Source organism: Mangrovimonas sp. CR14 (assembly GCF_011764015.1).
GTDB lineage: Bacteria > Bacteroidota > Bacteroidia > Flavobacteriales > Flavobacteriaceae > Mangrovimonas > Mangrovimonas futianensis.
Window position 1 is genome coordinate 1 of sequence record NZ_JAAFZY010000007.1, and the last position, 57,671, is coordinate 57,671.

A 57,671-nucleotide genomic window follows, 5' to 3' on the forward strand; every position below is an offset into this window, starting at 1 on the left:
CAAGCGTTAATAAAGGAAACTCTTAAACTAACTTCATTATAAACCTAAAAAGCCCCTGAGAAATCAGAGGCTTTTTTTTAAGTGTTACAAATATTTAAAAAATGGTATATCCTAAAATGATGGAATAACCTTGGTAATCTGCCCCCCAATTAGAATAATCAGAGGCCACTTGTCCTTTGAAAGCATATTGAATCTCGCCCGAAAATTTATTTAAAAATTTACATCCCAAACCAAATTTAAAGTTCCCCAACTGACTTAATTCAATGTCCGTTCTTTTATCAAAATCTATTTTCGCATCACCTAACTCTTTTACATATCCATAGGTAAAGTTGGCAAAAATGAGGGCATCATTAGCCAAATAGAATTTATGTCTAACACCAAAATTAATATCCAAATATTGATAATTTACGCTAGCATAATAACCATATAAACCTAAAGGCCCTACTGCATCTGATTTGAAGGAAGCATAAACAGGCTCTAATATAACGGCCCATTTATTTTTATTAAAAGGAAGAACCAATTCTAGTTCAGCCCCTACCCTGAGAGCTGTTTGCATTCCAAAATCTATATATCCAAAGACAACTTCATTCGGAGTCGTTACCTCCATGGAATAGAAATTCAGACCAGGTCTTAATGAAAGGTGAAATTGAGCCTTATTATTATTCTTATAAACATTATAATCCACATTTTCGCAAGTATTATAGCCCATAAACACCTTAGTTAAGTCTTTTGAATTATATTCTACACTTCTTACCATTTCCAACATCTTGGAACCACATGTTAATTGGGAATAGATTTGTTCTCTAAAATCTTTATTGTAGAAAATTTCTCGTTTGTCGTTTACATATCGTTTGTAAATCAATTGCGTAGTTTCACCTCCATCGAGACTAAAAAAATATTTTGAAAGCCCATCCTTTTCAGTGAATTGAAACAAATGTGCCTTACCACTAACTAAGGTTTTAAGAAAAAGATTCTTTGTTTCAAATTTAGGTTCCCTTTGTAAACTTAAATTGTCCAAATGATCACTTGAAATATCTATTTGCACTTGTCTTCTTACATATTGAGATTTTCCATTAACTCCAAATTCCTTTATATCAGAAATGGTCAACGATTCTACTTGGGATGACAGATCCTTTTTAATCATAATAGTATTGGGATTCCCTTTCCAGTCTTTATTTTTTATGAGACAATCAACTCTGCTTCCTGAATTGGTAATATAGTAGCCATTTTCAAATTTTATTTGAGAAAACAGGCTGATTTGGAAAAATAAAAAAGTAATGAACAGTAGGTTTTTCATGGTTAGTTTTTAAAAATTAGTCGCAAACATACGATAATTTCATATGATGAAATGCCCTTCTATTTTCAACGCAAATTAAGTACCTTTGTGTCTTTGCATTTTTATGAGCCAATTTGAAGAACACATAGAAGTTAAGGGCGCCAGAGTCCATAATCTTAAGAATATTGATGTCACCATTCCAAGGGATAAATTGGTTGTTATCACTGGCCTTTCAGGCAGTGGTAAATCTTCATTGGCTTTTGACACCATTTATGCTGAAGGGCAGCGTCGTTACATTGAGACATTTTCAGCCTATGCGCGCCAATTTTTAGGTGGGTTGGAACGACCAGATGTTGATAAAATTGATGGGCTTTCTCCAGTTATTGCTATTGAACAAAAAACTACTAGCAGATCGCCACGTTCTACGGTAGGCACCATCACTGAAATTTATGACTTTCTCAGGTTACTTTACGCACGTGCCAGTGACGCTTACAGTTATAATACTGGTGAAAAAATGGTTAGCTATAACGATGACCAGATTAAGGAACTGATTATTGAAAATTTCAAGGGTAAGCGCATCAACATTTTGGCCCCTGTTATTCGTTCTCGAAAAGGGCATTATCGGGAACTTTTTGAACAAATTGCCAAACAAGGATTTGTAAAAGTGAGAACCGATGGTGAGATACGCGATTTAATTAAAGGAATGAAATTAGATCGTTATAAAACTCACGATATTGAAATTGTAATTGATCGTCTTAAAATTGACGACTCCATTGACAATGATAAACGCCTTTCTGAAACCATCAATACAGCCATGTATCATGGTGAGGACGTGCTTATAGTAATAGACCAAGACACAGATGAAGTTAGGTATTTCAGTCGGAATTTAATGTGTCCATCTACGGGTATCTCATACCCAAATCCAGAGCCCAATAATTTCTCGTTCAATTCACCCAAAGGTGCTTGTCCAAAATGCCATGGATTGGGAAAACTGTATCAAATTAATGAGCAAAAAATCATTCCTGATACATCACAATCCATAAAGCAAGGTGCATTAGCACCACACGGACCTCAAAAAAATAGCTGGATATTTAAACAATTGGAAACCATTGCCCAAAGATTTCAATTTTCATTAAATGACCCTTACCAAAGCATTCCTAAAGAAGCTAAGGAAATGATACTTTATGGAGGGAATGAAAAATTTTCAGTTGAGAGCAAAACCCTAGGAGTTACCAGAAATTACAATATTGATTTTGAAGGAGTAGCGAATTTTATTGAAAACCAATACCACAATTCTGATTCCACTTCCTTAAAACGTTGGGCCAAAGAATTTATGGACAAGGTACCTTGTCAGGAATGTGGTGGCAGCAGATTAAGAAAAGAATCACTTTATTTCAAAGTCAATGAGTTAAATATTGCCGAATTAGCTCATAAAGATATCATTGATTTGTCGGACTGGTTTGAAGACCTACCAAAACATCTAAGTGGCAAACAATGGAAAATTTCCGAAGAAATCATCAAAGAAATAAAAACGAGGTTACGATTTTTAGTGGACGTAGGATTAGAATATCTATCACTTGACAGAAGCTCTAAGTCCCTTTCAGGAGGGGAAGCTCAAAGAATCAGGCTCGCCACACAAATTGGTTCCCAATTAGTTGGTGTACTTTATATTCTTGATGAACCAAGTATTGGTTTGCACCAAAGAGACAATGAAAAACTTATCAATTCCTTGGTATCTTTAAGAGATGTTGGGAATTCGGTAATCGTGGTTGAGCATGATAAAGACATGATAGAACGCGCTGATTATGTTATAGATATTGGACCAAAAGCTGGAAAACATGGTGGAGAAATTATCAGCGAAGGTAACCCCGAGGAACTCAAAACACACCACACATTAACAGCCGACTACTTAAACGGCACCAAACAGATTGAAGTACCCAAAGAACGTCGAGCAGGAAATGGTAAAACAATCCTTTTAGAGGGATGCACCGGTAACAATCTTAAAGATATTACCGTAGAATTTCCATTGGGTAAAATGATAGGAATAACCGGGGTATCCGGTAGCGGGAAATCTACTTTAATAAATGAAACCCTCTACCCTATAATGAATGCCCATTATTTTAATGGTGTTAAAAAACCTATGCCTTATAAAAACATTAAGGGATTAGAAAACATAGATAAAGTAATCGACATCAATCAATCACCTATAGGAAGGACTCCTAGAAGCAATCCAGCCACTTACACGGGCGTATTTAGTGAAATAAGAAGTTTATTCGCTAAAATTCCAGAAGCCATGATACGTGGATATAAACCTGGAAGATTTAGCTTTAATGTCAAAGGAGGCCGATGTGAAACTTGCCAAGGAGGTGGATTGAGAGTCATTGAAATGAATTTCCTCCCAGATGTTTACGTGGAATGCGAAACGTGCCAAGGAAAACGATTCAATAGGGAAACCCTAGAAATAAGATATAAAGGAAAATCCATTAGTGATGTGTTGGAAATGACCATCAATGAAGGGGTAGAATTCTTTGAACACATTCCGAAAATCTATAAAAAATTAAAAACCATTCAAGATGTAGGTTTGGGCTATATCACTCTAGGTCAGCAAAGCACTACTTTGTCTGGCGGTGAAGCACAGCGAATCAAACTTGCCACTGAATTGAGTAAAAGAGATACTGGTAATACGTTTTATATTTTAGATGAACCCACAACAGGATTGCATTTTGAGGATATTCGTGTGCTCATGTTGGTCCTTAATAAATTAGTTAATAAGGGCAATACTGTTCTGATCATAGAGCACAATATGGATGTTATCAAAATGTGTGACCACCTTATCGATATTGGCTATGAAGGAGGAAAAAAAGGTGGAAAGGTTGTTGGAATAGGAACCCCTGAAGCTTTGACAAAGAACACAAAAAGCTACACAGCTAAATTTCTAAAAAAGGAACTAAACTCTTAATTTTTTATTAATTCATTATAACTTTAAGTTAATAACTAGCGATAATTAACAATACTACTTAATTATTTACTACATTAGATTCATAACACTAAAAATCAATAATTATGAAAAGTTTACTATGGTTAGTTGCCGTAATCTGTATTATCGCCTGGTTACTTGGTATGCTAGGTATTATTCCTGGATTGGGAACAAGCAGTTTAATTCACGTTTTAATTGTGATTGCCGTTATTGTTATTTTGTATAATATCATTTCAGGACGCAAACCTCTGTAACAAATTAAGAATTCAAAATAATAAAAAGTCTGGCATTTTTGTCAGGCTTTTTTTATGATTCCAAACAAGAAGCAAATAGTTGATTTAATTGTATGAAATCATTTAATTCCTTTAAATTTGTTGGTTTTAGACAAGCTTATTAATCACAAATATGAGAAAAGAACGACACCATAAAAGCTGGAATGAAATAAAAACCAATGATTCTTGGGCCATTTTTAAAATTATGGGAGAATTTGTAAATGGTTATGAAAAACTAAGCAGAATAGGACCATGTGTTTCTATTTTTGGATCAGCTAGAACCAAGCCCAACCATAAATACTATAAACTAGCCGAAGAAGTTGCTAAAAAAATCGTTCATAAAGGTTACGGTGTAATTACAGGTGGCGGCCCTGGTATTATGGAAGCAGGAAACAAGGGTGCTCATATTGCTGGTGGAACTTCTGTTGGACTGAATATTGAACTTCCGTTTGAACAACACGATAATCCTTACATCGACTCTGATAAAAGTTTGGACTTTGATTATTTCTTTGTGAGAAAAGTTATGTTCGTCAAGTACTCTCAAGGTTTTGTTGTAATGCCAGGTGGTTTTGGAACATTAGACGAACTATTTGAGGCTATAACACTCATTCAAACCAATAAAATTGAGCGTTTCCCAATTATATTAGTTGGAACAGATTTTTGGGAAGGCCTTATGGATTGGATTAAAAATACTTTGATAAATGAAAAAAATATCAGTCCCAAAGACCTTGATCTTATACACCTAGTTGACACGGCAGATGAAGTTGTAAATATTCTAGACGAATTCTATAACCAATTTGGATTAAGTCCAAACTTCTAGTCTTTTACTTTAACAGAAACTTGTAAATTTTTAATACAAAATAGACTATATTTCCTTAAAATAATTGCTATTAACATTCCATTGCCAAAGTTGAATTTATTTAGATTCTCCTTAAGACTTCGGTTAGTTGTTGTCTTTTGCCTTTTTAACACCATCATTTGGGGTCAAAACCGTATGGATATAAAAGCCGATTTTGATACAGAAAACAAACAAATCAAAATTGAGCAAACCATTACGTATATAAACACATCGAATGATGTTTTGACAGAAATTTATCTTAATGACTGGATTCAAAGTTTTAGCAGCAAGACCACACCTTTAGCTAAAAGGTTTGCTGAGGAATATAAAACGGTTTTCCATTTTGCTAAAAGTGAGGATCGTGGTTATACAGCCATCACAGCAATGACGCAAAATGGTCAAGAATTAAGCTTCAACAGACTTAAAGACCAACCAGATGTTATCAAAGTAATCCCTATAACGCCAATAAAACCAAATGAATCTTATACCATAGAGTTAAAATATGTAGTTCAAGTTCCCAATGATAAATTTACTAGGTATGGGGTCTCTGATCTGGGAGAATACCACCTAAGATACTGGTATATTACACCTGCCATATATAATGGTAAATGGCAATATTATAGCAATAAGGATTTAGATGATATGTTTATTCCAAAATCGGATATATCCATGGAAGTACGTTTTCCCAAAGACTTATATCTTGCATCCGAATTAAACGTGCTATCTACCAAAAATGATGGCAATAAACAAATAATCACTTTAGAGGGAAAGGACCGAATCAACACCAAACTTTTTTTAGATCGCCTTAAACGATTCAGTCAAGTAGAAACTGAATATTTCACCCTTATCTACAACATTGATAATGAAAATTTAAATTTAGTTGATCAGCTAATAAATATTGACAAAATTGCGGGATTCTTAGATCAAAATTTGGGTAGTTATCCTCATGAAAACTTGCTATTAACACATATCGATTACAAAAAGAATCCCATTTACGGATTGAACCTCCTACCCGATTTTATTAGACCATTTCCTGATCAATTTCAATATGAACTCAAGATTCTAAAAACGGCACTAAACAACTATTTAGAAAATATTTTATTGATCAACCCAAGAGAAGACCAGTGGTTGATTGATGGTCTTCAAACATACTTTTTGATAAAATATGTAGATGAAAATTACCCTGAAATGAAAATTTTTGGAACCCTTTCAAATGTCTGGGGAATCAGAACTTTTCATGCCGCCGAATTGGATTTTAATGACCAATACAATTTTCTTTATATGCACATGGCAAGAACCAATTTGGATCAACCTTTATTGATGCAAAAAGACAGCTTGTTAAAATTCAATATGAATATCGCCAACAAATATAAAGCAGGCGTAGGACTGAGGTATCTAGACGATTATGTGAATGCCAATATTCTTGAAAACACCATCAAAGAGTTCATCGCCAACCAAAGTCTAAAAGAAACCAATACCGGTGATTTTGAACAATTGATAAAATCAAAGACATCAAAAAACATCCATTGGTTCTTTGACGAATATCTCAAAACATCCAAGAAAATTGACTTTAAAATTAAAGAGGTTCAAGAATTCCCAGATTCCATTCAAGTAACCATTAAGAACAAAAGAGATAATCATATGCCGGTCTCTCTTTTTGGCCTAAGAAATGATTCTGTAGTTTACAAAACTTGGGTAGATGATATCAATAAATCTAAAACGGTCACAGTTCCTAAGGATCATATCGATAAATTAGTCCTTAATTATGATAAGTCCATTCCCGAATTTAATTTGAGAGATAATTGGAAATCCATGAAAGGTTTTTTGTTCAACAACAAACCTATTCAGTTTAGATTGTTTAAAGACATTGAAGACCCCTACTACAATCAAATATTCTTCATGCCTCAAATTAAATACAACTATTATGATGGTTTTGCACCAGGACTTAAGCTTTATAATAAAACAGTACTCACCAAAGCATTTAACTACAACCTTAGGCCTAGTTATGCTTTAAAAAGCCAACAGTTGGTTGGAAGCGGAAATGTAAGCTATATTCAAAGACCAGAAAATAGAGATCTTTATTACATTAGATATGGGTTTTCAGGAGCGTACTCCAACTATGCTCCAAACTTGAGCTATACTTCGCTGCAACCCTATGTTCAGTTTCGATTTAGAGACCATAAAGACTTAAGAAACAATAGAAAAAACTATCTTACTTTTCGATATGTTTCCATCAATCGTGAAGAAGATCCACTAGGCATTTACAACGTAGAAGAAGAACCCAGTTACGGGGTATTCAATGCCCAATTTGGGCATTCCAATCCCAATTTAAAAAATTATAAATTTTGGAATACCGATTTACAGTTGGCCAAAAACTTTGGGAAAGCTTCCTTCAACTATGAGTTTAGGACCCTTACCGAAGGTAACCGACAATATAACCTAAGGTTCTTTGGAGGTGTTTTCTTGTATAATAAAACCTATGAAAATTCGAATTTCTTTAGCTTTGCTTTAGACCGACCAACAGACTACTTATTTGATTACAATTACTACGGAAGATCAGAAAATACAGGGATATTTAGTCAGCAATTAATTATAGCCGAAGGTGGATTTAAGTCCAAATTAAATCCCGCATATGCCAACCAATGGATAACTACATTGAACGGTAGCGCCACCATCTGGAAATACATTCATGCCTATGGTGATATTGGATTGGTAAAAAACCATAATTTCAATCCCGAGTTTGTTTATGATTCAGGAATCCGATTTAGTCTGGTTGAAGATTACTTCGAACTATACTTTCCAGTTTATTCCAATTTAGGCTGGGAAGTTGCCCAACCCAACTACGAAGAAAAAATCAGGTTCATAGTTACCTTAGACATCAAGACTCTATTTGGTTTATTTACAAGGCGCTGGTATTAAAAACAGCCCCTATTTTTATCAAAAAACCCTATTAACATATTGAGGTTTTTTTAATGAAAATGTAATTTTTAGAGATTTTTTTAAAAATTGCATAATTTTAACCTCCTATTTTGAATAATACTCAAAATATTAACTGTTTTTCGCGTTGCAAAAGTTATCAAAATTTCTTACTTTTGCAGTAATTCTCAAAAACACTATGCAAACAAATCCTGATATTAAAACTAAACTTTCTTTTGACGATTTTAAACAAGAGGTACTTAACGATTACAAAGTAGCCGTTACCTCAAGAGAATGTAGCCTTCTTGGACGTAGAGAAGTGCTTACAGGAAAAGCTAAGTTTGGAATCTTTGGAGGTGGTAAGGAAGTACCACAATTAGCAATGGCCAAGGCCTTTAAAAATGGTGATTTTAGATCTGGTTACTACAGAGATCAAACCTTTATGATGGCTATTGGAAAATTATCCATTGAAAACTTTTTCTCTGGTCTTTATGCCAATATTGACTTCAATCAGGAACCCATGTCTGGAGGACGACAAATGGGAGGCCACTTTATGACTCCAACCATAGATGAGAATGGTGATTGGCTGGATTTAACAAAAACAAAAAATACAAGCTCAGACATCTCTCCTACCGCGGGTCAGATGCCACGATTGCTTGGTTTAGCGCAAGCTTCAAAAATTTACAGACACGTAGAAGGCATAGACAGTTCCAAATTTTCGAATAATGGAAATGAGGTTGCGTGGGGAACCATAGGTAATGCAAGTACTAGTGAGGGATTGTTTTTTGAAACGATTAATGCAGCTGGCGTCCTTCAAGTTCCTATGATTATAAGTGTTTGGGATGACGAATATGGTATTTCTGTGCATGCAAAACACCAGACAACCAAAGAAAATATTTCCGAAATCCTTAAAGGATTCCAAAAGGATGAAAATAGCAATGGTTACGAAATCTTAAAAGTTAAAGGTTGGGATTACGTTTCATTGATCGAAGTTTATGAAGAAGCTTCGCAAATTGCTCGTGAAAAGCACGTACCTGTCTTGATCCATGTGCAGGAGTTGACACAACCCCAAGGTCATTCTACCTCAGGATCTCATGAAAGATACAAAAGTAAGGAGCGATTGGAATGGGAGGTTCAATATGACTGTAATGCCCAAATGAGGGAGTGGATGATTGCTACTGGCATTGCTACCGAGGAAGAGCTTTCTGAGTTGGAGAAATCTATCAAAAAGGCAGTTCGTGATGGTAAAAAAGCAGCTTGGACTTCGTTCGTTCACCCTATTAAAGAAGAAAAGTCACAAATTATAGACATATTAGATAAGCTCGCATCAAGAAGTCCCAATAAGGTATTCATTACCAAACTTAAAAATGAGTTGGATGCTATTTCAGAGCCTATCAGAAAAGATGTTATTTCTACAGCAAGAAAAGCTCTTAAATATGTGATTTCAGAAAACACCCCTGAAAAACAGAATCTGATTAACTGGATAGAAACTTATTTTGATAATATCCAGCCTAAATATAGTTCACATCTTTATAGTGAATCACAAAAGGCGACACGCCTAGTTGAAGAGGTAAAACCTCAATATAAAGAAACTTCAGAAGAAGTAGACGCTAGAATTATCATTAGAGACAATTTTAATGCGCTTTTTAGCAAACACCCTGAAGTTTTGATTTTTGGTGAGGACTCTGGAAATATTGGAGATGTAAACCAAGGTTTGGAAGGGATGCAGGAGAAATATGGAGAACTAAGAGTGGCTGATGCTGGTATTAGAGAAGCTACCATACTTGGACAAGGAATCGGGATGGCCATGAGAGGATTAAGGCCTATTGCTGAAATTCAGTATTTAGACTACCTAATGTACGCACTCCAAACGATGAGTGATGATTTATCCACTGTACAATACAGAACCAAAGGGCATCAAAAAGCTCCGGTTATTGTTAGAACTAGAGGACATAGACTAGAGGGGATTTGGCATTCAGGTTCTCAACTAGGAGGCATTTTAAATTTGGTTAGAGGTATACTTATTCTGGTTCCTAGAAACATGACCAAAGCAGCTGGCTTCTATAACACCCTTTTAGAAAGTGACGATCCCGCCTTGGTGATAGAATGTTTAAATGGTTACCGCCTCAAAGAAAAGCTACCTACAAATATGGGTGACTTTAAAACCCCAGTTGGTGTTGTTGAGACATTAAAGGAAGGAAAAGATATCACTTTAGTCTCTTATGGCTCTACTTTACGTATTGTCGAGGACGTTGCTAAAGAATTAATGGAAGTTGGTATTGATGCTGAAGTGATAGATGTGCAATCATTGATTCCATTTGATCTGAATCACGATATCGTAAAAAGTGTAGCCAAAACCAATCGTTTGATGGTTATTGATGAGGATGTTCCTGGAGGTGCTTCAGCTTACATTTTAAATGAAATTTTAAATACACAAAATGCGTATAAGCATTTAGATAGCAAACCAAGTACTTTAACTGCTAAAGAGCATAGACCTGCTTATGGTAGTGATGGAGATTATTTCTCAAAACCATCGCATGAAGACATTTTTGAGGCCATTTATGCCGTAATGCATGAATCTGATCCAAATACATATCCTAAATTAAGGTAGAAATTTTAGGTTCTAAATTAAAAGCCCTCACATCTAAAAGAGGGCTTTTTTATTCTTAAAACCCACACAAACTTTATTTTTATAGCTAATCACCTCAAGTTGTTGGTTTTATAATTATTTTAAATTACATTTAATAACCTAATCCTCATCCACATGAAAATAAATGGTCTCCTCCTGCTTTTCCTTATCGTTTTTTCCTCTTGTAGAAATAGTAACCATGCCACAATCCAGATAGAGGACGAAGTCGACACACCTGATTCAGCCATTAGAACTGTAGAGTTGGATACAACTCCAGATTATGATTCATTGCCGCGGGAAGATCAAATAAAGGCCTTTTTGGAAGATGATTTAAAAGATGACATTCCCATTATGAGCCCTACAGACCGCAAATACCAATTTGAGGAAGTTGATTTAAATGGGGATAGCAAAAATGAAATCTTTATACAACTTACCTCTCCCTATTTTTGTGGTACGGGGGGATGCACTTATGTCCTATTAAGCTCAGATTATCAGTTGATAACTAAATTTTCGGTTACTAGCCCCCCCATTTTTGTAGAAAAGAAAATGGTAAACGGCTGGAAAACGCTATTGGTAAAAAGTGAAGGGCAATTCAAGGAATTGATTTATAACCCAGACACCAATTCTTATCCAGATAATCCTTCAGTTGTTGAAGATGCGCCTTTTGAAGCTCCTAGCGCTAGTGCGATCGTCCTTTTTGAAATTAATGTAGATTTGAACACTTTTGAATTCTAAATAAGAAAAAAGCCACTAAACAGTGGCTTTTTTAATACATCATGTTCTAAAATCTAAGCAACTTGCTCTTCATGTTTTCCTTCATACACCTCCTCAACTAATTTAGAACAAAACGCATTTAAATCATTTGGTGTACGGCTAGTAACCAAGCCTTCATCTACAACTACTTCTTCATCTACCCAATTTGCACCAGCATTTACAAGGTCAGTTTTAATAGACCCATATGATGTTACTTTTCTATTATTAAGCACATCGGCCTCTGCCAACATCCAAGGAGCATGACAAATAGCTCCTACTGGTTTATGATTTTCAAAGAAGGACTTTACAAAACTTACTGCATTTCTATTTTTTCTTAATGTATCTGGATTCATAACTCCTCCAGGCAGCATCAATGCATTATACTCTGATTGGGAAACTTGATCAATTGTTTTATCCACCGAAACTTCGGTACCCCATTGACCATCTTTCCAAGATTTAATATTTCCTGTTCTGTCTGATACAATTTCAACTTGAGCACCTGCTTTTTCTAAAGCTGCTTTTGGTTTTAACAATTCACTTTCTTCAAATCCATTGGTTGCCAAAATAGCAACTCTCTTTCTTTCTAAATTTTCCATCTTCGTTTGATTTTTAAGGTTAATAATACTTAAAGTTACAAGTTTAGAAGGCGGTTCAAGAAAAATTATAGCCCTTTAACCCTAATTTAATATGGGTTGTTAAAGTCTACAAGATTAACGTTAAATCAAGATTGAAAATGCTAAAAAAATTAACGGTTACATGAAAATTTTGACCAATAGTTCATTCAAAATGTCTTTTTGGGAAAGTGAATTGGCCCCCACTCCTTTTGACTTGACATCAAATTCCCTTAGCGTCGCTACTATAGTACTCACCTTTCTCATTGGGTAATTTTTGGAAGCAGTGATATACTCTCCAGCAAAATATGGGTTGATTTTCAAGGCGGCGGCAACACTTCGGGATGATTTATCATTCAATCCATGCAAATGAAGTAATTTAGAAAAATAAGTATAGAGAAAACCAATGGTCAGCACTAAAGGATTATCCTTGGGGTTGTCTCCAAAGTATTTAACGATGCGATACGCCTTATTTTCATCTCTTTCCCCAATAGCCTTATGCAATTCAAAATTATTATAATCCTTACTAATACCTATGTTTTCCTCAATATGTTCAGGAGTAATTTGTGTGCCTTTAGGAAGGATAACCTGGAGTTTATTTAATTCATTACTAATCTTACTTAAATCCGTTCCTAAGAACTCTGAAAGCATCATAGCCGCCTTTGGAGTAATAGTGTACCCTTGCCCCGATAGAACTCTTTTTATCCAATCAGGAATTTGGTTATCGTATAATTTCTTACTGTCAAAAACCAATCCCACTTTCTTAATTTCCTTATAGAGCGACTTTCGTTTATCAAGTGTTTTATACTTGTAATTGAGCACCAAAATTGTTGATGGCTGTGGCTGCTTCACATAAGATACTAGGTTTTCAATAGTTCTGGACAAATCTTGAGCTTCTTTTATGACCACCACTTGATATTCTGCCATCATTGGAAACCGTTTGGCGTGACCCACAATCTCATCTATGGATACATCACGGCCATAAAGCGTCATCTGGTTAAATCCCTTCTCGTCTTCATTAAGGACCTCTTTCTCGAGCAATTCTGAAATACGGTCAATATAATAGGGTTCCTCTCCCATTAAAAGATAAATGGGTTTAAATTTTCTGGCCTTAATATCGGCTACTATTTGTTTGACCTCGTCCATGTAAGTGTATTATTGGAAACGAATTTATCAGGAATTTAGGATTCAAAAATAGGGAAATTACATTCCAACTTGGCTAACAAAACACATAATATTCTTATCAAAATGTCATAAAAAAACCGCGACAGAAATAAATCCACCGCGGTCCCACATAGTTAGCTTAGTCAAAAATTAAATTCTTACGACTTTTATAGTCTTTGTTTGAATTCCATCTACTTCAATATTTAAAAAGTAGATTCCTGATTTATTATCCTGTAAATCAATAGATAACTCTCTAGATTGATTATCACTGTAAGTTCCAATAATTTGTCCAGTGATGGTAACCAATGTTACCTTATAATTATTTATCTCATTTAAAGAAATGGTCACGAAATCTGAAGTTGGATTAGGATATACCTTGATTCCATCAATAACAGAAGTTTCAATGCCAAGAGAAGCCACTTCCATACATTCAGAAGTAGTCATACATCCATCCAATGTAATTTCTACCGCATAAGTACCAGACACTTCAGGCGTAAAGGACTGTTCGGTAGCGCCATCAATGTATGCTCCACCATTATCACAATCTATCCATTGATAAGTCGCTCCAGATTGTAGTGCAGTCAAAGTATTTTCATCCAAAGATAAAAACCCATGACTCTCTACCCAATTTGAGGTTGCACCCGCAAGACTAAAGTTTTCTAAGGTACCATCGTTAACTCCTGCAGTATCTTCTGCTGATGTAATGCCAGAGTTATCTTCTGCTGCAGTTCCTTCATTAAATTTGTAATAAGCTACCAAATTGGATGTATCTGAACATAGTTCTACATCCATGGTAGATTGAATTTCTTCTAATGTTCTTGCAATATTCCAAACTCGTACCTCATCGATACCTCCTTGCCAATAATGCACATCATCAATTCTAGCTCCAATTCTCAAGTTAGTTGAAGATCCTGTATAAACAGATACTGTTAAATCATTTTCCACATCTAAAACTCCATCCACATACAATCTTACTTCATATGCAGCAGAAGGATCATAAACGGCAGCTACATGATGCCATTCTCCATCATTTACTGCTATGTTTCCAGAAACACCATTCCCTTGCACTTCTAACCGAATCGCATTATTAAAAAGAGCGTTAAACGTAAAACGGCCTCCGGTACCTAAAGAACCCCAATCTAAAATGACACTTTGGCCATCTCCTCCTTGCCCCGATGGCAAACTATTTTTTGTGGTTTTAATCCAGGCCTCCACTGTTCGGGCACTGTTCCCAGTTATTGGCACAGCATTGGTGTCCACATAATCATTAACCCCATCAAAATTTAATCCCGTTTGGGCATTAGAAGTTAACATGGTTCCTGCAAAGCAGGCAGCTAAAAGCATTTTTTTGTGTAATTTTTTTATCATAGTTGGTTCATTTGAATTCCCTCTAAAAGTATTTATGACCTTTAGTAAGTTCCCAAAATTAATTTCCGTTTAACCTTAATTTAACCTAAGGATTTTTCTCAACCATATAACCTACTTCCCATTAGAGTTTGATACATTTGTGTCGTGGTTGCATTAAATTTTCCTACATATTCGTTCAGGTTCAAACAGATAGATGGCAAAGCCTATATCTTTGACTGTATCAGAAAAAAATTTATTCAACTACAGCCCGAAGAGTGGGTTAGACAAAACTGTATTCAGTATTTGATGCAAGAAAAAGGCTATCCCAGTTCTTTAATTAATGTAGAAAAGGAGATTCATTTAAATGGTCTCAAAAAACGCTACGATATTGTGGTGTTTCATCCAGATGGTTCTATTCATCTGATTGTAGAATGCAAAGCACCAAATATTGCTATTTCGCAAGCTACTTTTGATCAAATTGCTCGCTACAACTTAACGCTTAAGTCTGATCTATTAATGGTCACCAATGGAATTAATCACTATTATTGTCACATGGATTGGCAAAACGAATGCTATAATTTTTTAAAAACCCTACCTAAGTATACTATATGACTCTTGCAGTAGCCATTTTAAATTGGAACGGAAAAGACTTATTGCAGCAATTTCTTCCATCTGTGGTAGCCCATTCCCGAAATGCAGATATTTATGTTGTTGATAATGCCTCATCAGATGATTCGGTGGCATGGGTTGAAAACAACTTCCCTACAGTAAAGGTTATAGTTAATAAGGAAAATGGTGGATATGCTAAAGGGTATAACGACGGTCTTTCACAAATAAATGCTGACGTTTTTTGCTTATTGAATAGTGATGTGGAAGTAACTCCTAATTGGTTAGATCCCATTGTCGAAGAGTTAAACACCTATCCAAAGACTGCTCTAATCCAACCCAAAATTTTAAGCTACCACAATAAAGATCATTTTGAATATGCTGGAGCAGCTGGTGGATTCATTGATAAATTGGGTTATCCTTTTTGCCGCGGACGTATCTTTGATACCGTTGAAAAAGACGTAGATCAATACAACGAACGCACTCCTATTTTTTGGGCCTCTGGAGCTTGTTTGTTTATAAAAAGTGACACTTTTCATCAATTGGGCGGTTTCGATGAGTCCTTTTTTGCTCATATGGAAGAAATAGATTTATGCTGGCGCGCCTTTAATCAAAACCTAGAAACCATCTATCTTCCTAGCAGCATTATATATCATGTAGGAGGTGCTACCTTAAAAAATACGAATCCGAGAAAAACCTATCTCAACTTTAGAAACAGTCTGTTCGCATTGACTAAAAATGCCTACGGCCCTATTTGGGCACTTATCTTCATGCGACTGGTTTTAGATGGAGTTGCTAGCATCAAATTTCTTTTGGAATTAAAACCGCAGCATACCATTTCAATTCTGAAAGCACATCTTTCATTTTATTCAAAACTACCCTACTTAATTTCGAAAAGAAAACAACAAAATTTGTCCAAAGACTACTTTTACACCAATTCCATCGTTTGGACATACTACGTGCAAAAAACCAAAACGTTTGACCGCTTACATAAATGTTAAATTTTATGTTAATCCCCATTCAAACAAGGCTTGTTTTGCATAATTTTGAAATGTTAAATTTTTAATTATTTAATCATAAACTATCATGAAAAAATTAATGTTATTGAGTGTTTTATCCTTAGTTCTTCTGGGATCCTGTGTTTCTAAAAAGGAATATGCTGCACTTGAGGCAAAACAAAAAGAAACGCAAGATTTGCTAAACTCTGCAACAGTAAAATTAAATAGCTGTTTAGCTGAACAAGCAGCAGCAGCAGCGCGTGTTGAGCAAATGAGAGACCAACTTGAAGACTTAAGAAAAGCTAATCAAGATTTAATTGATACCAAAGGAAACTTAACAACCTTAACTCAAAAAGGTGCTGAAAACCTTGAGAAATCTTTGGAAAGCTTAAAGGAAAAAGATCTTAAAATCACCCGTTTACAAGACGCTTTAAACAAAAAAGATAGTGTGACCCTAGCAGTTGTTACCAGCTTGAAAAAAGCGGTTGGAATCAACGACCCAGATATCGAAATCAATGTTGAAAAAGGAGTTGTATTCATCTCTATTGCCGATAAATTATTATTCCAAAGCGGAAGTTACACAGTAACTTCTAGAGCTCAAGAAGTATTAGGAAAAGTAGCTAAGGTTGTTAACAGCAAACCAGACTTTGAATGTATGGTTGAAGCTCATACAGACAACGTACCTTACAACAAAGGAGGCGTGTTAAAAGACAACTGGGATTTAAGTGTAAAAAGAGCAACTTCTGTGGTAAGAGTGCTTCAAGATTTAGGTGTACAACCTAAACAATTGATTGCTGCCGGTAGAAGTTTCTACGCACCTGTTGCTTCTAATGATACTGCTGATGGTAGAGCTCAAAACAGAAGAACCAGAATCGTAGTTATGCCTAAAATTGACCAATTCTATGAAATGGTTGAAAAAGAAATGAAAAATCTTGCTGAAGGAAACGGTGCTGCTGAACAAACGGCTCCTGCTACCGAAGCAACTGAGGAAGGAGAAGGAGAAGATTAATCTTTCTCAATATAGAGCATAAAAAAGTCCGACACATGTCGGACTTTTTATTTTTATAAGTTTTTCTTAAAAGATTTCCAGACTTCCTTTCCCCTCCCTTAATACGACAGGAGTGTCTTCAGACAAGTCAATAATGGTAGACGGTTCATTATCTCCATAACCACCATCAATAACCAAGTCTACTAACCTATCCCATTTTTCATAGATCAATTCAGGGTCGGTTGTATATTCCAAAATTTCATCCTCATCATAAATGGAAGTTGAAATAATAGGATTACCAAGTTGCTTTACAATTTCAATGGCAATTTTATTATCAGGAACACGAATCCCTACTGTTCGTTTCTTTTTAAAAGCCGTTGGCAATGTTTTTGCTCCAGGCAGGACAAATGTATAGGGACCTGGTAAGGCTCGTTTTAGAATTTTAAAAGTGGCGGTATCTATTTGTTTGACATAGTCACTTAAATTACTCAAATCTTCACATACAAATGAAAAATTGGCTTTTTCCAACTTCACCCCTTTAATACGGGCCACTTTTTCCAAAGCCTCCTTATTGGTGATATCACATCCCAAACCATAAACCGTATCTGTAGGGTAAATAATCAATCCACCTGCACGTAAAATTTTTACCACTTTTTGAATTTCCCTCGGATTGGGATTTTCTTCATAAATCCTTATGAATTCAGCCATATATAATCGTATTTAACACAAATTTACGCCATTAATTCCATTTAATTTTGATTATCTTGTAACATAAAATGGTTCCTGCAGTCTATTAAGTATGCCACCCAAAAGATTATATATCTTACTGTTGTTTGTGCTTTGTTACATCAACTCTTTTTCCTTTACAAAAAAGATAGGAGGCATTACCTTTCCCAAAGCTGAAATTCTCAATGAATATACTGCCAGGATTCCATTTAAAATGGTGGACCACCTTTTAGTGATTGAAGCAGAAATTTTTGATCAAAAGGGTAATTTTATTATCGACACGGGTTCGGAGACCTTGATTTTGAACAAGGTCCACTTCCCCATCCAATATGAATTTAACAGACGAAAAAAAGCCACATCGGGTGTCGTAAACCTTATGGATGATGCCATAGAGAAAAAGATTAAGGAATTTGTCATCCAAAATCTAAGCCTTAGTGACAAAGTATCAGATGTTATAGATCTATCGCATATTGAGAAAAACAAAAAAATGCACCTTCTGGGTATCATCGGTTTCCAAATACTTCAGGACTACGAAGTGTTTATTGACCTTTACTTAAATCAAATCACTCTGACCAAAGTAGACCGATTTGGAACCAAATTTGACAAAAAAGTGTATTTGGAAAAAATTACCGATAGCATTCCATTTACCCTTGTAAATCATACCATCGTTTTAAAAGCAACTGTTAACGACCAAACTTTAAAATTTGGATTGGATACCGCTGCAGAAGTGAACCAACTCAACAAACGGGTTTCTAGAAAAGCCCTAAAATACTTTAAACCCAACGGCCGCTTAAAACTTACCGGCGCCTCTGGCAAACAAATTGAAGTTTTGGCAGGGAAATTGCATTTGGTAAAATTGACAGACCAAATTTACTTTGGTCCTATGGACACCATTTTAACCAATCTAAGTCAAATGAACGAAGCTTTTGGGGTTGATCTAGACGGTATTTTAGGCTATGAATTTTTCAGGCAAAAACGAACCATTATCAATTATCAAAAAGAAAAGCTTTACTTTGTATTAGATCCAATTACCAAACGTTGAGACAAAGTATCATTTATATTGTTCTTTTTTTATTTTCCCTTAATCATCTGTCGGCACAAAAGCATGCCTCAGGCTATCAGATAGAGGGCGATACGGTTGTGTTTACTTTTGACATCAGAGATTACAAACTGTTTACAAACGAGCAAACAAACGTTAGAAGGAATTTCAAAAACATGAATGTGGAGGATGTTATTGTATCTGGTAACTTCAACATGTGGTCTCGCGATGGATGGCAAATGCGTCAAATTGATAAAAACATCTACCAACTCAAAAAAAGTCTGGACGACTTTACCGATGATTACACTTGGGAATTCAAGTTTTTAATCAACAGAAAATATTGGGCCGAACCCGATAATAGCATGTCCAACATCACACCGGCAACCGATGAAGATGGAGACAAACTCTATGTCTACAATTTAAAATTCTATTCTGCCAAAATAGATCCCGATGGGAATGCCTGTTTCAAACTGCATGGGTTTGACAAAGCCAAAAAGGTGGTTTTGAGCGGTTCGTTCAACAAGTGGGATGAGCACCTATTTCGAATGAAAAAAACCGAAAATGGCTGGGAACTCACACTACAATTGAGACCAGGTGTTTATGAGTATAAATTTATTGTGGATGGCAATTGGATGGAAGACCCAGACAATCCCTACAAGCGCACCAATGAATACAGCGGTCATAATTCCGTTCTCAACATAAAAGCTCCTGTTACCTTTCATTTAAATGGCTATCAAGATGCCCAAACGGTTATCCTTACCGGTTCTTTTGTAGATTGGGACGAACATAAAATACAAATGAAAAAAAACAAGGATGGTATCTGGGAAAAAACCCTCATGTTATCTGGTGGCAAACACCATTATAAGTTCATTGTAGATGGTAACTGGATGGAAGACCCTAAAAATGCCGTCAAAGAATATGACAGCTCTGGCAACATCAACTCTGTGGTAATGGTGAAGTAGTTTTTGGAAACTCGATTAGGGCTTTTTTAAAAATGAGTTTGTTAATGAAGCCAAAAGTACAAATAGAAAACTACGGAAATAATCAAAGCAATTAAGGTTGTTTTTGAAAGTTCGAATTGACCCTTTTTTGCTTTTCTAATAATTCTAACAGTGAAAAGAGATGAAACTGCAATTAATGGAAAATAAAATATTAAATTAATTGCAAGTCTATTGGCTTTATTTTCAAAACTTCCAAAACCTTTATCAAGAAAAAAATAAAATAAAAAGAAAATAATGATAACTGCAATGGCATAAAGAGTTAATGCTCCGATAATATGTATAAGAATGGAAATAAAATTGGTTTTAGCTGATGAAATTCTTTTAAACATGATCTTGTTAATACATAATAACGGTTTGGCTAAGACGAGTGTACCAAAAGGCATTGCATATAGGTTTTGTTGCAGTACGTTTTTTAATGAGTTATAGTGTATCTATAGCCCACATAGATTAAAATTAAAACAACAACTACTTTAAATAGCCATCCTATAATCACATTTTTTTTAAATTCTTTTGGCGTGTAAATATCATCAAATTTTTTTCTACCTAAATTCCAAAAATATCTAATAATTGCACCAAACCATTCCGATGTATGTAATTCTCCATCTGCCTCATTGGCCCAATTCATATCCTCTTTACGATTTTTTTTATCCATTGGTTCTTTATTAAAACACTAAAATGGTTACCTATAAACTTCTCTTGAATATTTAAATTTGATGTTTTTCGGTTTAGCATTGGCTTTAGAATTCCGAGTGGATTCTAGCCTGCCCTGAGGGTAGTTTTAGGTTAGTCCAATCAGCTGTAATTGCAGTTATAATTTGTCGCAAACCGTGTTTTTACTTTATTCACAATACTTTTCAATTCTTTCTTGTGCATATTCAGCTCCTAATTCTTTTGCTTTTTTCCAATTTACACAAGCCTCTGTTTTTTTCTCTTGATTATATTTCGTGTTACCAATGTTGAAATATGTCATGGAGTCATTTGGTTCTAATTCCAATGCTTTTTTATAATCTTCAAGAGCTCCTTCGTAATCACCATTTTCATCTTTTACAGTTCCTCTGTTTGTAATAGCAGCAATAAAATCAGGCGCTAATTCGATTGCTTTGTCATAATCAGTTATTGCTGATTTCCAAGTGTAAAGTTCATTTTTTACTATCGCTCTTGAATAGTATGAATTCGGTTCTTTTGGATTGATTTCTAAAACAATAGTCCAATTTGCAATTGCACCACTCAAATTATTTGAATGGTATAAATCTATTGCTTTGTTAAAATAATAATCCTCTTTTGATTCTATAAATTCTGGAAGTACAGGATTTTTGTCAACTTCAGCTCCGTACGCATCAAATTTACAATCAAATTCATATCCTCTTTTTGCCATATCTAAAGCCCAATACATTAAATTATCCCTTGTGATTGGAAACAAATCTGTTTTACCCCTTAATTCAAAACTACCTTCCCAAATATTAAATTCCTCAAGCGAATATCCATAATTACTTTTCAGGTAATCAATCAACTTTTCAAGTTTTTCCTTTTTGTCAGATAGGAAGTGAAAATCGATTTTTGTATATGCAAAATCAGTTAATTCACTTTTTTTCATATTCTCATAAACGTCTTGTGCAGAAACCATTTCCTTTCCAAAGTTGTTGACGAAATCGTCCCATGTAAAATATGTGTTCTCCATTTCTTGACCAAAAGAATTTAAAATTGAAAGAGTTAGTATGATTTGAAGAAGTTTTTTCATCCTTGCAAATAATGGTTTGTGTATAGTTTCTTTACGTGACACGAGCACGCAGTGCTAACTGGCATAGAAAATCCGCGAAGATTTTCCTAGTAGGCTAGAGCCAAGTAATTGTTTTTAATTGGTTGTGTCAAAAGTTTTTCATTTTTAATCAACTCCTTGAACCCACTCATTCATATAGTCTACAAACTTCATCTGTTCTTTTTCTGGATAATCGTCAAAAAAGGTTATATAGTAACTCCAATTCAACTTATGCATCCTCGTATTGCTGATTTGTATTTCTCTTGAATGAATAAAACCCACTAAATTTTGTTTTTCAAAGAGCAATACCATTCTGTACCCAGGTGAAGGGTCTTCTATAGAATTTTCATAATTAAAGAACGAATCGAATTGGTCATAGCCAACTGCACCCTTATCTAATTTAAAAGTTTGAATAAATCCTTTCCAACTTGCAAATGCCCGTCCTTGTTCAGCTAAATTCCTTTTGAAAATGGTTTCAATTACCGTTTCGGGTTTAATATTATTCTTATGAGTATAGCCATATAGCATAGCATAAGCAAAGTTTCTGCCTTTCCCTGTACTTACAAAATGAGATTTAAGAACCTTTCCAATTGTGTCTTTATCTACAATAATCGGTCTATTTTTCAAGATTGAGTCCATACCATATTCGTTATAACCAATGTCAGCATAAACAAGAACTTGATACCAACCATTTTCAGGTTTTGTATTGACTTCTACCAACGTATTGTCATAGAGCTCAAAAAGAATTTCTCCATTTGGTTTGCTGAGAATATTTGCTGGTCCGTCAATTCTTTCTCCAATAATTAACTCCGTTTCCTGCCTTTCGAAAACTTCTGTCGCCTGCTTTTGAATTTTACCAACCCTCTTTCTTGGTTCTTTGGAGTTACAAGACAAAATTGAAATTAGCAAAATGATGTAGGTTAGTTTTTTCATTTTTAGTTTTACTAAATGATTGTTTATGGTTCCGTTACTTGATGTATCCAAGATTTTTGCTATGAGTATCAATTCAAGTTAAAAATAATAATTTAGATCCTGCTTTTTTTATTTCAACCGACTAAACACCTCCTTCTCCTCCAATCTATAAATTATATCTTCGCAAATTGAATTGAGTTTCGCGATTGAAAGATTATTGTTTGATTCGTAATTAAGGTTTTTATTATCTTCTTCAGTTTCTAAATTATACTTGTCAAAATTCTTTTGAAATTCAGATGAATCACTAAAAAACCAAAAAAATCTTTGTGGAGAATGAAGTCTGGTTGAAGTGTAAGAATATTTTTTTCCATTCGACATGCTATCTGGTTTGATAATGTAAATTTCAACTTCACCTTTTTTTAGTTCTTCAATATTTTCAATGAAAAAATCGACAGGTTTTGAATCAACCAGTTTTATCGAATTAAAACCTCCACAATTATCGTATTTTTTAATCCAAGCCTCATTCCCGTTTTTCCAAAATCCATATAAATTGAAGAAATATCCATTTGGGTTACAAGCCGTCGAATCTTCTTTATTGAAGATTAAAAACTTGGAGACGTAAGTTATATGCTTAACTATAAAAAAGTTTTTGATATTTTCTCGATTCATTTCCATCTTAAATTCTTCAATTAGAGATTTCGCTGGGTCATCTTTTTCTTGCCCAAAAGTGAGGTTGAAAATTAAGAATAAGAAAATAATTAGGTATTTATGCATTTTGTTTAAATGTGCTCTAACGGTTTGTATAAGAGTGGTGCGGTTATGTGTACGAGAAATACCCGCAGGAAAATCGGAAGCAATTAATTATACACGGTGTTGTGCAACGTTTTTTTATTCTGTAAATATTTCGTTTAATATAAAATTTAAGTTTTCTTTTCCAACTTTGCTTAAACCACCATATTTCATATTCGGTGAAAATGGTTCTGATTCTGTCATTCCACAACCTTCCAAACACAACCAAACCTTTCCAATTTGCTTATTTTCTAAGTTATAAAATCTCAAAATATATTCTGATTCAGATAAACTCCATGTAGTCTCTAACCAATTGAAATTGCCAGGATTATTGAAAAATGTAATCAAATCAGCCTTATTCAATTCCGACACGGTTTTGGAAGTAAAACGACTGGTTAGAAAGCTATTCTTAAACAGCTTAATTTTCGCAACGTGCTCTCTTGGGAATTTATATTTTCCAAATCCGAAATGTTCTTTATAAATATTTCTATGGTCTTGATATTCGTCATAATGGTCTTTCCATTCAAATATATTTTGTTCGTCAGTTGGAAGATTTTCAGAATAGAATTGTCCTCTGTCGGCAATATCGAAAATTATTACAATTCCGATTAATGCTAAAACTCCAATTGTGTATAATATTTTTTTCGGGATTTTCAATTCGTGACGATTTTCTCAAATGTGCGGCAACGGTCTATATAACCATCAGGTATCGGCTTGGTTTACTTTGTTTTTCGGTTTATTACTAGCGTTAGCAATTCTGAGTGGATTCTAGCCTGCCCTGAGCATAGTCGAAGGTTAGTCGAATCCGCCGTAATTGCGGTTATATATTTTTGTAAATCGTTTTTTTATTCAGCTGTATTATTTCTATAAATTCTTCCGGCGTCACATTTAATTCCGAAATATTAATTTCTTGTATTCCAGAAGATATTGTTCCAATGATTATTTTTTTCTCCATTGAATTATTTCCTTTACCTCTTATAATTCCGTAATCCAAGATATTATTCCAATACAGAGTTTTTTCTTCTTGATGAATACCGTTTTCATCAATAGTTATTAATGTTTTGTACTTATGATAAAAAGCTTTGTAGAAGTAGTATAAAGATAAAAAAAGCATTATTAAAACTCCAATTATATTGGCAGAATTTAAATCCCAACTAAATCCATTTATATAATTTCCGTATAATAACATGACCATTATTATTCCAATCATAACTAGAATTTGTTTGTCATAATTTTTATCTTTTTTAAATTCTAATCCGTGAGTTTTTTCTTTTGTCAAATACTTTCTATTTCGATTCTTTTCTGGTTTTTCAAACTCTCTTTCGCTAAATAAGCTCTCCAATTTTGTTATTGCATACTTATCATTTATTTCTGTTTCAAAACGCTTTTTGATTTTCTCTAATTCCAGTCCGTCAATTTTGAAATTAGCGCATTCTTTTTCAAACTCGGCAATTTTACCAGTCAGACTACAAATTAGTCCTTCTTTTAAAGAAGGTTTTCTGTTTATACAGATTTTACAAAAAGATAAATGGTACTCTCTATTCACTATTTTTTGGTCAAATGTCAAGTCCTGAAATATGGCTACAGGTTAAACATAGTTTTAAGCGATAAACTTTGCAAGTACACAACCAGCTGCAAATCCGCGAGGATTTTCAGAAGCAGGCTAGAACCAAGCAATTATTTATAGCCATTGTTTTGTGGCGTTTTTTTATTTTTTTAAATAATCAAATATAATGAACGGAAGCAATGCAAATGCGAAAAACAAAATCATTGTATAAATTAAATCAGCAAATTTTCCGTGTTTATCCACTTCAGGTTCTCTATTAAAAATTACTTTATAAAGTTGCCTAATAGGATATTGCACTATTAAAAGCGATAATGGATAAATAAAACTTACACTATTTAAATCAAAGATGTTTTCTTGGTAATAATTCCTGAATAAATAACCATAACAAAAGAAGCCAACTGCAACCAAAAGGCTTTTAATATAAAAGTCATTTATTCTCAACATTTCATAGTCCATAAAAAACCAAAGTCCGATTCCCATTCCAGTAAATAAAGTCCATTTTTCAATTATTTTAACATTATCAGTCAAATAGGGAACAAAAAAATGAATTAAGATCGCTATTATTGAAATGTAAAAAACAATTTTAAATCGTTTACTAATCTTTAATTCTAATTTATCCTCTTTAAGCCTTTTGTGATTTGCTTTTATTGAAAGAGTCAAAGGATTTTTTAAATTACTCATATCAAATGTTGAATAAAATTTGTTGTCGGCTTGCTGGGTAACTTTACCTCCAAAATCAATTTTATAATGTTTGTTCTCGGTAGTTACCACATAAACGTTGTCAAATTCCTTATCATTTTTTGATATGTAAACCAAAAGCTCCTTATCGTTTAACCTTTTGTCTATATTTTTACCTTTAGCTAACCCTTTAATCTCCACATTATATTCAATTCCCTCTGGAAATTTGAGATAATTTAATAAATAGAAAAAATGTTTATTGTCTAGAAGATTGTCTGCTATTATTATTTGTCTGTCAATCCCATTATCGAAAATCTTGAAGTCTAATTTTGAAGAAAAATTGTCAGAATATAAATCTATCCAATTCTCCAAAGCCTGTTTCACGTCATTTAGAGATGCTCCTTTTATTTCTATGATGTTTTTCATTTACGATTTTCTCAAATGTGTGGCAACGGTCTGTATAACCATCAGGTATCGGTTTGGTTTACTTTATTTTTCGGTTAAGAACTGGCGTTAGCAAACGTTTTTATAGATTTAATTAGTTCATTCTTGTTTTCCATTTCATTAGGAATTCGGATTTCACCTTTATTAAATAATTTTCTTTTTAATGATGAAACAGATTTGTCGAAAATCACGAATTTGGGATTTAATTCTATTCCGACATTTTCCCATTTAATTTCGGTATTCCTTTTGTTCCAACTTGTATCTTGAAATTCAAGATGAATTGGCTCAAGAAATTCACGTATTAAACTTTCTTCCGTTAATTTAATAGAGTATGATTTCCATTGCTTTTCCGAATTTTTAAGTCCCTTTTTCATCGCTGAATAAATTAAAAACCCAACTATTAAGAATGATATGATAAAATAAATTATTGCATTCAAAGATTCAGTCCCGAAAACAAAGTAATAAACTGTAAAAATTATAGTAGCAGTTATTATAAAAATCCAATTAGAGATTTTTTTATGTTTTTCGCGAGTAGTATTATATTTTTTTAAGTCAACCTTAAACTCTGTTTTCATCTCGGTTTAAATGTTTTCTATCGGTTTGTATAAGAGTGGTGCGGTTTTGTGTATAGTTTCGTTGCGTGACATGAGCACGAAGTGCGAACTGGCGTAGCAAAATCCGCAAGGATTTTCCGAAGGAAAATCAGACGTAGTAAACTTGCAACTACCTTTGGTTAAGCCCAAAATTGAGCAATTATTTTTATACATTGTTACCTTGCGTTTTTATTTCTTTTAAATTCGGTTTGTATTAGTTTTTCAAGTTCTCCAAAGTCATATTTCAGCGTATTGGATGTAATCGAAAGAGGTGTTTCGTACATATTCATATTTGCTTTCATTAGTTTGGTTTGTAGTCCGTTTTTAGCTTTTCCGATATATTTTTCAGGGTTGACAATGTCAATCAACAAGAATTTTGTTGACATTACTTGTTTTGTTCTAATTTCAGAAATGTCGTTCCACTCGATTAGTCCGATACTTGAAGCATTTGAGTTGTCAGTTATTCCGTCCGAGTCAATAATCAGTCCGATTTTTTTGTCAAACAGTTTTTTAATCCCATAAATTCCTGTTGCACTAAAAAACAGTATTCCAACAATTCCTCCAATCCTGATAATTTCTGGGTCAGTTATTCTGAAAATGTTAGGAATAAATCTTTCGGGATTGGTCGAAATCCAAATTCCACCAACAACAAATGCAATTGAACCTAATAAAAGCAATGCAATTTTATTTTTACTTAACGGTATTTCAATTCTACTATTCAATTTTCTGGTTTAGCAATATCATTAGCAATTCCGTGTGGATTCTACCCTACCCTGAGCATAGTTTAATGGTTATGGAATTCGCCGTAATTGCGGTTATACATTGTTAGCAACTGTTTTTTGTTTTCGGTTCATAATTATTCGGTACAAAAACTTCATTTTCCGATTTCTCAATTAGAATCTCCAATAATGATTGAATTTCGTCAGTTTTATATTCCGTTGTTTTAATTGAAATTCCAGATTTTGATTTGAAATCAAGTTTTAAATTTTTACTAAATCGGTCAAATTGGATTTGAGTGAGTTCAGTCAGATTCCGTTTTTGAGTCCAACGCTTGTTTAAAATTAATTCGTTGTCTCTTATGAAAACTGTAAATGGTTTTTTCTTTTTGTAAATAAACCACATAATTAAATCGGTTAGTGGGAATGCCCAAAATATGAAAATCAGAAAAATTACATTTCTATAACTATTATTCCCTAACCATAATAACATAGTCCAAGCAATAGCATAAATTAACTCAAATATTCCGAATACTTTTCGCTGACTTCGCATTTTAAAGTCAGATTCATAATTCTTATTCAGAACGGAATATTCCCAAAGAACTGTTGTCAACAAAATTGAAACTACCAATGCAATATTCAGAACAAGAGGAAATTCGGTTTCCAATATTTGTCCGTAAGTCAAGATGATAATAAGTAATATTAATGTTACAAAATATTTCATTTGTTGTTGGTCTGTTCAAATAGTTGCTAACGGTCTTGTATAACCGTCAGTTACGGATTTAAAGTTAATGTTTTTCGGTTAAGCACTGACGTTAGCAATTCCGAGTGGATTCGGACGTAGTCGAATCCGCCGTAATTGCGGTTATACATTGTTGGGCACAGTATTTTTTTAATATTTTTCTCTTTCACTTATTTTCACATTAGACAAAGAAATGAGATAATCACAAGCCTCATAAAAATTTCCTTTTCTCGGTGTCCAAACTGTTGCAACTCTATATTTTTCTTTATTCACTCCTTCTAAAATCCATTCAGAACCGTCATTTCCAATTGAGCCACGACCTAATTCCATTTTCCAAAAGTTAGCTTTCTCCACAAGTTTTGTGAATTCAGACCATTCTTTTTCTGTTATGATTTTAAGCCTTTCAATCTCCAAATTTCCTGGCTCATAACCACCAGCTCCATCAAGCACTTTCCAATATAGAATATATCCGTCATTCCACTTTTCAATTCTAAAAGTCATTGGTTTGTGAAATGTTCTCAACCAAGTAAACCTGTAAATTTCTTTTTCAATTTTTCTATTGAAAAGCAATGGTTCTTTCATTGCGTAAAGATGTTTTGAATACCAGTTGACCACAAATTCATCATAGGTTCCTTCTTTAGCTTTAGTTTCTATTCTTGTTATACTATCTGTTTTAATCCAATCCATTTCAACCTCTGGGAATAAATCTCTCGGAAAGTATGGTTGTTTTGAGTCAAGAGGAACATTCAGACTGTCAACCTCGATTGTTTTGTCAATATACTTTTCGATTGATTGACCAAATCCAATTTCAGACAGAAATAATGTCAGAATTCCAATTATTAATATTTGTCTCAAAGTTTTTGTCATATTGTGCCCAACGTGTGGATATGTTCACTGGTGAACATATATTTATTATATCTATACCTTCAAATTCAATTGTTATCCAAAAATTCTCCTTTAAAAAAGGTCATTACTACCCTATCACCTCCAATTTGGCAAACCGAAGCAGAAGCTTCTTAACACCGCCATTTTCAAAGTTAATTTCGGCTTTTGTATCGGCTCCAGCACCTTCAATACTCAACACTTCTCCTTTTCCAAAGCGCATATGCTCTACAATATTTCCTTTGGTCAACTTACCATCAAACAAATTGGGAGCTTCACCTCCTGAAGAAGCCTTTAAAGGCTTTAACTTTTTGGGTGGAATAAACTTAGGCGGTGCCTTTTCTTCCCGAAGCTTCTTCGGTTTCTTGAAACGAATGGTATTTGGTTCTGGGTCTCCAAAAATATCGGCATCCAACATGGGATTGAATCGCTGCTCTTGTATAGGGGTTAAAATATCCAAATACTGGTCGTCTATCTCTTCAATAAATCTGCTAGGTTCAGCATCAATCAATTTTCCCCATCGGTAACGCGATAAGGTATAGGTAAGATACGCTTGCTTTTCGGCACGGGTCAAAGCCACATAAAATAGGCGTCTCTCTTCTTCCAACTCACTACGCGTATTCATGCTCATAGCACTTGGAAACAAATCTTCCTCCATCCCTACGATATACACATAAGGGAATTCCAATCCTTTTGCCAAGTGAATGGTCATTAATGCTACACGGTCATCATCGCCTTTGTCATTATCCAAATCGGATGCTAGGGCCACATCTTCCAAAAACTCGGTTAAGGAACCTGTAGCGTCTGCCAATTCTTTTTGTCCTTCAACAAAGTCCTTAATACCATTCAAAAGCTCTTCGATATTTTCCATACGGGCTACCCCTTCTGGCGTACCGTCTTTATTGAATTCCCTAATCAAACCACTGGTCTTGGTCACATGTTCGGCCAATTCAAAAGCATTGACATTCTGGTTCATCACCTGAAAACTTTCTATCATGGTAACAAAGTCACGAAGTTTCCCTTTGGTTCCCGAATTGATTTGAATATCCACTTTATCCAAATTCTTCATAACCTCAAACATGGTGCGGTTATAACCATTGGCCACCACAACCAGTCGATCTATTGTGGTTTGTCCTATTCCCCTAGCAGGAAAGTTAATAACCCGCTTTAGGGCTTCCTCATCGGCCGGATTGATAATCAAGCGTAGATAAGACAGTACATCTTTAATTTCCTTTCGTTGGTAAAAAGACAAACCTCCATAAATCCGATAAGGAATGTCCCGTTTTCTTAAAGCATCCTCTATCGCTCTGGACTGAGCATTGGTGCGGTAAAGCACTGCGAAATCACCATTAGGAAGCTGCTCCTGCATCTTATTTTCCAAAATGGAGCTGGCCACAAAACGTCCCTCATCCCCATCGGTCATCAAGCGATTGACCTTAATCTTGGCGCCTTCGTCATTGGCTGTCCATACTACCTTATCCAAGCGGCTTTGGTTTTTCTCGATTATGGAATTAGCTGCTTTTACAATATTCTGGGTAGAGCGGTAATTCTGTTCCAAGCGATACACCTTGGCATCATCATAATCGCGTTGAAAATTGAGAATGTTGTTGATATTGGCACCCCTAAACGCATAAATACTTTGGGAATCATCACCTACCACACAGATGTTTTGGTAACGGTCTGCAAGCGCCCTAACAATCAAGTATTGACTGTGGTTGGTATCTTGGTACTCATCTACCAATATATATCTAAAGCGGTCTTGGTATTTGGCCAAAACCTCTGGAAATCGTGTTAAAAGTTCATTGGTTTTCAGCAATAAATCGTCGAAATCCATGGCCCCTGCCTTAAAGCAACGTTCTACATAATTTTTGTAGATATCACCCATGCGTGGTCTTCTGGCAGCCGCATCGGCCTCCATCAGTTCTGGGTTATTGAAATAGGCCCTAACCGTAATTAAACTGTTTTTAAATGAAGATATTCTGGAACGTATTTGCTTGTATTTATACACATCTTTATCAAGGTTCATTTCCTTGATAATGGATGATATCAAGCGGTCTGAATCCTGGGTGTCATAAATGGTAAAATTACTGGGATACCCCAAACGGTCTGCCTCAATGCGCAGAATCTTTGCAAACACCGAGTGAAAAGTTCCCATCCATAGATTTTTTGCCTCACTTTGCCCCACAATACTGGCAATACGTTCTTTCATCTCCCTTGCTGCCTTGTTGGTAAAGGTAAGTGACAAAATATTGAAGGGATCAATCCCTTGATGCATCAAATAAGCAATACGGAAGGTCAATACCCTCGTCTTACCAGAACCCGCTCCGGCAATGATCATCATGGGTCCCTCCTTTTGTATGGTTGGCTCTAATTGGGCTTCGTTAAGCTGACTTAAATACTTCTCCAAATCTCTTTCATTTTAAAGGTTCAAAATAACCAAACAAAGAGGTATAAGTAAAGGAATTTTATGATTAATTATAAACAATTGAAAGATGGGTATTACCTATAATCTATCCAACACCATCACTTTCATTAATGCGGATTCAATGGTTTTCCAAATAAAGTTAAAAACCGATTTGGTTTTATCGCGTTGCACCTGACCCTTTGAGGCTGTACGATAAGCCTTCCCATCATGTTTACTATCATTCTTTACAAAAACATGAAGCACCCCAGACAGAAATTTATTTTTTTCCTTTCCGTCCTTTCTTAAGGCCACCACATCAAAATCGTCATACTTGATACGAAGGTCTATATGGGAATAATCGTTATTGCCATTAATGGTAAACTGCGTATTCTTCAGCTCCCCATTCACTTTGATGTTCATATTAGGTTGAGTGAAGTGGTTCAATTGACTAGCATTTAAATGACCAATATCTGCCTGAAATTGGAACGCATTGGAAAGATTGTTAACATCAAAGGTCCATGTTACTTTCAAAGGCGTTTTTCCAAAAAACTTAGCATCCACATCCACGGAGGTCTTTTCTGGAGATATATAGGTGTTTCCAAGCTTTTTAATGGTGGCATAAATTTCACTATAGGAAACGGTTCCTCCTTTGTTCTCTACTTTTACTTTTTCAGTATAACTAATATTGGCATTCTTTACCAAAACTTCTTCCAGATTCAATTGAAACTTAAAATTCCTAATAACTTCACTGTATAACTTTTTAATTTTTAGGTTATCTGCCAACAATTTATTCCGATACACCTTTAAATCAGCATCCATTATCCTTGCTTGTGGAGAAGCAAAGTAGAACACCTCGTCTTTATTAAAACCAAACCTAGGCGCATCCACAGAAATGGAATCACATACCAGATTGTAATGGTCCCGTTCCTTGGAAATCATCTTGTTCATGGTTTCTCTATCATATTTGGTATAAAGCGCTAGGTTTTCAAAACGTATTTCATCCGACTCAAAAGCTCCTTTTTCAACCTCAATATTCTCAAAATCGTTCAGTCGAAAGTAAAGATCCTTAAAACTCAAACCGTAGCTTCCAATTTTAACCGGAATCTTTTCTTTGATGGATGCATCATCCATGACTACTTCATTAAAATTCATTTGGAATTTATCAACTTGAAGCAATAAGGAGTCATTTTCCCTATTCAATACATTGATAAAACCATCTGTAACTTTAATTTTCTCTAAAGAAACCAGCTGTTTTAAATTATTTATTCCGTTAGATTTTAAAGAATCATTAAGGATTTTGGTATCGTGAAAATAGGTGATTCTTGGTTTGTCCAAATGAATGTTTTGTACCAAGACATCATTCTTGGTCAAATATTTCATAAAGCCGATACCATCCAAAATCAAGGACTTCATCTCAAGTTTTGCCCGCACCTCTCCAGTATGCTTTCCTGTATAACTACCTACAATTTCTCCTAGTTGAAGTGTGCCATTCCATAAGCTCAAATCAAAATTTTGATACTCAAGTTGTACCGTTTCTGGCAGAGAGGTTTTTAATACACCTTCAATCCTTTCTGCTACATAATTTTGAAGGATAAAATATCCGGGGATAGTTAGGAGAATTAAAATCCCTAGGGATATTAATACAATTTTCAAGGCCTTGGTCATTTCATAAAGATATACTTTTAGAACGATTATTTTTGGATACCTTTACAAAAAAACCTTACAAAATGAGCGCTTTTATTGAATTTCTAGGTAACATTAGTTGGTGGGGATGGATTCTGATTATTCTAGCCTTGGTGGCTATCAGAGATGTTTTTATTCAAAAAAGACATACCATCAGTCACAATTTCCCTATTGTGGGGCATTTAAGATATTGGTTGGAGAGCATTGGGCCTGAGTTAAGGCAATATTTGGTTGCCAACAACAGGGAGGAACTTCCATTCAATCGCATTGAAAGGAGTTGGATTTATGCCTCAGCCAAAAAAGAAAACAACTATGAAGGCTTTGGAACCGACAGGGATATTTATGCGCACCAACATGTATTTATAAACAATGCCATGATGCCTTTTAAAATAGAAGGGGATCACCCAAATGTAAAGGACCACACCTTTCTTCCTTGCGCAAAAGTCATAGGCTTACATCACAAACGAAAAAAACCATTCAGGCCAGCCTCAGTTATTAATGTTTCTGCCATGAGTTTTGGTTCGCTATCAGCCAAAGCGGTAGAGTCGCTCAATAAAGGTGTTAAAATTGCCGGAGCTTATCACAATACGGGTGAGGGTGGCTTATCACCCTATCACAAACATGGAGGTGATGTCATTTTTCATTTTGGAACAGGCTATTTTGGAGTCCGGGATAAAAACGGACAGTTTTCCATGAAAAAATTGGTCAAATTGGTTGAAGAAAACCCATTTATCAAAGCCATCGAAATCAAGTTATCTCAAGGTGCCAAACCTGGCAAAGGCGGTGTTTTACCAGCTAAGAAAATCACCAAGGAAATTGCCGATATACGACATGTAGAAATGGGAAAAGATGTTTTATCACCACCCAGTCATTCAGCCTTTTCAAATGTGCAAGAAATGGTTGATCTTATCGAGGCAATAGCAGAGAAGACTGGTTTGCCCGTAGGAATAAAAGCTGCCATAGGTAAATTGGACCAATGGGAGGAACTAGCAAACATCATGAAAAACACCAATAAAGGTCCTGATTTTATCACCGTGGATGGTGGTGAAGGTGGCACTGGTGCAGCTCCTCCAAGTTTTGCAGACCATGTTTCACTACCTTGGGTTTATGGTTTTAGTGATTTGTACAAATTGTTTCAGCAACATGATTTGACTGAACGAATCGTTTTTATAGGAAGTGGCAAATTAGGTTTTCCTGCCAAAGCAGCTATGGCCTTTGCCATGGGGGTTGATTGTATCAATGTAGCGCGAGAAGCCATGATGAGCATAGGATGCATTCAAGCACAAGTATGCCATACCAACCGCTGTCCAAGTGGTGTAGCAACACAAAACAAGTGGCTACAAAAAGGTATAAACATCCCTTTGAAATCGGAAAGATTGGCTCAATATTTTAAGACTTTTAGAAAAGAATTCTTGGAAATCACTCATGCTGCAGGTTATGAACATCCATGTCAATTACAAATGAGCGATGTAGACGTCAATGTAGATGACCAGTACCTTTCCAAGGAATTGGATAAAACCTACCACTACCAAAAAACACCCGTCCCATTCAGTAATATGGCTTCCATTCAGGATTGCCCTTATTTAGGGGGAATTTCAAAATAAGCAAAAATAAAAGCCCTATTATTAAACAAATAAATAGGGCCTTTAAACAACAACTTATGAAAAAGAATCAAAAAACTCTTTTGAATTTGCTATTAATGATTTGGGAATAGAGGTTTATTTTTTGATAAGACACTGAAACTGCTTGGAGCATAACTTTTACTTGGGGAGATAAAGGTTATACTCTTTCGCAGAATCATGTTTAAGTTGGTTAGTTTATTCATTAGACTTGGGGTTCTAATTAAGTTCATTCGATTTGGGATTACTAATATAGATAAAAATATCTATAAAAAGCATATTTTTTCGACGAAATGCATTTTATATTTTTATTTAATTGATTTTCAATAGTTTAAAATTAGTCATTTTTAACCTACAATAATGTAAACCTAGATGAAAAACCCACATATATTTCTTAAAATTCTTTTAGACTTTATGAAAACAACTTAAGTTTGCGGGTAAAACAACTTATTGGTTCAATTATGAATTTTTCTGACATATCTGACGTCCTTCTTTATATGGTTCCGGCATTGATTATCGCGATGATTGCTTATTATTTCTTTAGTCAAAACTTCAAAATGGAAACCGCTAGATTACATTACCTAATGAATAAAGACAATAACAAGCACAGTTTACCCATGAGGCTTCAAGCTTATGAGCGTATGACCTTGTTTTTAGAACGCATAAAACCATCTAAGTTGCTAATTAGAGTTACTCCCTCTTCTTCAAAAAAGAATGACTATGAGGAATTACTTATAGCCAACATCGAGCAGGAGTTTGAACATAACTTGGCGCAACAAATCTATATTTCATCGGAATGCTGGACCATAATTACGACAGCAAAGAACGCAACGATTCAACTAATCAGAAAAGCGAACCTTCCTGAAAGCACCGATTCTGCAAACAAACTAAGAGAGGTTGTGTTGAAAGAGATGATGGAGAAACAGTCTCCTAGTGATGCTGCTTTAGCTTTTATTAAGCAAGAGGTAAACGAGTTGTGGTAATAACTTTATAGGTCTATATCTCTTGAGGCTTTTTCCTCATGTTTTTCCTTGGCATGGTCATAACCTTGTTGCCACCATTTTCTCATGAGCCTTTTACTAAAAATCAAAGAGTTTTCGGTAAGTTCGGTTGGAGTATAATAAAGATTTAGGGTTACTCCCCTATTTTTTGCAGCTAACTTTCCTATTAAAATATCATGTTTTTCCAGTTGATCCATAACATGTCCAAACAAGCTAAGCATTAGTGAAAAAGGGTTTTTTCCAAGCACTTTTTGACCCTCCAGATTTTCAGATTTTAAGATAATCGCGTCCACTTCGGTAGCTCCTCGCTGTATAGCCTCCCTAATCGGAACCACACACCCCAAACCACCATCAGCATACTCATAGCCATCTACTTTTACCAACGACATAAAAGGCACATAATTACATGAGATCCAAATCCATTGGCAAAACTCCTCATAGGTAAATTCTTTGATTGACTTGTATTCAGTCGTATTTGTTGAAAGATTAACAACAGTTACCACTAAATCTTCTTTGGTATTCAGTATTTGATGGTACTCCTCTTCAGTAAAATTTCGCTTGATAGCCTTTTTGAGGGCCTTACTCTCTCCAAACGTGCGTTTTTGCCTGATAAATTGCCACAATGAATTGACAAAATCGATAGAGACATATTCCCTATCCCCTTTCTTTCTTTGTACAAATGGGCTGACACTAAAAATATCCTGCTGCTGTACACTAGTAAACATCTCATGAAGCTTGGTAATTTTATTGACTGCCAAATGCGGAATCAACAGACTTCCCGTAGACGTTCCTAAATACATATCATATTGCCTTCCTCTCTCCTCAATAAGGTATTGGGCGACACCTCCCGCAAAAGCACCTTTACTTCCGCCTCCTGAAATTACTAGGGCTCTCATTAATTTTGAACAGGTTTTAAACGTTCCAACATTTCTTTAGCAAACTTAGACATTCTCCAATTATGGTGTTTTGTAGCTTGTTTTAAATTGTCCTGGCATATATCATTACATCCTTTTAAAGCATCCAAGTACTGAAAAGCTCCCAATCGCACCTCAAAACCAAATCGCGGACTGGTATAGTCTAACAATTCATAATAATAGGTCTCATTATTTTCAGGTTCAAAATTTGGTGAAGAGAGCGCTAAAGCCAGCCATAGCAACCTGATGTTTTTATCAGGAAACCCAACAAGGTCTTTGGTTTGCTTGAAATAAGTAGCTCGATCTTCTGGAAAATTAATCCATAAATGATATAAAGCCGCTTCAATTGTTTTATAAGAGGGATCATTCAATAATGACTCATAGGACTCCTTCAGGTTTTGAGGAATCTTACTCACGCTCTCTGCAATGGCCTGACGCACCTCCCAACCAGAATTAAACAAATCTACAGTCACTTTATCTTGAACCTGAGCTATCACCTTACTTTTAGTCCAATCAGAAACACCTGAATTTAAATAATAGGCACATTTTCCGCTGTTCATTTCGCAATCGGCCATTTCGTACTCTTGGATGTAGGCAGATTTCATTAATAGCTCATAGGCTTGTTCTTGAGGGAATTTAACATTCTCAATCCAAAGCAATTGGAAACCATGAAGGTTCAAACCACTTGCTTGTTCCACTTCAGAAATAAAATCGTTTGTTTCAACCAATCCATAGGCATGTTTATTCAGATAATTTCTAACCGCCTTTTCAAAAGCTTCATCTCCTACCTTATCCTTAAGCGCATGCAGAACCCAAGCTCCATGCTTATAAAAGGTCAAACTACTTGACTTAGGATTTAAAAGAGAGGTTCCTTGACCAGCCCGCTCCTGCTGCATGAGCTCTTGATAATATTCATATAAGCGTTGGAAATAGTAATGCTCGCCAAACACTTCTCTTTCTGCTAGCAACGCATAATAGGTGGCAAAACCTTCTTGCAACCAATGGTGATCCCCATTTTTAGCAGTCACATAGTCTCCAAACCATTGGTGCGCCAATTCATGGGCGTTTACATTGACATAATTCTTATCCACAAAAGAGATGGAATCAATCACAAAAGAATCTGCAAAAATGGTGGCACTGGTATTTTCCATACCTGCATAAAGAAAATCATGCACCGGTATCTGCTTGTAGTTTTGCCATGGATAAGCAAAGCCTATTTCTGATTCTAAAAAATCAAACATAGTCTTTGAAAATCGATAAGTAGGTTCTACACGCATGGAATCTTTTGGGTAATAGTACATTTCTAACGGCTTACCAGATTTAGAGATCTCTTCCTTTTTATCATAGTCTCCAATAACTAAAGCCACTAAATAACTACTCATGGGACGCTCCATATCATAGGTCCAAGTGATTAAACCATTTTTTTCTTTTTTATTCACCAAGTTACCATTAGCTACTACTTCATAGGCTTTATCAAAGGTAACTTGTAAATCAAATTCTATTTTGTCATTGGTATCGTCTAAACTGGGCAACCAATGACTGGTATATTTTCCCTGGCCTTGGGTCCAAATTTGATTGGGGGCCTCATTATCCCAACCTACAAAATAAAGGGCTTTTTTAGGTGATACTTGATATGTAAAACTCAGTTGATATTTCTTGTTTGGAACCAACCTCTCCAAAAGCCAAAATTTGTCACCATCATTATCCCATTTTGCTGTTGATTTATTCAACTTCACATCTTTAAAAATCATTCCAACGGCATCCAAATAAATGGAGTCTACTGGCTTTAAAATTTCAAATTCGTATGTAAGATTCCCCATAACCAGTTTTTCCAAAGTATTAAAGCTTAAGTCTACCAAAACACTTTTAAAGTCCACATTATATGATTGTTGTGAATAAACAAAAAGACTAAAAATCGCAAAGAAAAGGTTAAGATATGGTTTCATAACTTGAAGATAGTAAACCTAAAGTCATTTCCGCAAATTTTAAAGCTTTTAACTTTCACTTAATACATTTATCTTCGTCTCATGTCTAGCAATCTTCAAACACCTATAGATTACTTAAAAGGCGTTGGCCCCAACCGAGCTGAATTGCTCCGTAAGGAATTAGGCATCCACACCTATCAAGATTTAATCAATCTATTCCCAAATAGATATTTGGACCGCACCCAATATTATAAAATTGGTCAATTACAAAGAAACAGCTCCGAAGTACAGGTTATTGGAAAAATCATAGGATTCAAGGAAGTAGCTCAAAAAAGAGGAAAGCGCTTAGTTGCCACTTTCCAAGATGACACAGGGACCATGGAATTGGTTTGGTTTAGAGGGCAAAAATGGATAAGAGATAGCCTTAAAACCAACCAAGCTTACGTCATTTTTGGAAAAACCAACTGGTACAATGGCATTTTCAGTATGCCGCACCCAGATTTGGAACTACTTACAGATCATGAGAAAAGCTTAAAATCTGCAATGCAACCGATTTATCCATCGACTGAAAAGCTTTCCAACAAAGGGATTACAAACAAGGTCATGACAGGAATCATGCAGAACTTATTCTTGGAAACCAACGGGAAATTCCAAGAAACCCTTTCTGAGGATATTTTAAACGATTTAAACTTAATCTCCAAAAAAGAGGCCTTATTCAATATCCATTTTCCAAAAACCCAAGAGCTTTTAGCAAAGGCGCAATTTCGATTAAAATTTGAAGAGTTATTTTACATCCAACTACAACTTATTTTAAAAAACCTCATTCATAAATCAAAAATTAAAGGCTTTACATTTGAAAAAGTAGACACCTATTTCAACACCTTTTTCAAGGAGCATTTACCCTTTAATTTAACGCAAGCCCAGAAGCGAGTCATCAAAGAAATTAGAGCTGATTTAGGGAGCAATGCCCAAATGAACCGACTTCTTCAAGGAGATGTTGGTTCTGGCAAGACCATTGTAGCGTTCATGTCAATGCTCATCGCACTTGACAACAGTTTCCAAGCCTGTTTAATGGCTCCGACTGAAATTTTGTCAGTCCAGCACTTTAACGGATTAAGTGAACTATGTAATTTATTGAATATCAGTATAAAAATACTCACTGGATCAAGTAATACTTTAGAAAGAAGAGAAATACATGAATCTTTGGAAAATGGGCAATTACAGATCTTAATTGGCACCCATGCCCTACTGGAAGACAAGGTGAAATTTAAAAATTTAGGACTGGCCATTATAGATGAACAACACCGATTTGGAGTCGCACAAAGAAGTAAACTTTGGAAAAAAAATCACATTCCTCCACATATTTTAGTGATGACTGCCACCCCAATTCCAAGAACCTTGGCCATGTCCATTTATGGTGATTTAGACATCTCGGTAATTGACGAACTTCCACCGGGAAGGCAACCCATAAAAACCGTTCATCGGTATGACAACAATCGGTTAAAGGTATTTAAGTTTATTCGGGATGAAATAACCAAAGGCAGACAAATCTATGTAGTTTACCCCTTGATTCAAGAAAGTGAAAAAATGGACTATAAGGATCTCATGGACGGTTATGAAAGTATCGCCCGCGACTTCCCCGCTCCACAATACCAAATCTCTATTGTTCACGGTCAAATGAAACCTGCCGATAAAGATTATGAAATGCAGCGATTCGCAAAAGGAGAAACACAAATTATGGTCGCTACTACTGTTATTGAGGTTGGCGTCAATGTGCCCAATGCGACTGTTATGGTTATTGAAAGTGCCGAACGTTTTGGTCTGTCGCAATTACACCAATTACGGGGACGCGTGGGTAGAGGTGGCGAACAGAGTTATTGCATTCTTATGACCTCACATAAATTATCGAATGAAAGCAAAATAAGATTGGAAACCATGACCAAAACAAATGATGGCTTTGAAATCGCCGAGGTGGATTTAAAATTGCGAGGACCAGGCGACATCATGGGAACCCAACAAAGCGGCGTTTTAAACCTGAAAATAGCCAATATTGTCAAAGATAAAGACATATTACAATCGGCGCGCTATTACGCTAAAAAGGTGCTTAAAGACGATCCCGCACTCTCACAAATAAAAAATACCAATATTTTAAGAACCTACCAGCAACTTAGTAAGTTTAAAAACATTTGGAACTATATTAGTTAAGCAAAACAATTACCTTTGAAGCACAATACTCTTACCATGTCCATGAAACACCTTTCTGCTGCATTACTTATATTTTTTGGTGCATTTATTATAAGCTGCAAATCCGATACAAAATCGGAGAAACATACCGAAGCCATAACCGAAAAGACGATTGAAAAACAAGCTGTTTTAGAACTTGAAATAGCTGCCAATTTGGGAGAAGGTGCCTTTTGGAACTATAAAAGCAATGAACTTTACTGGATAGACATAGAGGATAAAAAATTGCACATCTACAATCCTAAGACAAAAGAGGACAGAGTATTTAATACACCTTCCAGAATTGGGACCGTGGTTCCGAAAAACGCCGAGGAAGCCGTTATAGCACTTGAAGATGGCATCTATATCATCAATACACAAACAGGAGACCTAAAACTTCTTTCAGACATCGAACACGATCTTACTCAAAATCGCTTTAACGATGGAAAATGTGACCCTTCCGGACGTTTTTGGGTAGGCTCACTTAATTTGAAAGAAGAAGCAGCATCAGCTAACTTATATATGATAGACACCACAGGACAGACCACTTTAAAAATTGACAGTGTCACCATCTCTAACGGCATTGTTTGGACAAAAGACAGAAAGACCATGTATTACATTGATACCCCAACAGGAAAAATTATGGGGTATGATTACGACGACAAAACAGGTGATATTACTAACGGACGTGTAGCAGTAACTGTAAGCGACACTATTGGCTACCCTGATGGGATGACTATAGATGAAAATGATAACCTTTGGGTAGGCTTATGGAACGGACATGCCGTTGGCCATTTTGATCCCAAATCTGGAAAATTACTGGATAAAATCCAGGTACCTGTTCAAAATGTGACTTCCTGTGCTTTTGGAGGTGAAAATCTTGACACACTTTACATCACAACCGCCAGTAGAGGCATCAGTGAAGAAGATAAAAAACAATATCCTTTATCAGGTTCTGTATTTAAAGCTGTTCCAGGTGTTAAAGGCGTTAAGGGATCATTCTTTGGTAATCAATACGACTAAACGCGCTCTATTTTAGCTCCGATAGCTCTTAAACGCTCGTCAATATTTTCATATCCACGATCAATTTGCTCGATGTTATGAATCGTGGAAGTACCCTTGGCTGATAAAGCCGCAATAAGCAACGAAACACCCGCTCTAATATCAGGAGAGGTCATAGTAGTCGCCTTCAAGGTCGACTTAAAGTCATGCCCTATAACTGTAGCTCTATGTGGGTCACAAAGAATAATTTTAGCTCCCATATCAATAAGTTTATCCACAAAGAACAAGCGACTTTCAAACATTTTTTGATGAACTAAAACACTACCTCTCGCTTGAGTTGCCACTACCAAAATAATACTCAATAAATCCGGAGTAAATCCTGGCCAAGGTGCATCGGCAATAGTAAGAATAGAGCCATCTATAAAACTTTGAATTTCATAGCCATCGGTATGAGCCGGAATATGGATGTCTTCTCCTTGTTTTTCAACTGTTATACCTAATTTTCTAAACACATTTGGAATTAAACCCAAATCATCCCAACTCACATTCTTGATAGTGAGTTCGCTTTTAGTCATAGCAGCCAATCCAATCCAACTTCCTATCTCAATCATATCTGGAAGCATTCTATGCTCTGTGCCCCCCAATTGACCTACACCCTCTATAATCAGCAAATTAGAGCCAATTCCAGAAATCTTAGCCCCCATTCTATTAAGCATCTTACAAAGTTGTTGCAAATACGGCTCACAAGCAGCATTATAGATTGTTGTAGTTCCCTCAGCCAAAACAGCAGCCATAACAATATTGGCTGTTCCTGTTACAGAAGCTTCATCAAGCAACATGTAGGTTCCTTTCAACTTATCTGCTTCTACCCCATAAAAATGGTCTTCTCTATTATATCGAAAGGAAGCTCCTAATTTGATAAACCCTTCAAAGTGGGTATCCAAGCGACGTCTACCAATTTTATCACCACCTGGCTTTGGGATATAACCTTTTCCAAAGCGAGCCAATAGTGGTCCTACAATCATAATAGAGCCTCTTAAACCTCGTCCGTCTTCTTTAAATTCAGCCGATTCAAGATATTCTAAATTCAAATCATCTGCTTGGAAGGAATAGGTACCGTGTTCTAATTTTTCAATTTTCACTCCCAGTTTACCTAAAAGCGAAATCAACTTATTTACATCTACAATATCAGGAATATTACCTATGGTTACTTTTTCGGGAGTTAATAATACTGCGCATAAAATTTGAAGCGCTTCGTTTTTTGCTCCTTGTGGCTGGATGCTCCCTTTTAATTGGTGGCCTCCCTCAATTATAAATGTTTTCATGAAGTTTTAGTAGCGTTTGCGGTTTCTATTTTTCTTATGTCCTCCTTTTTTGTTACTGGTAAATTTCTTTTTAGCAGTATTTCTCATAAGACTAGAAGAATCTGACAAGTCTTCATCTGCGTTAAAAAGATTAATTTTACCTCCAGAAAGTTCTCTTAAGTGCTCAAAAATCACATCATCTTCAACCGTATCTTTGTTCCAATTCAGGAAACATTTTTTCATATGGTTGGCAATGGTATAAATTAGAGCGTCTTTAAGATCGCCATCTTCCCAGGTACAAGCCACATCTATCATCGTTTTGATATTATTACCATAAAACCGGTACTTGGGATGATTTTGCGGGTAATGCAAAGGGTTTGGGCGCTCTTCCAGGGCTTCCTTAGAAGGTTTGTCATAAGGGGAATCAACATCCAAATCAAAATTGGACATAATAAAAAGTTGATCCCATAATTTATGTTGAAAATCAGGCACATCACGTAAATGGGGCTGTAAATTACCCATAACATCAATGATTGCCTTAGCTACTTTATTTCTTTCTTCCTTGGTTTCTTGTGATTGGGCATATTGAACCATTTTCTGAATATGACGACCATATTCTGGTATGATTAAATGCTCACGTTCCGAATTATATTCTAAATAATCAGTCAAAATGTATTTGTGAAATTATAGTTTACACTGAAGTGTCTTCTTAGTGCAAAATACAAAAATAATATTAAAGGCTAATGACTCCTTCTACTTTTTCCCCAACCTCCTGATATTTTTCAATAACGTGCTCAGGACTATGCATTAACACATTAATGGAGACACTGGTATATTTTCCTGTTTTAGATTCTTTAGTCTCAATGACCGCTCCCATGTTATCAAAAATCACCTCTATCTCTCCAATTTTTTTTAAATCTGAAGGCACAATAAATTTATACAGGTATTCTGCCGGCCAATTAGCAGACTCATATAATTGGGTCTTTAATTTTTCGTAAAACTCTTTTGATTTATCTTTGTCCATAATCTTAAACTTCTCAAGCAAAGGTAAGCTTTCCTTGATATTTTTTATTTAATAATTTATTACGATTTTTACTTCTAAAACCTTGCCAATTTGAAATTGAAGAAAATTGTCATCACTGGAGGACCTGGAACTGGAAAAACTTCTCTAATTAACGAACTGGAAAAAAGAGGCTATCCGTGCTTGGAAGAAGTTTCTAGACAAATCATACTGAATGCAAGAAAAGATGGTGTAGATCAGCTATTCCTAACAGAACCACTTCTTTTTAGTGAAAGGTTGATGGAAGGCAGAAAAAAGCAATTTCAGGAAGCCGAAACGCATGGAGCTCCAGTAGTATTCATCGACCGTGGCATTCCCGACGTTTTGGCATATATGGATTATGCCAAAGAGACCTATCCCAGTCATTTTATTCAGGCATGTGAAATAATGCAATATGATAAGGTATTTGTTTTGGCGCCATGGGAATCCATTTATCTAAGCGACAACGAGCGTTATGAAAGTTTTGAGCAAGCAGTGGAAATACACGATTATTTAGAAGCTACCTATCAGCGGTTTGGTTACGATTTAGAAAATATTCCTTTTGATACCATTGAGAAAAGAGCAGATTACCTCATTTCACTATTAATGTAATCATGAGATTGCAGGCTATTGACATATTAGAACAATATTGGAATTACACATCCTTTAAACCTCTTCAAAAAGAAATCATTGATGCCGTTTTGGAACATGAAGATGTGTTTGGACTACTGCCTACCGGCGGTGGAAAATCTCTCTGTTTTCAAGTTCCAGCAATGATCCAAGATGGCATTTGCATTGTTGTTTCCCCTCTCATTGCTCTTATGAAAGACCAAGTTAGAGCCCTGAACCAAAAAGGAATCAAAGCGCTATGCTTGAGCAGTGGGATCTCCTATAGTGATTTGGATGCCCTCTTAGACAATTGCATTTATGGAAATTATAAATTCCTCTATCTCTCACCTGAAAGATTACAACAGGAATTGGTACAGGACCGCATCAAGCAGATGCCGGTCAACCTTATAGCTGTCGATGAAGCGCACTGTATTTCTCAATGGGGAAACGACTTTAGGCCAGCTTATAAAAATATTCAAGTTTTAAGACAACTTATCCCACATGTTAACTGTATCGCATTAACAGCTTCGGCTAATGAAGAAGTGGTGGAAGACGTTATTTCTGAATTGGATTTGTTTCAACCAAAAATTTTCAAACAGTCCTTTGAAAGAACAAATTTGGCCTACATGGCCTATAATGTGGAGGATAAGAACTATATGTTGGAATCCATTTTAAAAAAATACTCAGCTTCATCCATAGTTTACGTCAGAAACCGGAAATCAACTATTGAAATTTCAAACCAACTAAATAGCAAAGGCATCTCCGCAACCTTTTATCATGGCGGACTACCGACTAAAGAAAAAGACCAGCGTCAAAACGACTGGATGACCAATCAAAAACAGGTGATGGTGGCTACCAATGCCTTTGGTATGGGAATAGACAAACCCGATGTCAAAACAGTGATTCACATGAACCTTCCAGAAAGTCTGGAAACCTATTTTCAAGAGGCAGGAAGAGCTGGAAGAAATGGAGAAAAAGCATTTGCTGTTGTTTTAAAAAACAACAACGACATCCCTTTATTAAAGAAGCAATTCTTAAGTACGCTACCTACTGTTGATGACATTAAGCTTATTTATAGAAAACTCAATAACTACTTCCAAATCCCCTATGGTGAAGGAGAACAAAGCACATTTGAATTGAATTTCAACCAATTCTGCCACACCTACCAACTCAATGGTATTTTAGCATACAATGCCCTACAGCTTTTGGATAGAACGAGCATCATAAGTTTATCAAGAGAGTTCAGTAATAAAACCAAGATACAGTTTCTTGTGAGCAACGAAGTTCTTTTTCCATACATGGATCGACACCCCGATTTGGGAATTCCTGTAAAAACCATTTTAAGGACTTATGGTGGTATTTTTGAACAAGAAACCAAAATCAACACTTTAAAACTGGCAGAAAAAGCATCTATTGGTGAGAATAGATTTATTGAAATTTTGAAAAAACTGGAAGTTGATGGTATTATTTCACTTCAACTTAAATCAACAGACATACAAGTTACTTTTATTCAACCAAGGGAAGACGACAAGACTATTAACCGCATCATACCTATCATTCAACAACAAAATGACCTAAAGAATAAGCAAGTGAATGATATGATTTCATACATCGAAAATGATGAACTTTGCAAAAGCATACAATTGCTATCCTATTTTGGTGAAGAGAACCTAAATGCTTGTGGCATTTGTTCGGTATGTATCAAAAAGAGTTCTAAGCCTCCCATTTCTTTAGAGGAAGTCAACGAGGCTATATTAGCTTATTTGGGAAAAAAAGAGGCCAATTCAAGAGAATTACTATTAAAAATTCCTTTTCAGGAGAAAGAACTTAAACAGTCCTTGAAAGCTCTTTTGGAACAAGGACTAATTACCATTACAATTAAAAACACCTATAAATTAAATCAATGAAAAGAGATTTGAAAATCGTCTTCATGGGAACTCCAGATTTTGCTGTTGCCACTTTAAAAAGTTTGATAGAGCACCAATATAATGTGGTAGGAGTTATTACTGCTCCCGACAAACCAGCAGGAAGAGGAAGAAAAATTCAAGAAAGTGCAGTAAAGACCTATGCAGCCAGTCAAGGCCTTCACATTATGCAACCTACCAATCTTAAAAGCGAAGCATTTTTGGAAGAATTGAAGAGCCTTAATGCCAATCTCCAGATCGTTGTTGCCTTTAGGATGCTACCAGAAGTAGTTTGGAAGATGCCAGAATATGGAACCTTCAATTTACACGCCTCCCTACTCCCTAATTATAGAGGAGCAGCTCCTATTAATTGGGCTATCATTAATGGAGAAACAAAAACAGGAGTCTCCACTTTCTTTATTGATGAAAAAATTGATACAGGTGAAGTCATCCTGCAAAAAGAAGTTGAGATAAACAAAACTATGAATGCAGGAGATTTGCATGACCAATTGATGGACGTAGGGAGCGGTTTGGTTATTGAAACTATAAAGCTTATTGAATTAGGCCCTGTAAGCACCAAACCACAACCAGAAGGATTACCAACAAAAACTGCCTATAAGTTAAACAGGGAAAATTGCAAGATTAATTGGCATAATTCCCTAGATCAAATTTATAACCACATAAGAGGCCTTAGCCCTTACCCAGCAGCATGGACATCTATTGAAAATGGAGAAGAGCTTTTGGAAGCCAAGATCTACAAGTCAGAAAAAATTGAGGAGAACCACCAATATCCTATCGGAACAATCCTTTCCACCAAGAAAGAATTAAAAGTAGCTGTTAGAGAAGGTTATATAAATATTTTGGATATCAAGCTTCCAGGAAAGAAAAAAATGGATATCAAATCATTGTTAAACGGTTATTCCTTTTCTGAAAATTCAAAAGCGCTCTAATCCCTTGATTTTATTGATATCGCAAAAAACACTATAAAAAACACGCCCTTTATTAACAAATGGGTGAAGTTATTAACAATAACACGCATTTCCCTTGCTATTACTTGCTTAGTAGCAATATCCGTATAAATTTGTATAGGATTTAACTAAAAAAATGTTTAACCAACAATTTATTAATAATTAAATTTAAAATTATGAACAAATCAGATTTAATCGATGCTATGGCAGAACATGCAGGAATTACTAAAGCCGCTGCTAAAAAAGCTTTAGAGTGCATGTTAATTGAAATTGAAGGAGCTTTACAAAAAGGTAACAGAGTTTCTTTAGTTGGTTTTGGTTCTTGGTCAGTTTCTAAAAGATCTGCAAGAGAAGGAAGAAACCCTCAAACAGGAAAAACTATTAAGATCAAAGCTAAAAATGTAGTTAAGTTTAAAGCAGGTGCTGATTTATCTAATGCGATAAACTAAATTACTGAATAGTAAGCGAATAAAAATTTTATTTATATTCTAAAGCCTTCCGTTTCTGGAAGGCTTTTTCTTTGTAAAGTCACAAACAGTGGGGAATTGTTTGATTTATTCAAAAATTTTATTAGCTTTAATATATAATCCTCATCAGTTATGACTACTATCAAACCAAAAAAGGGCTGTTTACTCATCGCAGAACCCACAATAATTGGTGATATTTCCTTCAATCGGTCTATCATTCTTTTGGCTGATCACAACGATGAAGGATCCATCGGTTTTATTTTAAATAAACCCTTGGATTACACCATAAAAGATCTCATCCCTGAAATTAAGGCTGACTTTAAAATTTATAATGGTGGACCTGTAGAGCAGGATAACCTTTATTTCATTCATAAAATACCGGACTTAATTCCAAATAGCATAGAGATTTCTATGGGCATCTATTGGGGCGGTGATTTTGATCGAGTAGCAGAACTTATTGCCAATAATGAAATTGAGGAAAATAACATTCGCTTTTTCCTTGGCTATTCAGGTTGGGCATCAGAGCAACTCAACGATGAACTTAAATCAAATTCTTGGGTAGTCACAGAAAACATCTATGAAAATTCCATTATTGAAAAAGACTATGAATCTTTTTGGAAGGAAAAAATGCTGGAGTTTGGGGACGACTACAGTATATGGTCGAATGCTCCTGAAAACCCAAGTTTCAATTAAGACAACCTAACTTTCACATTTACTTTTTGTAGAATCTCTTTAGCGAATTCAACTGAGAAATTCTTTTTTCTATATTTAGTAACTGGCTGAATTCCCGTTATAACGTTTGTAATAAACAATTCATCTGCTTTTTGCAACTCAAAAGGCGAAATGGATTCTTCCTTAATCTCCCAATCTGGCATTAATTCAATAATTTCCATTATCTGCTTCCTCATAATCCCTTTTAAACATCCGTCCTGCAGCGGCGGTGTTTTTACTGTCTTCCCTTTGACTAAAAAAACATTTCCATTTAATGCTTCTATCACTTGCTTTTCTGTATTGAGGAGCAGACAATTCTGGAGGTCATTTTCTTGAGCATAGATACTACCCACTACGTTAAGTGCCCTATTGTTGGTCTTCAAAGTTGAAAACAAGCCAGGCGCCACATAAAAATCTTTAAATAAATCCACCTGATAGTTAGACTCATTTAGAAGGTAAAAATCAGATTCCAAACCCTTTACAGAAATTAGATAACTCACTCGGTTTGAATTGGGAGTATAAAGTCCTCCTTCTACTCTATTAACGGCTAATTTTATTCTTACCGACTTTTTTTCAAGATTATTGGCCTGAATCGTTTTCACAATCTCGTCCTGCAAAAATTCCATGGTAAATTCCATAGGAATATCCATTCTTAAAATCCGCATAGAGGCCATCAAGCGAAAATAATGGTCTTCCCAAAAAAACAGTTTTCCAGAAACATATTTCATGGTTTCAAAAACCATATCACCATAATTATAACCTCTATTTTCTGCTGATATGAGTTGTTCTGTAGAAGTAAGTGTGCCGTTAAAATTAATCATAAAAAAATCCCGAATAAATTCGGGACAAATATACGGGTTATGATTTTAAAATCTAGGCTGAACCAAGAACGTGTTTCAAATCTGAAATTTGATTGTCCCAAAGCATTTTAGCTTCTTCAACTTCATCCTCATCAGCAAAATCTGTTACAATCAAGCTTACATCTTTAGTGATCTCATCTACCTGAATCTTCATTTCGAAATATGCTGCAGTATCTTCCTCATAAGACCATCTAAACTTAATTCTTTCACCGCTTTTCTTACTGACCAATTTTGCTTGCTCCTCAGTACCGTCCCAAATAAATTTAAATATTTCTCCTCTTGAATTCACATTTTCTGCAAACCATTCTGATAATCCTGAGGGTGTTGATATATATTGATACAGTAACTGTGGTGAGGCATGAATGGGGAACTCCATTTCAAATTTTACTTTTTCGTCCATTTTAAATATTGATTATTATTCGCTCAATATATACATTAATTGATAAGTTTGCCAAAAAAAATTAAAATATTTTAAACGAATAATCTTTGCTGAATTCTAATTTGTTTTTATCTTTGCAGCCGTTAAAATGGCGAGGTAGCTCAGTTGGTTAGAGCGTTGGATTCATAACCCAGAGGTCCCGAGTTCAAATCTCGGTCTCGCTACAAAATCGTAACACACACCCTTCTAGCGGTTTAGTTCACCTAAACCGCTTTTTTATGCCTAGTTTTAACGATTTCATTACCTTTGAGAACAGACATGAACACGTTTTGGAACACGATCCGGAACACGTTTTGGAACACTATTTTGATTTTAACCTACAACAGAAATTGACTAAAAGACTGCCCTACTCCCCACCAAAAATCTATGATGCCAAGGGAGACCTGTCCAAAAGATGGTATGTGTATTTCTCATACAGGAATCCCAAGGACGGGAAATTGACCCGAATGAAAAACATCTATGGAAATGTAAACCAGTATAAAACCAAAAGGGACCGACTGGCACTTTTGAGCAAATACAGCAGCAGGTTACTTAGGTTATTGGAAATGGGCTTCAATCCCTATCAGGATAATCTGGAGAGATTCCTGGCCAACAAAAAAAGTAAAGCTGCCCAAGACCAAAAAGGTCAGGTTGTTATTCAAGAAAAACCAAGTCTTCAAAACATTCCTTTCCAAACCACGGTACAAACCAGTGGCGGATCCAATCAAGGTGATTCTGTAAAAGAAGAGGAAAAAAAGGATATCCCAAAAGACATGCTAATTAAAAATGCTTTTAAGGATGCATTGGAAAGAAAGACTCCTGGAGTAAAACAATCCACCATTCAAGGATACACCTATTCGGTCAATTCGTTTCTGGATTTTTTGAAAAAGAAGTTTCCCAAACTGAAAAGCATTGACCAAATCGATAAAAAAGTAGCCCAGTCCTTTATGACCGAAAGGAAAAAAAGTGTCAGTGCAAAGACCTACAACAATACCAGAATCAATTTAAGTGCCGTTATGCAGGACATGGTTGACCATGATCTTTTGGATACCCACCCTTTTGAAAAAATAAAAAACCTCAAAACCCAGCCCCTTCGCCATAAGACCTATAAGCCAGAAGAAGTCAAGAAAATCTTCGATTACTTGAAAGATTCTGACCCCATTCTTTTACTATATGTCCAGTTTATCGCATATGGTATTTTTAGGCCATTGGAGGTCAATAGGCTCAAGATTGGAGATATTGATTTGGTCAACAAACAGGTAGAGCTAAAGACAAAAACCAGAAAACGCATCATCAAACGGCTACCAAGAATACTGTTGGATGTTCTCCCAGATCTATCCCATATGGATCCCAATAACTATCTTTTTACCCCTACCGAAATTGGAGGTGTTTGGGATGCCAGTGAGAATAACAGAAGGGATCACTTTTCGAAGCGTTACAAATTTGTTGTCAAGGATAAGTTTAAAATGCACAAGGATTATACGTTGTATAGCTTTAGACATACCTTCATTTCTTTTATTTATGCCGAACTGAGAAAACAACACTCCCAATTTGCAGCCAAATCCCTTTTGATGGAAATTACAGGCCACCAAACCTTGACGGCACTTGACAAATACCTAAGGGACCACAGCATTGAAATAGCAGAAGACCACTCACATTATTTGGACAATTCGATTTATGGAGAATTATAAAATCCTGGAAAAGCTACTTCTTAATTTAAGGGTAAGCTACATTTTTTATATCCCTAAAGACCTTCTTCCAGAGGAAGAACTTGAAAAGCTACATCCAGATTTGGTCAAGGATATTTTTGACCAGATCATTGGTCTGGACAAAAAAGGAACTCCCAACCCAAATTATAAGGTTTGTATCCTAGACATCATGGACAAAGGAAGCCTATTAAAACAAAATACTATGGCTCTTTTGGAGGCCAAGGTAAAAATGGATGAAGCTTCGCTAAATTATATTTTGGAAGAGTACAAAAAGCATATTGATGGACACCTACACATCAGCAATTGGTTAAATACCCATTTGCAAAAGTATTTTCCGAAAGAATATCCAGAAGTCCATTCTTTGTTCCAACACCATAATAATTCTTTTATTGATCATTCAAAGGAATTGGTTACCCTGTTCAATTTAGAGATTAGTACACCTCTAAAAAATGATCCGGTTAAGGAATTTAAAAACTTGTTTTTAAATGAGAAATCTGCAGAAAATGTAGTTAATCAATCCACGATTTCAACTGTTGAAAAATGGCTCATCAAACCTGTAAAAGAAATAACTGATGATGAAATAGATCACATGTTGTTGAACCAAGTCTTTGGTATAGACCCTAAACATTTTAAATTGTAAGCAACAAACAACATTGAATTATACGTAAAACAAACGTTTATTTGACGCGTAATGAGCCAAGAAACCAAATATTATACCTGTAAATACTGTTTTGAATCATTTATACCCAAACGTAGAAGGGTACAAAAATACTGCAGCAACACTTGTAGAAACAAGGCGCACCATGCCAAGAAAACAGCTACAACAACTAGGGAAACCTTGCCAGAAAAATTGGAAAACCAATTGGCAGTTCCAACTCCAATCAAACAAACTGTTAATGCCGCTGATATTACAAATGCGGCAATTGGTACATTGGCAGTAAATACATTGGTCAATGCCTTTACCAAAAATGAAAATAAACCTGCAACCAAAAAGGACTTGGTTGAAATCTTAAATGCTCTAAAAGGCAGGTACCATATAATTAAAAACTTAGCACCACTCTCTGATGGCAAAAAACCGTATTATGATATTGTAAAGCAAGAATTGGTTTATTTGTTTCCTTTTCAAACAACAAATTTTTGAAATCTTTTTGTGATGTTCTATATAAGAAACATTCTATTTTAGGGTATCATTTAACTTTACACCTTGCCAATAATTTATTACTGTAGCTATTTAGTTCCTATGCACTATGAATAGTTGAATTATGCTATTTTTACGTTTAAAGAATATTTGATGGTCTTAATAAAATTGAAAACAACAATATTTACTTTATTCCTAGCAGTTTGTTCTCTTTCATTGTATGGTCAAGACCAAACTCATGATTTAATAGTCAAAGGAGTAGATTCCATGATGATTGGTAATTATACGGCCTCCCTTGAGCTTTTAACAGAGGCGCGTGCTATTGCCGAAGAAGAAGAGGATTATAAAAATTTATTTGTGTCTATAAATAATATTGGTCTCAACTACCATAAATTACTGGACACCGATGAAGCTCTCAAGTACTATTTGGAAGCCTATACTTTAGCGATCAAGGAACTGGATGATTCCTATGAAATGACTTCCTTAAACAATATAGCCATTCTTTACTCTCAAGAAAAGAATCTAGACAAAGCCATAGAATATTTCAAAAAGGCCTATGAGCTTTCCGCAAAAGAAAAGGATCCATTGAAAAGGGGAATTTACGCCATTAATTTGGCTCAAGTTTTTTCTGATAAAGAAGAATTTCTTGAAGCCCTACCTTATTTAAAGACAGCCATTGATTTATTAAAATCTGAACCCGATTATCTTTTGGAAGCGCAAGCTGCTATGGCCATTCTTGAAAAGGACCTGGGAAATATTGAAATGGCCAAAGTAAAGATTGAACACCTTTTGCCCCAACTAAAAGAAAAGCGGCACGCCGAAAACAAGGTGGCTCTTATGCTTACGCTTTCTAAAATAGAAAGTAATCAAGGCCATATTACTAAAGCTCTTGATCTATGTACAAATGCCCTTTTACAGGCACCAATCAATATTAATACACGATACGAAATTTTCTCTAATATCAACGAGATTAATCGGAAATCAGAAAATTATAAGAAGGCTCTTGTTGCAATGGATAGCATGAGCCGTTTAAGACAGGTTATTTATGATTTAAGGAGCGGACAGCAATATCAAGCCAATAAAGTGAAGTTTGACGTTCTGAATTATGAGAGTCAATTAACCAAAGAGCGACAACAAAACCAATCCCAAAGAAGGCTAATTATTGTTATTCTTTCTGGGGCTTTAATCATTATTTTCTTGTTGATTTGGGCATTGAGATTGGCACGCATTCGCAATAAACAACGTAAAGATCTTTTACATAGACAAGAGAAAATACTCAATTTGGAATTGGAAAATGAGAAAGCCAACAATTTGTTATTGGAAAAGCAATTGGAAGAAAACAAAACAAGATTATTATTGGAGCAAGAACAGCACAAACACGAAATCGCTTCCAAAAACCGAAAACTATCTGCAAGAGCCTTGTTTTTGACAGAACGTAACAAATTGGTAGAATCCATCATCCAAGACTTGGAGCAGTCAGATAAAATAAAGCCCGTAAAAGAAACCAAAGGACATATTAAGCGTTTAAAAGCGTTGCTAAAAGAAGATGAAGAATGGGGAGATTTTGCCAAGTATTTTGATGAAGTTAATCACGGACTTTTAAAACGATTGAAGAACAAGCATGAAAATTTAAATGCCAACGATATGCGCTTTATTTCGTATTTATACATGAACCTATCCATGAAAGAGATCGCTTCCATTATGAATATTACCCCAGATGCCTGTCGAAAAAGAAAGGAACGAATCTCAAAAAAAATGGAGCTTTCAGATAAGGAAGATCTGTATTCCTACATTTCTCAATTATAAAGACCATCACATTTTTTATGTGATATGTCACGTTTTGTCCGTCTTAAAATTTGAGTTCAAACTGTTGATTTCACGATTTTTGTGAAAAACAGTTTAGAATATGAAAGACAATTACAAAAAGAAAAAAATGGGCTTATTTATTGCTACATTTTTTTTACTCGCCCCTTTATTTATTCAATCTCAAGTATCGTTTTTAGCATCCAATGAATATGGCAGAATTTTCGATTTAGTATATGATCAAAACATAGAAAATCGTTTGTACGCATCCAGTATGGGAAACCACATCATGGTATCTGAAGACAATGGTGCCACTTGGGATGTTCTTTATTCCCTCCCATCAGGAACCGTTAATGAACTTAGAATGTTGAATGATACACATTTAAGTTTTTACTTAAGCAATTCCAATTATGAAGCGGAAAATACTATTTATCTTTTGGAATTGGCAACCCAAAACTTAACAGCAATAAATAGGCCTGAGAACAACGTCGCAGATTATAGATGGGTAGCTGAATACAATATTTATGAAGCCGATACGGATATTATGCTATATAATGAAGGATATCGTATTGGATTGGAATCATTTGATCGTGTTCACTATTCTACTGATGGTGGTGAAAACTGGACTTTAGTTTATGACGAGGCAGACTTCAATTATATCGCGGTAAACAAAGTTCTTATTAATTACAATAATCCTAATCAATTGTTTATCACCAGAAATAATGGCTCTAATGGTGTGAATGGAGGATTTTTAGTGAGTGATGACGCTGGAAGTAACTGGACTGAATATTATGAAAACATCCACTTAGTTGGTGTGGCTGTAGATCCTTTTAATTCTGACCATTGGATTATCGGCTCTGATCCAGGTTGGGGGGTTGATGAAGCAGTTTATCAAACTTTAGATGGAGGTGCTAACTGGAGCCAACTTGATATACCATTTGATGATTATTGGGACACAGGTGTCAATGAGATTATATTCCACCCATCCAATCAAGACGAAATATTTATACTTGGTGTTAACGAAATTATTATAAGTTATGATGGAGGAGTTACTTGGACTAGTTATGTTTATGACTCCTTAGATACAAACAATTACTATTTTGGTTTGTCGGCAACTTTCAATCCTTTTATCGATGATGAGATGTTCTTTACTTCCAATTGGTATCCACATAAATCAACTGATGGAGGCTTAACTTTAGAACGTACCTATACACCATATTCATGGGTCAATTCAGTGGCTGTTTCTGAAAATGAGGGAGGTCAAGATCCTTATTTGTACTATAGCCTCCAAGAAGGCTTGGTTACAAAAAACCTCAATGATGGTTCTGAAACTAGTTATGGAGTACAAGGGTTGGATTATGTGTCTGGATCTTCTTCTCCCATGTATATTGTAGATACAGGTCAATATGGAAGAATATTTTCATCTGCAGAAAATTTTAACGGAAGGTTTTTAGGCATAAGCACAGACCATGGTCAAACTTTCCAAACATTTTACACTGGTTTTTGGGATCCAGTATTGCATATGCAACCAGATCCTGTTAATACCAATGAAGTATGGGTTTCATTTGATGTGTTTTCAGGAGGAAGTACAAAAATTATTGATGTAACAGGGTCTGATCCTTGGAGCCCAACAATTATTGATATAGCGGTTCCTTCAGAAGGGAGGCATTATTCTACTTGGGTGAACCCTGCAAACAATCAAGAGGTACTGGCTGGTATTGGCGGCGAGGTGTGGTCGTCATCAGATCGCGGAACTACATGGAGTAACGCTAGTAACGGATTAACTTTAGATTCAAACGGGGAATTTGTCTTTCAAATTATAAATAATCCAAATGTCAGTGCCGAATTTGTATTAGCAACCTCTAATGGTGTCTGGAAATCAACAGATGGTTACCAGACTTGGAATCAAGTTTTAGCCACTAACAACGTTCAAAAAGTGGTTTATGATCCGAATAATTCCGAAGTTTTGGTAGCTGCTGTTACAGCTTCTCAATATAGCAGTTCAGCCATCCATTTCTCAACAGATAATGGTGCAACATGGACTATGGTACCAACATCAGAATTATTAAACACCAATTCATCAAGTATTGCTTTTGACTTCTTGGAAGATGGTTCTGGATTTACTGCCTATTTAGCTACTATAGATTTAGGAGTGATTTCATATGATGTAGCATATGAAACATTAAGTATTGAAGATCCTATCATGGATGCTGTTGAAGTATTAATGTACCCTAATCCTGTAAGCGATGTCATGAACATTTCATTTGAGAAAGGTAGACAGGTTGAATCTGTAGTGATATATAATATGTTGGGGGAAGTTGTTTTGAACAATACCAAATCAAATAAAGTAAATGTATCAGAATTAGCCAATGGTATATATTTAATAAAAATTTCTGACAATAAAGGAGGAAATATTATCAATAGATTTATTAAGAAATAATCTGAAGAGTAACTAACCAACCTTTTGATTATTAGCTTGGAGCCTGATGGATTGTCAGGCTCCTTTTTTTTTGTAAAAACTTCAGTATAATTGTTGTACCTTTAATAGTAGAAATTATATCCAAACTCCCTAGTTTTTATATATAAAATTTGAAATCCTTGTTCTTTAAATTTTCATATAAATGGACAATATTAATACCCTTAATTTTTTGTCTTTCTTCACACGCACAAGACTTCAAAGGCATTCATTCTAGTAATTATTTCCCATTACAAAACATTTACAACCAACCTGCTGATCTCGTTAGAAATGAAAG

At 35.3% G+C, this 57,671-nt stretch carries 52 protein-coding genes and 1 tRNA gene (1 of these 53 running past the window's edge); 27 read left to right on the forward strand and 26 right to left on the reverse strand.

Annotated elements, in window-relative coordinates; all coding sequences use genetic code 11:
* Positions 1-94 precede the first annotated feature (94 nt).
* A complete protein-coding gene (locus GZ212_RS13640) occupies positions 95-1,297 on the reverse strand; it encodes a hypothetical protein (RefSeq protein WP_166961348.1) in 1,203 nt (400 codons plus the stop codon).
* 103 nt (positions 1,298-1,400) lie between these two features.
* Here GZ212_RS13640 and uvrA point away from each other — a divergent pair, with 103 nt between their 5' ends.
* From uvrA to GZ212_RS13670, 6 genes are all read left to right on the forward strand, one after another.
* Complete coding sequence (gene uvrA / locus GZ212_RS13645; RefSeq protein WP_166961351.1) at positions 1,401-4,235, forward strand: excinuclease ABC subunit UvrA; 2,835 nt, start codon at positions 1,401-1,403, stop codon at positions 4,233-4,235.
* Between the two features lie 104 nt (positions 4,236-4,339).
* Positions 4,340-4,507, forward strand: coding sequence for a lmo0937 family membrane protein (locus GZ212_RS13650; protein ID WP_157492056.1), 168 nt, complete (start codon positions 4,340-4,342; stop codon positions 4,505-4,507).
* 151 nt (positions 4,508-4,658) lie between these two features.
* On the forward strand, positions 4,659-5,345 hold the full coding sequence (locus tag GZ212_RS13655; RefSeq protein ID WP_166961353.1) for a TIGR00730 family Rossman fold protein: 687 nt from the start codon (positions 4,659-4,661) through the stop codon (positions 5,343-5,345).
* Between the two features lie 174 nt (positions 5,346-5,519).
* On the forward strand, positions 5,520-8,282 hold the full coding sequence (locus tag GZ212_RS13660; protein ID WP_240923819.1) for a metalloprotease: 2,763 nt from the start codon (positions 5,520-5,522) through the stop codon (positions 8,280-8,282).
* Between the two features lie 196 nt (positions 8,283-8,478).
* Positions 8,479-10,890, forward strand: a complete 2,412-nt coding sequence (locus GZ212_RS13665) for a thiamine pyrophosphate-dependent enzyme (RefSeq protein ID WP_166961356.1) — start codon at positions 8,479-8,481, stop codon at positions 10,888-10,890.
* 153 nt (positions 10,891-11,043) lie between these two features.
* Positions 11,044-11,643, forward strand: a complete 600-nt coding sequence (locus GZ212_RS13670) for a hypothetical protein (RefSeq protein WP_166961358.1) — start codon at positions 11,044-11,046, stop codon at positions 11,641-11,643.
* 53 nt (positions 11,644-11,696) lie between these two features.
* On the opposite strand, the gene GZ212_RS13675 is transcribed toward GZ212_RS13670, so the two are convergent.
* The 3 genes from GZ212_RS13675 to GZ212_RS13685 form a co-directional block, all read right to left on the reverse strand.
* Positions 11,697-12,257, reverse strand: a complete 561-nt coding sequence (locus GZ212_RS13675) for a type 1 glutamine amidotransferase domain-containing protein (RefSeq protein WP_166961361.1) — start codon at positions 12,255-12,257, stop codon at positions 11,697-11,699.
* 156 nt (positions 12,258-12,413) lie between these two features.
* Positions 12,414-13,418, reverse strand: coding sequence for a DNA polymerase III subunit delta (gene holA / locus GZ212_RS13680; RefSeq protein WP_166961363.1), 1,005 nt, complete (start codon positions 13,416-13,418; stop codon positions 12,414-12,416).
* Positions 13,419-13,586: 168 nt separating this feature from the next.
* Positions 13,587-14,804 carry a LamG-like jellyroll fold domain-containing protein gene (locus GZ212_RS13685; protein WP_166961366.1) on the reverse strand — a complete coding sequence of 406 codons (1,218 nt, stop codon included), beginning with the start codon at positions 14,802-14,804 and terminating at the stop codon, positions 13,587-13,589.
* Positions 14,805-14,948: 144 nt separating this feature from the next.
* On the opposite strand from GZ212_RS13685, the gene GZ212_RS13690 reads away from it, so the two are divergent.
* The 3 genes from GZ212_RS13690 (at position 14,949) to GZ212_RS13700 (ending at position 17,396) form a co-directional block, all read left to right on the forward strand.
* Positions 14,949-15,395, forward strand: coding sequence for a type I restriction enzyme HsdR N-terminal domain-containing protein (locus GZ212_RS13690; RefSeq protein ID WP_166961368.1), 447 nt, complete (start codon positions 14,949-14,951; stop codon positions 15,393-15,395).
* Positions 15,392-16,390 (forward strand): glycosyltransferase family 2 protein, encoded by a 999-nt coding sequence (locus GZ212_RS13695; protein ID WP_166961371.1) that lies wholly within the window; start codon positions 15,392-15,394, stop codon positions 16,388-16,390. Before GZ212_RS13690 ends, GZ212_RS13695 begins: the two co-directional genes overlap by 4 nt.
* Before the next feature lie 85 nt (positions 16,391-16,475).
* Positions 16,476-17,396 (forward strand): OmpA family protein, encoded by a 921-nt coding sequence (locus GZ212_RS13700; protein WP_082316504.1) that lies wholly within the window; start codon positions 16,476-16,478, stop codon positions 17,394-17,396.
* Positions 17,397-17,462: 66 nt separating this feature from the next.
* Here the strand turns inward: GZ212_RS13700 and GZ212_RS13705 are convergent, their stop codons facing one another.
* Positions 17,463-18,083, reverse strand: coding sequence for an L-threonylcarbamoyladenylate synthase (locus GZ212_RS13705; RefSeq protein WP_053970416.1), 621 nt, complete (start codon positions 18,081-18,083; stop codon positions 17,463-17,465).
* 91 nt (positions 18,084-18,174) lie between these two features.
* Here GZ212_RS13705 and GZ212_RS13710 point away from each other — a divergent pair, with 91 nt between their 5' ends.
* Both GZ212_RS13710 and GZ212_RS13715 read left to right on the forward strand, forming a co-directional pair.
* Complete coding sequence (locus GZ212_RS13710; protein WP_053970417.1) at positions 18,175-19,143, forward strand: retropepsin-like domain-containing protein; 969 nt, start codon at positions 18,175-18,177, stop codon at positions 19,141-19,143.
* On the forward strand, positions 19,140-20,102 hold the full coding sequence (locus tag GZ212_RS13715; RefSeq protein WP_166961373.1) for a glycogen-binding domain-containing protein: 963 nt from the start codon (positions 19,140-19,142) through the stop codon (positions 20,100-20,102). The genes GZ212_RS13710 and GZ212_RS13715 overlap by 4 nt, the downstream gene beginning before the upstream one ends.
* A 41-nt stretch (positions 20,103-20,143) precedes the next feature.
* Here GZ212_RS13715 and GZ212_RS13720 read toward each other — a convergent pair whose 3' ends face one another.
* The 14 genes from GZ212_RS13720 to GZ212_RS13785 all read right to left on the reverse strand — a co-directional run bounded on the left by GZ212_RS13720 (position 20,144) and on the right by GZ212_RS13785 (position 33,277).
* Positions 20,144-20,524: a hypothetical protein gene (locus GZ212_RS13720; RefSeq protein WP_166961375.1), complete on the reverse strand. Its 381-nt coding sequence runs from the start codon at positions 20,522-20,524 to the stop codon at positions 20,144-20,146.
* 29 nt (positions 20,525-20,553) lie between these two features.
* The gene (locus GZ212_RS13725; protein WP_166961377.1) at positions 20,554-20,793 is read right to left on the reverse strand and encodes a hypothetical protein; all 240 of its coding nucleotides are present in this window, start codon (positions 20,791-20,793) and stop codon (positions 20,554-20,556) included.
* Between the two features lie 186 nt (positions 20,794-20,979).
* Positions 20,980-21,879, reverse strand: coding sequence for a tetratricopeptide repeat protein (locus tag GZ212_RS13730; RefSeq protein ID WP_240923820.1), 900 nt, complete (start codon positions 21,877-21,879; stop codon positions 20,980-20,982).
* A 144-nt stretch (positions 21,880-22,023) separates the two neighbouring features.
* Positions 22,024-22,830, reverse strand: a complete 807-nt coding sequence (locus GZ212_RS13735; RefSeq protein WP_166961378.1) for a hypothetical protein — start codon at positions 22,828-22,830, stop codon at positions 22,024-22,026.
* Between the two features lie 108 nt (positions 22,831-22,938).
* Entirely contained in the window at positions 22,939-23,583 is a 645-nt protein-coding gene (locus tag GZ212_RS13740; protein WP_166961380.1) for a hypothetical protein, read from the reverse strand.
* Between the two features lie 114 nt (positions 23,584-23,697).
* Positions 23,698-24,255: a hypothetical protein gene (locus tag GZ212_RS13745; RefSeq protein ID WP_166961381.1), complete on the reverse strand. Its 558-nt coding sequence runs from the start codon at positions 24,253-24,255 to the stop codon at positions 23,698-23,700.
* A gap of 163 nt (positions 24,256-24,418) precedes the next feature.
* On the reverse strand, positions 24,419-25,144 hold the full coding sequence (locus GZ212_RS13750; protein WP_166961383.1) for a hypothetical protein: 726 nt from the start codon (positions 25,142-25,144) through the stop codon (positions 24,419-24,421).
* Positions 25,145-25,306: 162 nt separating this feature from the next.
* Positions 25,307-26,269, reverse strand: coding sequence for a hypothetical protein (locus GZ212_RS13755; protein WP_166961385.1), 963 nt, complete (start codon positions 26,267-26,269; stop codon positions 25,307-25,309).
* 74 nt (positions 26,270-26,343) lie between these two features.
* Positions 26,344-26,862 carry a hypothetical protein gene (locus tag GZ212_RS13760; RefSeq protein ID WP_166961387.1) on the reverse strand — a complete coding sequence of 173 codons (519 nt, stop codon included), beginning with the start codon at positions 26,860-26,862 and terminating at the stop codon, positions 26,344-26,346.
* A 194-nt stretch (positions 26,863-27,056) separates the two neighbouring features.
* On the reverse strand, positions 27,057-27,602 hold the full coding sequence (locus tag GZ212_RS13765; protein WP_166961389.1) for an STM3941 family protein: 546 nt from the start codon (positions 27,600-27,602) through the stop codon (positions 27,057-27,059).
* Between the two features lie 103 nt (positions 27,603-27,705).
* On the reverse strand, positions 27,706-28,320 hold the full coding sequence (locus tag GZ212_RS13770) for a hypothetical protein (protein WP_166961391.1): 615 nt from the start codon (positions 28,318-28,320) through the stop codon (positions 27,706-27,708).
* Positions 28,321-28,488: 168 nt separating this feature from the next.
* Positions 28,489-29,193, reverse strand: a complete 705-nt coding sequence (locus GZ212_RS13775; RefSeq protein ID WP_166961393.1) for a hypothetical protein — start codon at positions 29,191-29,193, stop codon at positions 28,489-28,491.
* Between the two features lie 118 nt (positions 29,194-29,311).
* On the reverse strand, positions 29,312-31,627 hold the full coding sequence (locus GZ212_RS13780) for an ATP-dependent helicase (protein ID WP_166961395.1): 2,316 nt from the start codon (positions 31,625-31,627) through the stop codon (positions 29,312-29,314).
* Between the two features lie 96 nt (positions 31,628-31,723).
* On the reverse strand, positions 31,724-33,277 hold the full coding sequence (locus GZ212_RS13785) for a hypothetical protein (protein WP_166961397.1): 1,554 nt from the start codon (positions 33,275-33,277) through the stop codon (positions 31,724-31,726).
* A gap of 74 nt (positions 33,278-33,351) precedes the next feature.
* Here GZ212_RS13785 and GZ212_RS13790 point away from each other — a divergent pair, with 74 nt between their 5' ends.
* Positions 33,352-34,911, forward strand: a complete 1,560-nt coding sequence (locus GZ212_RS13790; protein WP_166961400.1) for an FMN-binding glutamate synthase family protein — start codon at positions 33,352-33,354, stop codon at positions 34,909-34,911.
* 476 nt (positions 34,912-35,387) lie between these two features.
* Complete coding sequence (locus GZ212_RS13795; RefSeq protein WP_166961401.1) at positions 35,388-35,909, forward strand: hypothetical protein; 522 nt, start codon at positions 35,388-35,390, stop codon at positions 35,907-35,909.
* Between the two features lie 5 nt (positions 35,910-35,914).
* Here the strand turns inward: GZ212_RS13795 and GZ212_RS13800 are convergent, their stop codons facing one another.
* On the reverse strand, positions 35,915-36,823 hold the full coding sequence (locus tag GZ212_RS13800; protein WP_166961403.1) for a patatin family protein: 909 nt from the start codon (positions 36,821-36,823) through the stop codon (positions 35,915-35,917).
* Positions 36,823-38,787 (reverse strand): M1 family metallopeptidase, encoded by a 1,965-nt coding sequence (locus GZ212_RS13805; RefSeq protein ID WP_166961405.1) that lies wholly within the window; start codon positions 38,785-38,787, stop codon positions 36,823-36,825. Before GZ212_RS13805 ends, GZ212_RS13800 begins: the two co-directional genes overlap by 1 nt.
* An 81-nt stretch (positions 38,788-38,868) precedes the next feature.
* Here GZ212_RS13805 and recG point away from each other — a divergent pair, with 81 nt between their 5' ends.
* Together recG and GZ212_RS13815 are read left to right on the forward strand one after the other, a co-directional pair.
* Positions 38,869-40,971, forward strand: a complete 2,103-nt coding sequence (recG, locus tag GZ212_RS13810; RefSeq protein WP_166961407.1) for an ATP-dependent DNA helicase RecG — start codon at positions 38,869-38,871, stop codon at positions 40,969-40,971.
* Between the two features lie 15 nt (positions 40,972-40,986).
* Positions 40,987-42,009 carry an SMP-30/gluconolactonase/LRE family protein gene (locus GZ212_RS13815; RefSeq protein WP_232635593.1) on the forward strand — a complete coding sequence of 341 codons (1,023 nt, stop codon included), beginning with the start codon at positions 40,987-40,989 and terminating at the stop codon, positions 42,007-42,009.
* Here GZ212_RS13815 and murA read toward each other — a convergent pair.
* The 3 genes from murA to GZ212_RS13830 form a co-directional block, all read right to left on the reverse strand.
* A complete protein-coding gene (gene murA / locus GZ212_RS13820; RefSeq protein ID WP_166961409.1) occupies positions 42,006-43,313 on the reverse strand; it encodes a UDP-N-acetylglucosamine 1-carboxyvinyltransferase in 1,308 nt (435 codons plus the stop codon). The genes GZ212_RS13815 and murA overlap by 4 nt on opposite strands.
* Before the next feature lie 6 nt (positions 43,314-43,319).
* Positions 43,320-43,961, reverse strand: a complete 642-nt coding sequence (locus tag GZ212_RS13825; protein WP_166961412.1) for a DUF4290 domain-containing protein — start codon at positions 43,959-43,961, stop codon at positions 43,320-43,322.
* Between the two features lie 64 nt (positions 43,962-44,025).
* Positions 44,026-44,316, reverse strand: coding sequence for a DUF493 family protein (locus GZ212_RS13830; RefSeq protein WP_053970436.1), 291 nt, complete (start codon positions 44,314-44,316; stop codon positions 44,026-44,028).
* Between the two features lie 90 nt (positions 44,317-44,406).
* Here GZ212_RS13830 and GZ212_RS13835 point away from each other — a divergent pair, with 90 nt between their 5' ends.
* From GZ212_RS13835 to GZ212_RS13855, 5 genes are all read left to right on the forward strand, one after another.
* Positions 44,407-44,943 (forward strand): AAA family ATPase, encoded by a 537-nt coding sequence (locus GZ212_RS13835; RefSeq protein ID WP_166961415.1) that lies wholly within the window; start codon positions 44,407-44,409, stop codon positions 44,941-44,943.
* A 2-nt stretch (positions 44,944-44,945) separates the two neighbouring features.
* The gene (locus GZ212_RS13840; RefSeq protein ID WP_166961418.1) at positions 44,946-46,847 is read left to right on the forward strand and encodes an ATP-dependent DNA helicase RecQ; all 1,902 of its coding nucleotides are present in this window, start codon (positions 44,946-44,948) and stop codon (positions 46,845-46,847) included.
* On the forward strand, positions 46,844-47,794 hold the full coding sequence (gene fmt, locus GZ212_RS13845) for a methionyl-tRNA formyltransferase (RefSeq protein WP_166961421.1): 951 nt from the start codon (positions 46,844-46,846) through the stop codon (positions 47,792-47,794). Before GZ212_RS13840 ends, fmt begins: the two co-directional genes overlap by 4 nt.
* A 194-nt stretch (positions 47,795-47,988) precedes the next feature.
* On the forward strand, positions 47,989-48,261 hold the full coding sequence (locus GZ212_RS13850; RefSeq protein WP_053970440.1) for an HU family DNA-binding protein: 273 nt from the start codon (positions 47,989-47,991) through the stop codon (positions 48,259-48,261).
* Positions 48,262-48,411: 150 nt separating this feature from the next.
* The gene (locus GZ212_RS13855; RefSeq protein ID WP_053970441.1) at positions 48,412-48,972 is read left to right on the forward strand and encodes a YqgE/AlgH family protein; all 561 of its coding nucleotides are present in this window, start codon (positions 48,412-48,414) and stop codon (positions 48,970-48,972) included.
* Here GZ212_RS13855 and GZ212_RS13860 read toward each other — a convergent pair.
* Positions 48,969-49,811 carry an aminotransferase class IV gene (locus GZ212_RS13860; RefSeq protein WP_166961424.1) on the reverse strand — a complete coding sequence of 281 codons (843 nt, stop codon included), beginning with the start codon at positions 49,809-49,811 and terminating at the stop codon, positions 48,969-48,971. The two genes, GZ212_RS13855 and GZ212_RS13860, sit on opposite strands and share 4 nt — an antisense overlap.
* 52 nt (positions 49,812-49,863) lie before the next feature.
* Positions 49,864-50,250 carry an START-like domain-containing protein gene (locus GZ212_RS13865; RefSeq protein WP_053970443.1) on the reverse strand — a complete coding sequence of 129 codons (387 nt, stop codon included), beginning with the start codon at positions 50,248-50,250 and terminating at the stop codon, positions 49,864-49,866.
* Positions 50,251-50,379: 129 nt separating this feature from the next.
* Here GZ212_RS13865 and GZ212_RS13870 point away from each other — a divergent pair.
* The 7 genes from GZ212_RS13870 to GZ212_RS13900 form a co-directional block, all read left to right on the forward strand.
* Positions 50,380-50,453: transfer RNA gene (locus tag GZ212_RS13870), tRNA-Met, on the forward strand.
* Between the two features lie 54 nt (positions 50,454-50,507).
* The gene (locus GZ212_RS13875) at positions 50,508-51,959 is read left to right on the forward strand and encodes a phage integrase N-terminal SAM-like domain-containing protein (RefSeq protein WP_166961427.1); all 1,452 of its coding nucleotides are present in this window, start codon (positions 50,508-50,510) and stop codon (positions 51,957-51,959) included.
* Positions 51,946-52,617: a hypothetical protein gene (locus tag GZ212_RS13880; protein ID WP_166961430.1), complete on the forward strand. Its 672-nt coding sequence runs from the start codon at positions 51,946-51,948 to the stop codon at positions 52,615-52,617. Before GZ212_RS13875 ends, GZ212_RS13880 begins: the two co-directional genes overlap by 14 nt.
* A gap of 51 nt (positions 52,618-52,668) precedes the next feature.
* Positions 52,669-53,118: a hypothetical protein gene (locus GZ212_RS13885; protein WP_166961433.1), complete on the forward strand. Its 450-nt coding sequence runs from the start codon at positions 52,669-52,671 to the stop codon at positions 53,116-53,118.
* Positions 53,119-53,283: 165 nt separating this feature from the next.
* A complete protein-coding gene (locus tag GZ212_RS13890; RefSeq protein WP_166961436.1) occupies positions 53,284-54,921 on the forward strand; it encodes a tetratricopeptide repeat protein in 1,638 nt (545 codons plus the stop codon).
* A gap of 100 nt (positions 54,922-55,021) precedes the next feature.
* The gene (locus tag GZ212_RS13895; protein WP_166961439.1) at positions 55,022-57,358 is read left to right on the forward strand and encodes a T9SS type A sorting domain-containing protein; all 2,337 of its coding nucleotides are present in this window, start codon (positions 55,022-55,024) and stop codon (positions 57,356-57,358) included.
* 158 nt (positions 57,359-57,516) lie between these two features.
* Positions 57,517-57,671, forward strand: partial view of a DUF5723 family protein gene (locus GZ212_RS13900; RefSeq protein ID WP_166961442.1) — the 5' portion only. 1,201 nt of this gene lie beyond the right edge of the window; 155 of the gene's 1,356 nt are visible here — the first part of the coding sequence; it begins with the start codon at positions 57,517-57,519; its stop codon lies off the right edge, out of view.

What these genes read in the sequence shown, in the direction of transcription:
- GZ212_RS13640 (WP_166961348.1), bottom strand. Translation starts at nt 1,297, where the DNA reads ATGAAAAACCTACTGTTCATTACTTTTTTATTTTTCCAAATCAGCCTG.
- uvrA (WP_166961351.1), top strand. Translation starts at nt 1,401, where the DNA reads ATGAGCCAATTTGAAGAACACATAGAAGTTAAGGGCGCCAGAGTCCAT.
- GZ212_RS13650 (WP_157492056.1), top strand. Translation starts at nt 4,340, where the DNA reads ATGAAAAGTTTACTATGGTTAGTTGCCGTAATCTGTATTATCGCCTGG.
- GZ212_RS13655 (WP_166961353.1), top strand. Translation starts at nt 4,659, where the DNA reads ATGAGAAAAGAACGACACCATAAAAGCTGGAATGAAATAAAAACCAAT.
- GZ212_RS13660 (WP_240923819.1), top strand. Translation starts at nt 5,520, where the DNA reads ATGGATATAAAAGCCGATTTTGATACAGAAAACAAACAAATCAAAATT.
- GZ212_RS13665 (WP_166961356.1), top strand. Translation starts at nt 8,479, where the DNA reads ATGCAAACAAATCCTGATATTAAAACTAAACTTTCTTTTGACGATTTT.
- GZ212_RS13670 (WP_166961358.1), top strand. Translation starts at nt 11,044, where the DNA reads ATGAAAATAAATGGTCTCCTCCTGCTTTTCCTTATCGTTTTTTCCTCT.
- GZ212_RS13675 (WP_166961361.1), bottom strand. Translation starts at nt 12,257, where the DNA reads ATGGAAAATTTAGAAAGAAAGAGAGTTGCTATTTTGGCAACCAATGGA.
- holA (WP_166961363.1), bottom strand. Translation starts at nt 13,418, where the DNA reads ATGGACGAGGTCAAACAAATAGTAGCCGATATTAAGGCCAGAAAATTT.
- GZ212_RS13685 (WP_166961366.1), bottom strand. Translation starts at nt 14,804, where the DNA reads ATGATAAAAAAATTACACAAAAAAATGCTTTTAGCTGCCTGCTTTGCA.
- GZ212_RS13695 (WP_166961371.1), top strand. Translation starts at nt 15,392, where the DNA reads ATGACTCTTGCAGTAGCCATTTTAAATTGGAACGGAAAAGACTTATTG.
- GZ212_RS13700 (WP_082316504.1), top strand. Translation starts at nt 16,476, where the DNA reads ATGAAAAAATTAATGTTATTGAGTGTTTTATCCTTAGTTCTTCTGGGA.
- GZ212_RS13705 (WP_053970416.1), bottom strand. Translation starts at nt 18,083, where the DNA reads ATGGCTGAATTCATAAGGATTTATGAAGAAAATCCCAATCCGAGGGAA.
- GZ212_RS13710 (WP_053970417.1), top strand. Translation starts at nt 18,175, where the DNA reads ATGCCACCCAAAAGATTATATATCTTACTGTTGTTTGTGCTTTGTTAC.
- GZ212_RS13720 (WP_166961375.1), bottom strand. Translation starts at nt 20,524, where the DNA reads ATGCCTTTTGGTACACTCGTCTTAGCCAAACCGTTATTATGTATTAAC.
- GZ212_RS13725 (WP_166961377.1), bottom strand. Translation starts at nt 20,793, where the DNA reads ATGGATAAAAAAAATCGTAAAGAGGATATGAATTGGGCCAATGAGGCA.
- GZ212_RS13730 (WP_240923820.1), bottom strand. Translation starts at nt 21,879, where the DNA reads ATGAAAAAACTTCTTCAAATCATACTAACTCTTTCAATTTTAAATTCT.
- GZ212_RS13735 (WP_166961378.1), bottom strand. Translation starts at nt 22,830, where the DNA reads ATGAAAAAACTAACCTACATCATTTTGCTAATTTCAATTTTGTCTTGT.
- GZ212_RS13740 (WP_166961380.1), bottom strand. Translation starts at nt 23,583, where the DNA reads ATGCATAAATACCTAATTATTTTCTTATTCTTAATTTTCAACCTCACT.
- GZ212_RS13755 (WP_166961385.1), bottom strand. Translation starts at nt 26,269, where the DNA reads ATGAAAAACATCATAGAAATAAAAGGAGCATCTCTAAATGACGTGAAA.
- GZ212_RS13760 (WP_166961387.1), bottom strand. Translation starts at nt 26,862, where the DNA reads ATGAAAACAGAGTTTAAGGTTGACTTAAAAAAATATAATACTACTCGC.
- GZ212_RS13770 (WP_166961391.1), bottom strand. Translation starts at nt 28,320, where the DNA reads ATGAAATATTTTGTAACATTAATATTACTTATTATCATCTTGACTTAC.
- GZ212_RS13790 (WP_166961400.1), top strand. Translation starts at nt 33,352, where the DNA reads ATGAGCGCTTTTATTGAATTTCTAGGTAACATTAGTTGGTGGGGATGG.
- GZ212_RS13795 (WP_166961401.1), top strand. Translation starts at nt 35,388, where the DNA reads ATGAATTTTTCTGACATATCTGACGTCCTTCTTTATATGGTTCCGGCA.
- GZ212_RS13800 (WP_166961403.1), bottom strand. Translation starts at nt 36,823, where the DNA reads ATGAGAGCCCTAGTAATTTCAGGAGGCGGAAGTAAAGGTGCTTTTGCG.
- GZ212_RS13805 (WP_166961405.1), bottom strand. Translation starts at nt 38,787, where the DNA reads ATGAAACCATATCTTAACCTTTTCTTTGCGATTTTTAGTCTTTTTGTT.
- recG (WP_166961407.1), top strand. Translation starts at nt 38,869, where the DNA reads ATGTCTAGCAATCTTCAAACACCTATAGATTACTTAAAAGGCGTTGGC.
- murA (WP_166961409.1), bottom strand. Translation starts at nt 43,313, where the DNA reads ATGAAAACATTTATAATTGAGGGAGGCCACCAATTAAAAGGGAGCATC.
- GZ212_RS13830 (WP_053970436.1), bottom strand. Translation starts at nt 44,316, where the DNA reads ATGGACAAAGATAAATCAAAAGAGTTTTACGAAAAATTAAAGACCCAA.
- GZ212_RS13840 (WP_166961418.1), top strand. Translation starts at nt 44,946, where the DNA reads ATGAGATTGCAGGCTATTGACATATTAGAACAATATTGGAATTACACA.
- fmt (WP_166961421.1), top strand. Translation starts at nt 46,844, where the DNA reads ATGAAAAGAGATTTGAAAATCGTCTTCATGGGAACTCCAGATTTTGCT.
- GZ212_RS13850 (WP_053970440.1), top strand. Translation starts at nt 47,989, where the DNA reads ATGAACAAATCAGATTTAATCGATGCTATGGCAGAACATGCAGGAATT.
- GZ212_RS13855 (WP_053970441.1), top strand. Translation starts at nt 48,412, where the DNA reads ATGACTACTATCAAACCAAAAAAGGGCTGTTTACTCATCGCAGAACCC.
- GZ212_RS13860 (WP_166961424.1), bottom strand. Translation starts at nt 49,811, where the DNA reads ATGATTAATTTTAACGGCACACTTACTTCTACAGAACAACTCATATCA.
- GZ212_RS13865 (WP_053970443.1), bottom strand. Translation starts at nt 50,250, where the DNA reads ATGGACGAAAAAGTAAAATTTGAAATGGAGTTCCCCATTCATGCCTCA.
- GZ212_RS13875 (WP_166961427.1), top strand. Translation starts at nt 50,508, where the DNA reads ATGCCTAGTTTTAACGATTTCATTACCTTTGAGAACAGACATGAACAC.
- GZ212_RS13880 (WP_166961430.1), top strand. Translation starts at nt 51,946, where the DNA reads ATGGAGAATTATAAAATCCTGGAAAAGCTACTTCTTAATTTAAGGGTA.
- GZ212_RS13885 (WP_166961433.1), top strand. Translation starts at nt 52,669, where the DNA reads ATGAGCCAAGAAACCAAATATTATACCTGTAAATACTGTTTTGAATCA.
- GZ212_RS13895 (WP_166961439.1), top strand. Translation starts at nt 55,022, where the DNA reads ATGAAAGACAATTACAAAAAGAAAAAAATGGGCTTATTTATTGCTACA.